Origin of the sequence: Paenibacillus cellulosilyticus, assembly GCF_003182255.1 — a bacterium.
In the GTDB taxonomy this organism is placed as follows: domain Bacteria; phylum Bacillota; class Bacilli; order Paenibacillales; family Paenibacillaceae; genus Paenibacillus_T; species Paenibacillus_T cellulosilyticus.
The window spans coordinates 1-57671 of sequence record NZ_QGTQ01000019.1; the positions used below are offsets into that span (position 1 = coordinate 1).

Annotated in this window: 50 protein-coding genes and 2 pseudogenes (1 of these 52 running past the window's edge); 14 read left to right on the top strand and 38 right to left on the bottom strand. The window is 51.9% G+C overall.

Translation table 11 applies throughout. The features are described 5' to 3' along the window. Positions 1–615: 615 nt before the first annotated feature. From rsgA to DFQ01_RS20075, 6 genes are all read right to left on the bottom strand, one after another. Positions 616–1749, bottom strand: a complete 1134-nt coding sequence (gene rsgA / locus DFQ01_RS20050; RefSeq protein WP_110045695.1) for a ribosome small subunit-dependent GTPase A — start codon at positions 1747–1749, stop codon at positions 616–618. A gap of 427 nt (positions 1750–2176) precedes the next feature. After that, entirely contained in the window at positions 2177–3685 is a 1509-nt protein-coding gene (locus DFQ01_RS20055; protein WP_110045696.1) for a polysaccharide deacetylase family protein, read from the bottom strand. Positions 3686–4115: 430 nt separating this feature from the next. Continuing rightward, positions 4116–5066 carry a class 1b ribonucleoside-diphosphate reductase subunit beta gene (gene nrdF / locus DFQ01_RS20060; RefSeq protein ID WP_110045784.1) on the bottom strand — a complete coding sequence of 317 codons (951 nt, stop codon included), beginning with the start codon at positions 5064–5066 and terminating at the stop codon, positions 4116–4118. A 57-nt stretch (positions 5067–5123) separates the two neighbouring features. Further along, the gene (gene nrdE / locus DFQ01_RS20065; protein WP_110045697.1) at positions 5124–7208 is read right to left on the bottom strand and encodes a class 1b ribonucleoside-diphosphate reductase subunit alpha; all 2085 of its coding nucleotides are present in this window, start codon (positions 7206–7208) and stop codon (positions 5124–5126) included. Beyond that, a complete protein-coding gene (gene nrdI / locus DFQ01_RS20070) occupies positions 7195–7566 on the bottom strand; it encodes a class Ib ribonucleoside-diphosphate reductase assembly flavoprotein NrdI (protein ID WP_110045698.1) in 372 nt (123 codons plus the stop codon). The genes nrdE and nrdI overlap by 14 nt, the downstream gene beginning before the upstream one ends. Positions 7567–8357: 791 nt before the next feature. Continuing rightward, the gene (locus DFQ01_RS20075) at positions 8358–8720 is read right to left on the bottom strand and encodes an ArsR/SmtB family transcription factor (protein WP_110045699.1); all 363 of its coding nucleotides are present in this window, start codon (positions 8718–8720) and stop codon (positions 8358–8360) included. Between the two features lie 163 nt (positions 8721–8883). Here DFQ01_RS20075 and DFQ01_RS20080 point away from each other — a divergent pair, with 163 nt between their 5' ends. Beyond that, complete coding sequence (locus DFQ01_RS20080) at positions 8884–9996, top strand: cation diffusion facilitator family transporter (RefSeq protein WP_110045700.1); 1113 nt, start codon at positions 8884–8886, stop codon at positions 9994–9996. A gap of 383 nt (positions 9997–10379) precedes the next feature. Here the strand turns inward: DFQ01_RS20080 and bcp are convergent, their stop codons facing one another. Together bcp and DFQ01_RS20090 are read right to left on the bottom strand one after the other, a co-directional pair. After that, positions 10380–10880 carry a thioredoxin-dependent thiol peroxidase gene (gene bcp / locus DFQ01_RS20085; RefSeq protein ID WP_110045701.1) on the bottom strand — a complete coding sequence of 167 codons (501 nt, stop codon included), beginning with the start codon at positions 10878–10880 and terminating at the stop codon, positions 10380–10382. Positions 10881–10980: 100 nt separating this feature from the next. Then, positions 10981–13203 carry an MMPL family transporter gene (locus DFQ01_RS20090; RefSeq protein WP_245946808.1) on the bottom strand — a complete coding sequence of 741 codons (2223 nt, stop codon included), beginning with the start codon at positions 13201–13203 and terminating at the stop codon, positions 10981–10983. A gap of 133 nt (positions 13204–13336) precedes the next feature. Here DFQ01_RS20090 and DFQ01_RS20095 point away from each other — a divergent pair, with 133 nt between their 5' ends. Further along, positions 13337–13954, top strand: a complete 618-nt coding sequence (locus DFQ01_RS20095; RefSeq protein WP_110045703.1) for a TetR/AcrR family transcriptional regulator — start codon at positions 13337–13339, stop codon at positions 13952–13954. A 182-nt stretch (positions 13955–14136) separates the two neighbouring features. Here DFQ01_RS20095 and DFQ01_RS20100 read toward each other — a convergent pair whose 3' ends face one another. Genes DFQ01_RS20100 through DFQ01_RS20110 form a run of 3 tightly spaced genes read right to left on the bottom strand, consistent with a single transcriptional unit; the run spans position 14137 to position 16804 of the window. Then, positions 14137–14928: an ABC transporter permease gene (locus tag DFQ01_RS20100; RefSeq protein ID WP_110045704.1), complete on the bottom strand. Its 792-nt coding sequence runs from the start codon at positions 14926–14928 to the stop codon at positions 14137–14139. Positions 14929–14936: 8 nt separating this feature from the next. Further along, complete coding sequence (locus DFQ01_RS20105; RefSeq protein ID WP_110045705.1) at positions 14937–15731, bottom strand: ABC transporter permease; 795 nt, start codon at positions 15729–15731, stop codon at positions 14937–14939. Then, positions 15728–16804, bottom strand: a complete 1077-nt coding sequence (locus DFQ01_RS20110; protein ID WP_110045706.1) for an ABC transporter ATP-binding protein — start codon at positions 16802–16804, stop codon at positions 15728–15730. Before DFQ01_RS20110 ends, DFQ01_RS20105 begins: the two co-directional genes overlap by 4 nt. Positions 16805–17048: 244 nt before the next feature. Here DFQ01_RS20110 and DFQ01_RS20115 point away from each other — a divergent pair, with 244 nt between their 5' ends. Together DFQ01_RS20115 and DFQ01_RS20120 are read left to right on the top strand one after the other, a co-directional pair. Next, positions 17049–18134, top strand: coding sequence for an LCP family protein (locus DFQ01_RS20115; protein WP_110045707.1), 1086 nt, complete (start codon positions 17049–17051; stop codon positions 18132–18134). 149 nt (positions 18135–18283) lie between these two features. Next, positions 18284–19597: a glutamate-1-semialdehyde 2,1-aminomutase gene (locus tag DFQ01_RS20120; RefSeq protein WP_110045708.1), complete on the top strand. Its 1314-nt coding sequence runs from the start codon at positions 18284–18286 to the stop codon at positions 19595–19597. A gap of 92 nt (positions 19598–19689) precedes the next feature. Here DFQ01_RS20120 and DFQ01_RS20125 read toward each other — a convergent pair whose 3' ends face one another. The 3 genes and pseudogenes from DFQ01_RS20125 to DFQ01_RS20130 form a co-directional block, all read right to left on the bottom strand. After that, positions 19690–20928 carry a hypothetical protein gene (locus DFQ01_RS20125; RefSeq protein ID WP_245946804.1) on the bottom strand — a complete coding sequence of 413 codons (1239 nt, stop codon included), beginning with the start codon at positions 20926–20928 and terminating at the stop codon, positions 19690–19692. A 108-nt stretch (positions 20929–21036) separates the two neighbouring features. Then, positions 21037–21099, bottom strand: a pseudogene (locus tag DFQ01_RS32235) (zinc-ribbon domain-containing protein); the annotation flags it as partial. Between the two features lie 18 nt (positions 21100–21117). Beyond that, complete coding sequence (locus tag DFQ01_RS20130; RefSeq protein WP_110045710.1) at positions 21118–21855, bottom strand: hypothetical protein; 738 nt, start codon at positions 21853–21855, stop codon at positions 21118–21120. Between the two features lie 861 nt (positions 21856–22716). Between DFQ01_RS20130 and DFQ01_RS20135 the strand changes: the two genes are divergently transcribed. Both DFQ01_RS20135 and DFQ01_RS20140 read left to right on the top strand, forming a co-directional pair. After that, on the top strand, positions 22717–23409 hold the full coding sequence (locus DFQ01_RS20135; RefSeq protein WP_110045711.1) for a response regulator transcription factor: 693 nt from the start codon (positions 22717–22719) through the stop codon (positions 23407–23409). Continuing rightward, entirely contained in the window at positions 23387–25642 is a 2256-nt protein-coding gene (locus DFQ01_RS20140) for a sensor histidine kinase (RefSeq protein ID WP_110045712.1), read from the top strand. Before DFQ01_RS20135 ends, DFQ01_RS20140 begins: the two co-directional genes overlap by 23 nt. 214 nt (positions 25643–25856) lie before the next feature. On the opposite strand, the gene DFQ01_RS20145 is transcribed toward DFQ01_RS20140, so the two are convergent. The 7 genes from DFQ01_RS20145 to DFQ01_RS20175 form a co-directional block, all read right to left on the bottom strand. Further along, entirely contained in the window at positions 25857–26615 is a 759-nt protein-coding gene (locus DFQ01_RS20145; protein WP_110045713.1) for a nucleoside phosphorylase, read from the bottom strand. A gap of 38 nt (positions 26616–26653) precedes the next feature. Then, positions 26654–27502, bottom strand: coding sequence for an inositol monophosphatase family protein (locus DFQ01_RS20150; RefSeq protein ID WP_110045714.1), 849 nt, complete (start codon positions 27500–27502; stop codon positions 26654–26656). Between the two features lie 86 nt (positions 27503–27588). Next, positions 27589–28407 carry a sulfite exporter TauE/SafE family protein gene (locus DFQ01_RS20155; RefSeq protein WP_425452425.1) on the bottom strand — a complete coding sequence of 273 codons (819 nt, stop codon included), beginning with the start codon at positions 28405–28407 and terminating at the stop codon, positions 27589–27591. Positions 28408–28512: 105 nt separating this feature from the next. Further along, positions 28513–29607: a UV DNA damage repair endonuclease UvsE gene (gene uvsE, locus DFQ01_RS20160; protein ID WP_110045715.1), complete on the bottom strand. Its 1095-nt coding sequence runs from the start codon at positions 29605–29607 to the stop codon at positions 28513–28515. Further along, a complete protein-coding gene (locus tag DFQ01_RS20165) occupies positions 29604–29924 on the bottom strand; it encodes a hypothetical protein (RefSeq protein WP_110045716.1) in 321 nt (106 codons plus the stop codon). Before DFQ01_RS20165 ends, uvsE begins: the two co-directional genes overlap by 4 nt. 72 nt (positions 29925–29996) lie before the next feature. Then, positions 29997–31109 (bottom strand): D-alanine--D-alanine ligase, encoded by a 1113-nt coding sequence (locus DFQ01_RS20170; RefSeq protein ID WP_110045717.1) that lies wholly within the window; start codon positions 31107–31109, stop codon positions 29997–29999. 59 nt (positions 31110–31168) lie between these two features. Then, the gene (locus DFQ01_RS20175; protein ID WP_110045718.1) at positions 31169–32305 is read right to left on the bottom strand and encodes an amidase domain-containing protein; all 1137 of its coding nucleotides are present in this window, start codon (positions 32303–32305) and stop codon (positions 31169–31171) included. Positions 32306–32582: 277 nt separating this feature from the next. On the opposite strand from DFQ01_RS20175, the gene acnA reads away from it, so the two are divergent. After that, the gene (gene acnA / locus DFQ01_RS20180) at positions 32583–35294 is read left to right on the top strand and encodes an aconitate hydratase AcnA (RefSeq protein WP_110045719.1); all 2712 of its coding nucleotides are present in this window, start codon (positions 32583–32585) and stop codon (positions 35292–35294) included. 100 nt (positions 35295–35394) lie between these two features. Here acnA and DFQ01_RS20185 read toward each other — a convergent pair whose 3' ends face one another. Continuing rightward, positions 35395–36279 (bottom strand): LysR family transcriptional regulator, encoded by an 885-nt coding sequence (locus DFQ01_RS20185; RefSeq protein ID WP_110045720.1) that lies wholly within the window; start codon positions 36277–36279, stop codon positions 35395–35397. Positions 36280–36419: 140 nt separating this feature from the next. On the opposite strand from DFQ01_RS20185, the gene dapA reads away from it, so the two are divergent. Then, positions 36420–37340, top strand: a complete 921-nt coding sequence (gene dapA / locus DFQ01_RS20190) for a 4-hydroxy-tetrahydrodipicolinate synthase (protein ID WP_110045721.1) — start codon at positions 36420–36422, stop codon at positions 37338–37340. 575 nt (positions 37341–37915) lie between these two features. Here the strand turns inward: dapA and DFQ01_RS20195 are convergent. Then, entirely contained in the window at positions 37916–38668 is a 753-nt protein-coding gene (locus tag DFQ01_RS20195) for an IclR family transcriptional regulator (RefSeq protein WP_110045722.1), read from the bottom strand. Positions 38669–38926: 258 nt separating this feature from the next. Between DFQ01_RS20195 and DFQ01_RS20200 the strand changes: the two genes are divergently transcribed. Beyond that, positions 38927–40057, top strand: coding sequence for an alpha/beta hydrolase (locus tag DFQ01_RS20200; protein WP_110045723.1), 1131 nt, complete (start codon positions 38927–38929; stop codon positions 40055–40057). A 144-nt stretch (positions 40058–40201) separates the two neighbouring features. Further along, positions 40202–41527 carry a Fe-Mn family superoxide dismutase gene (locus tag DFQ01_RS20205; protein ID WP_245946805.1) on the top strand — a complete coding sequence of 442 codons (1326 nt, stop codon included), beginning with the start codon at positions 40202–40204 and terminating at the stop codon, positions 41525–41527. 284 nt (positions 41528–41811) lie between these two features. Here the strand turns inward: DFQ01_RS20205 and folE are convergent, their stop codons facing one another. The 7 genes and pseudogenes from folE to DFQ01_RS20240 form a co-directional block, all read right to left on the bottom strand. Further along, entirely contained in the window at positions 41812–42405 is a 594-nt protein-coding gene (gene folE / locus DFQ01_RS20210; protein ID WP_110045725.1) for a GTP cyclohydrolase I FolE, read from the bottom strand. Positions 42406–42444: 39 nt separating this feature from the next. Beyond that, complete coding sequence (locus tag DFQ01_RS20215) at positions 42445–42657, bottom strand: YneF family protein (RefSeq protein WP_110045726.1); 213 nt, start codon at positions 42655–42657, stop codon at positions 42445–42447. Between the two features lie 164 nt (positions 42658–42821). Beyond that, positions 42822–44012, bottom strand: a complete 1191-nt coding sequence (gene queG, locus DFQ01_RS20220; protein ID WP_110045786.1) for a tRNA epoxyqueuosine(34) reductase QueG — start codon at positions 44010–44012, stop codon at positions 42822–42824. A gap of 68 nt (positions 44013–44080) precedes the next feature. Further along, positions 44081–44515, bottom strand: a pseudogene (rnhA, locus tag DFQ01_RS20225) (ribonuclease HI). An 11-nt stretch (positions 44516–44526) separates the two neighbouring features. Further along, the gene (gene lepB / locus DFQ01_RS20230; protein WP_110045727.1) at positions 44527–45102 is read right to left on the bottom strand and encodes a signal peptidase I; all 576 of its coding nucleotides are present in this window, start codon (positions 45100–45102) and stop codon (positions 44527–44529) included. A gap of 187 nt (positions 45103–45289) precedes the next feature. After that, the gene (locus DFQ01_RS20235; RefSeq protein WP_110045728.1) at positions 45290–45856 is read right to left on the bottom strand and encodes a DUF402 domain-containing protein; all 567 of its coding nucleotides are present in this window, start codon (positions 45854–45856) and stop codon (positions 45290–45292) included. A 150-nt stretch (positions 45857–46006) separates the two neighbouring features. Next, complete coding sequence (locus DFQ01_RS20240) at positions 46007–46429, bottom strand: GNAT family N-acetyltransferase (RefSeq protein WP_110045729.1); 423 nt, start codon at positions 46427–46429, stop codon at positions 46007–46009. Between the two features lie 341 nt (positions 46430–46770). On the opposite strand from DFQ01_RS20240, the gene DFQ01_RS20245 reads away from it, so the two are divergent. The 3 genes from DFQ01_RS20245 (at position 46771) to ssuE (ending at position 49246) form a co-directional block, all read left to right on the top strand. Next, entirely contained in the window at positions 46771–47385 is a 615-nt protein-coding gene (locus tag DFQ01_RS20245) for a superoxide dismutase (RefSeq protein WP_110045730.1), read from the top strand. Between the two features lie 178 nt (positions 47386–47563). Continuing rightward, positions 47564–48544: a hypothetical protein gene (locus tag DFQ01_RS30865; protein WP_146216903.1), complete on the top strand. Its 981-nt coding sequence runs from the start codon at positions 47564–47566 to the stop codon at positions 48542–48544. Between the two features lie 153 nt (positions 48545–48697). Next, positions 48698–49246 carry an NADPH-dependent FMN reductase gene (gene ssuE, locus DFQ01_RS20255; protein ID WP_110045732.1) on the top strand — a complete coding sequence of 183 codons (549 nt, stop codon included), beginning with the start codon at positions 48698–48700 and terminating at the stop codon, positions 49244–49246. A 59-nt stretch (positions 49247–49305) separates the two neighbouring features. Here the strand turns inward: ssuE and DFQ01_RS20260 are convergent, their stop codons facing one another. The 5 genes from DFQ01_RS20260 to DFQ01_RS20280 form a co-directional block, all read right to left on the bottom strand. Next, on the bottom strand, positions 49306–50457 hold the full coding sequence (locus DFQ01_RS20260) for a S1C family serine protease (RefSeq protein WP_110045733.1): 1152 nt from the start codon (positions 50455–50457) through the stop codon (positions 49306–49308). A 15-nt stretch (positions 50458–50472) separates the two neighbouring features. Continuing rightward, positions 50473–51813 carry an FxLYD domain-containing protein gene (locus DFQ01_RS20265; protein WP_110045734.1) on the bottom strand — a complete coding sequence of 447 codons (1341 nt, stop codon included), beginning with the start codon at positions 51811–51813 and terminating at the stop codon, positions 50473–50475. Positions 51814–52128: 315 nt separating this feature from the next. Beyond that, positions 52129–52566 carry an RrF2 family transcriptional regulator gene (locus tag DFQ01_RS20270; protein ID WP_110045735.1) on the bottom strand — a complete coding sequence of 146 codons (438 nt, stop codon included), beginning with the start codon at positions 52564–52566 and terminating at the stop codon, positions 52129–52131. Positions 52567–52771: 205 nt separating this feature from the next. Then, a complete protein-coding gene (gene araD / locus DFQ01_RS20275; protein ID WP_110045736.1) occupies positions 52772–53467 on the bottom strand; it encodes an L-ribulose-5-phosphate 4-epimerase in 696 nt (231 codons plus the stop codon). A 110-nt stretch (positions 53468–53577) separates the two neighbouring features. Beyond that, complete coding sequence (locus tag DFQ01_RS20280; protein ID WP_110045737.1) at positions 53578–54702, bottom strand: GntR family transcriptional regulator; 1125 nt, start codon at positions 54700–54702, stop codon at positions 53578–53580. 163 nt (positions 54703–54865) lie between these two features. On the opposite strand from DFQ01_RS20280, the gene DFQ01_RS20285 reads away from it, so the two are divergent. Next, the gene (locus tag DFQ01_RS20285) at positions 54866–55159 is read left to right on the top strand and encodes a hypothetical protein (protein WP_110045738.1); all 294 of its coding nucleotides are present in this window, start codon (positions 54866–54868) and stop codon (positions 55157–55159) included. Positions 55160–55333: 174 nt separating this feature from the next. Here the strand turns inward: DFQ01_RS20285 and DFQ01_RS20290 are convergent, their stop codons facing one another. The 3 genes from DFQ01_RS20290 to DFQ01_RS20300 form a co-directional block, all read right to left on the bottom strand. Beyond that, positions 55334–55546 carry a cation transporter gene (locus tag DFQ01_RS20290; protein WP_110045787.1) on the bottom strand — a complete coding sequence of 71 codons (213 nt, stop codon included), beginning with the start codon at positions 55544–55546 and terminating at the stop codon, positions 55334–55336. A gap of 305 nt (positions 55547–55851) precedes the next feature. Then, entirely contained in the window at positions 55852–56838 is a 987-nt protein-coding gene (locus DFQ01_RS20295) for a hypothetical protein (RefSeq protein ID WP_245946806.1), read from the bottom strand. A 25-nt stretch (positions 56839–56863) separates the two neighbouring features. After that, a protein-coding gene (locus DFQ01_RS20300) for a heavy metal translocating P-type ATPase (RefSeq protein WP_110045739.1) crosses the window boundary here: on the bottom strand, positions 56864–57671 show its final stretch. Its footprint extends 1475 nt past the window's final position; only the last 808 of its 2283 coding nucleotides appear in the window; the start codon falls outside the window, past its right edge — the gene reads right to left on this strand; it ends in the stop codon at positions 56864–56866.

Here is a 57671-nt window from a genome sequence, read left to right on the forward strand (position 1 = left end):
TGCAGTAGAACTTAAAGAGAAGTGCGCATCAACGCAACTTCTGTTCCTGCATACCCCGACTGTGTCATCAACAACTGTCAGCCCTAATTCCATCGCTTCATCCGACATCTTAATAGTTGAAATCCTGCGAATGGTTGAGCATTCGTGAGAGAAACCCTTAAATACGAGGGACGGTTGTGGCAGGAGCTATTTGCGCTCCAAGACGTGTTTTCGACTAGGAATGATCAATTAAGCGCTGTGGCATCCAATAGAAGTTGTAATGGTGCAAAAACAGTCAAATAAGCGCCGGTGCAACCGTTAGCGATTCGTCGTTCCAGTTCAAGCGCCCCGCGGCGTCCAATGGACACTCCAACCGCGATCTTAGCATCAACCGAACAGCTTGAAACGGCCCCCTTGACGGGCCCTTCACAGGTAGCCGTTTTTAGTGACACAATAAATGCCAGTCTAGGGCTATCGGCAGCATTCCGACAGCTCCTGACTGGCATTTTGACTAGTGTTACTCCGTACGTTAACTCAACAGAGCTTATGCGAATGCGACTGGTGCTAACCCTTGCGTTAACGATTGTTAACCTGCCCTTAGCTCAAAAGGACCGTATCCGTTAACGCCTGTCGGAGTTATTCCTCTTCCCAGCTCCGCATCTGCTTCGCCGTTGGACGCGGTCTGCCGGCTGTCGTACCACTGCGACGCTCTTTGCTGCGCTGATCGATACGTTCCTTACGCGCTTGATGCGCAATCTCCTTGCCCGTCTTCACATAGTTGTTATAACGCCGACGATCGAGCTCGCCGCTGTCTAATGCCGCAAGTACCGCGCAGCCTTCCTCCCGTTCATGACGGCAATCGCGGAAACGACATTGCGATGCGAGTGCCGCAATATCGCTGAATGCTTCCTCATGCCCTTCATCGGCATGCCACAGCTGCAGCTCACGCATACCCGGCGTGTCCATGAGCAATGCACCGCCTTCAATCGGGAACAGCTCGCGATGGGTCGTCGTATGTCTCCCCTTCGCATCGTCCTCACGTATATCCTGCACGCGCATCCGATCCGCTTCGGACAGCCAGTTCAGCAGCGTAGATTTGCCTGCACCGGACGAGCCTGCAACCGCAACTGTCATGCCTTGGCCTAGGTAAGGCGCAAGCCGCTCCCGTCCTTCGCCGCGGGCGGCACTGACGACTACTACAGGTACGCTGTCGGGGATAAAAGCACGTGTTTGCTCCGCCATAGACTCCGGGTCTGCACACAGATCTGCCTTTGTTAACACGATAACAGGCTGCGCCCCACTGCCCATCGCAGCGGTCAAATACCGCTCGATACGGCGCAGATTGAAGTCTTGATTCAACGCGTTGACGAGCAGAATGAAATCGATGTTCGCACCGATGACCTGCTCCTCCGGCTGACTGCCAGCTACTTTGCGGGATACTGCGGACTTACGCGGCAGCAGTGCATGAATGACGACACGTTCGTCACCCGGAGCAAGCTCTGCCATTACCCAGTCCCCAACTGCCGGATAGTCACCTTTGCCTGACGCCTCATATTGATAACGTCCGGCGACCGTGCCCAGACGTTCTCCTTCGTTCGTTATCACCCGATAGACGTGAGAGAATTGGGCTGTTATTCTCGCGGGTACGAGTGTTCGATGGGTGTTATTCGCCGCATTCACCGCTTGCGCTTGTGCTTCCCAATGCTCATTCCATCCATATGCCTGTAAATGCGTCGTGTTAAAAGCTTGATTAGGTGTATTATGATCCAAATGTTTAGCTCCTCTAATGTTAAGTCCGTTCTCGTTAGCAGCCAATGCCGCTGTTCAAAACAAAAAACCTGCGCGGTCTCCCGGCAGGTTTCCATGCTCGCGCTGACGTTAGACGGCAGCTCAAAGCAGGAGCATGCGCCATCTATACGTCAAGCGACAAAGCAAAAACCGGGAGACCATCCTACGGTCTCTCCCGGTTCAGCTTACAGACGCCGCGCGAAATGCACGGTGTCTGTTGTTTCATATAGATCGCGAACGATTAATGAAGATCTATATGTTCAAGCTTCCGTAGAGACCGATGTCCATGTCGTTGTACAATCATCGTCATTGTTCTCATAGCACATCAGCCTCCTTGAATTTAGTATCACCAGTATATCCCTTAATCGCTAGTTTGTGCAACAACAGAATTGTACGACCGGAAATGGAGTTACGCCGCTGCCGATGCTGTTGACGTTGTTGAAGCATTGCCTCCATTACCGAAAACGATCTGATTCCCGTTCTGTACCGCCTCTACAGGCTTACCCTCGATCTGAAGCAGCACCTCACGCAGCGATGCATACACCTTGCCCTGCTGAACGATACCCGGCTGCCCATCGCCTGTCTTCAGATCAAAGCTAGTACCGCTCGGTAAAACAATACGTACCTTCCGATCTGACGCGCTCCAACTCAGCTTACCGTTCAGCGCTTCAATCATATCGCGAAGTGGAATAAGCCAATCACCCTCTCCGTGTGCCCAATAAGCGCCTGGCTCAAAAATGAGCGTTCGGTCCGCTGCATACACAACCAGCTCTTGACCGTCTTGAGCTGCAGCTGTCGTTGATCCAGTCTCCGCCGACGCCGCCTTACCAGCACTTGCTTCCAGCTCACCAGAGAACACGAATGGGCTTGCCCCTTTCGCCTCCAGCCCTTCACGTACAGAGGTTTCCTCCGCTGACGTCGCCTTTGGCCGGCTCCACTTCAGCTTGTCTGCCAGACGGAACGTGACCGGCTTCACCGCTTCCGTCAATGGAGCAAACGTATAGCCTTTTTCTTTGTAATAGCGAATGATTTCAGGCAACGCCTTCACGGATTCCCCATGAATCGAGCTGTCATGCAGCAGCACAACCGTCTCATCCGATAGCTTCGAATTGTGGATGTTCTTGATGATTTCCGCCGCTGGAACCCCAACCCGTACAGAATCGCCGCTATCGACATTCCAGTCGAACATCGTATAGCCCGCTTTCGTCATCGCATCAAAATACGACTGATCAAAGTTGCCGTACGTCCCGCCTGGCGCACGAACCAATTTGGTCCGAATGCCCGCCGCCGCTTGAAGCGCCTCTTCGGTCTTCACAATCTGTCTAGCAAATTCACCAAAGCTGTTATACAGCTCCTTATATTGATGATCATACGTGTGATTGCCTACCGTATGCCCTTCCTCTACAATCCGCTTCAGCAAGTCTGGATGCTCGTTCACATGCTCGCCAAGGACGAAGAATGTCGCCTTAATGCCTTCCTTCTTCAGGATATCGAGAACCTGTGGCGTCAATTTGCTTGGTCCATCATCGAAGGTCAGATAAACGGTCTTGCCAGCAGGCTTGTCCGGCAATGTCTTCGTACTGTTGTCCTTGCTAGGCGCACTACCGCTATCCGGTACATAGCCGCTCGAGCCGGCTTTTATAATGACCGGTTGATTGCCCGTTGTCGTCTCTTTATCAGCATCTGCGTCCGCCTGTACCACTCTAGCTTCTCCTTCTATATCGACAGTCGATCCTGCTTCCACAGCCGCTTGTCCAGCCACATCAGCAGCCGCCGGTGACGACTCAAGCCACACCTGCTCGTCCACACTTGCTTCCTCCGCCGCTTCTCCACGATCGACAAACCATCCACTCCACGCTGCCGCACTGACAGCGAATACTATTGCAATTACGGCTCTTACGATTCGACGACGAATCATATCCGTCCACCTCGCTCAACGTTTCCGGCCTTCCCGGCCTGGTTGATAGATTATATGAGACGAGAGTCTAGCAAATGACTAGTATAATAAATATAAAAGCAGAAACGGGTAGCCCGATTTGCCTAGTGTCCAGAGAACAACCTACCTCCCTTCGTCAACGCTATTCATAAGAAATTGTAAGCGTTGTCAAATTACTCGTCTCGAAGTTCCATCTTCTGCTTCTATTACTGTTAAAGACGTAAGTATCGTAGAAAAAGTTTCAAGAACGACCGAGAAATTGTCTTCGCCTAACGTTAATCTTCATAACAGATAGACAAAAAACCACCATCCGCTATTCGCAGATGGTGGCTGATCCGTTCATCTATTCTATTAAAATTACTTGTTCTCAAAGTTCGGTTTCGTGATCAAAAGCGGACTTTTTGAACGACCTCTAAAAATCAAAGTCCTCATCGCGCAGCGTCTCGACATTAAGCGTACGGACATAGCCGTTGCCCTTCTTGGAGAAGAAGTCGTGCTGCTTCGTCCGCGTGTTAATACCGTTGAAAACGATCGGGTTGATGTCTTCCTCTGGGAAGCGCGGATCAAGGCCGAGATTCATGAGTGCTTTGTTGCAGTTGTAGCGCACGTATGCTTGCACATCGTCAGCCAAGCCGACTTCCGTGTACAGCTCGTTCGTGTACGCCTCTTCGTTCGCATGCAGCTTGTCGATAAGCGCGTTCAGCTCATCGAGCGCTTCTTGACGCTCTTCCGGCGTCAGGCCGCGGTAAATCTCTTGCGCGAGCACGCCAACGTACAAGCCATGGATGCTCTCGTCGCGCAGAATAAGGTCAATAATCTCGCCGCTGCTCGTCATCTTGCCTTGACCAGCAAGGAAAAGCGGATAGAAGAAGCCGCTGTAGAACAAGTAGCTCTCAAGCAGAACCGACGCGGACAGCGCCAGGTACAAGCTCTTAGGCGTCTTGATGTTATTGTAGTAGACCGAGATCCACTCCGCCTTGTTCTGAAGCTTCGGATGGTTCTTCACCCATGCAAAGACACCGTCGATCTCTTCCGTCGAAGCCAGCGTTGTGAAGATACTGCTGTACGATTTGGCATGGATCTGCTCCATCATGCCCATGAACGACAGCACGGCTTTGCGCTGCAGTCCGTCAACGTGCTCGACGATCTTCGGAATGCCGACGCCGCCTTGAATCGTGTCGAGCAGCGTCAGACCGCCCAGTACCTTCATGTACAGCGCGCGTTGTTGTTCGCTCAGCTCGATCCACGACATTTTGTCGTCAGACAGCGGGATCTCTTCATCCGTCCAAAATTGCATAATGTTCTGGTTCCAGAACGTCAACGTAAAGTCGTCGTCCGGTCTGTTCCAGTTAACAGCTTCCAATGCCATCGCTCAACCGTTCCTCTCGAATCTATATAAAAGTAACTAGCTGTGCCGTCATTAGACGGCGCAGCTAATGCACTCCTCAACGCTTAGTCTGTTCGTACGCGTGTAGTAGAGCGACTTGAGGCCCTTCTTCGCCGCGTAGATATAGTAGCGGGACAGCTCCCGTGTCGTTACGTCACTATTAACATGCAGTACAGTCGAAATGCCTTGATCGATGTGCTGCGAGATCTCGGCGATCATATCGATGACCTTCAATTGGTCCATCTGATAAGCCGATTTGTAGAAGAAGTAGTTATCCTGCGCCAGGTAAGGCATCGGATAATACGTCGTCGAGTTCGCGTACGTACGCGTCTCGATATGCTCAACGACCGGCATAACGCTCGACGTCGCATTTTGCACATAGGAAATACTTTGCGTTGGAGCAATCGCAAGACGGTACGCATGGTAAACGCCATGCTTCATAACGAGTGCCTTCAGCTCAGCCCAGTCCTCAGGAGATGGGATATGCATCTCGCCGAACAGCTTGCTCGCGCGCTCTGTTTGCGGACGATAGTCCGTCGCCAGGTAGCGGTCGAAGTAGTTGCCGTTCGCATATTCGGATTGCTCGAAGCCATGGAAGGTCACACCACGGTCGCGGGCGATCATCATGCTCTTCTCGAGCGAGTAGTAGTTCATCATCATGAAGAACGTACGTGCAAAGTCACGCGCTTCTTCACTTTCATAAGCGATCTTGTTCTTCGCAAGGTAGCCGTTCAGGTTCATTGCGCCGAGGCCTACCGAGTGAAGCTCTTCGTTCGCTTTGCGAACACCTGGTGCATTAGCGATCTTCGCCATGTCGCTGACCGACGTCAATCCCTCGATGCCCTCGTGCACGGACTCTTTGATTTTGCCAAGGTCCATGACGTTCACGATGTTAAGCGATGCAAGGTTGCAGCTGATGTCGCGGCGAATGATGTCCTCTTGACCATAGTCGTTAATCTCGGACGTCTCCTGCAGCTGGAAAATCTCCGTGCAAAGGTTCGACATTTTGATCGGTCCAATGCCCTTCAGCGCATGATCTTTGTTCGCATTCGTGCGGTTCATAATATAGGGATAGCCCGATTCGAGCTGAATCATTGCAATCTTCACAAGCATGTCGCGCGCGCTCATGACCGTCTTCTTCTTCACACGACTGTCTACGAGCAGCGTATCATACATTTCGTCAAGATCCATGTCGTCCATGTGAACGCCATAAGCCTTATGCACCGAATGTGGTCCGAATACGATAAGCGGCTTGTTCTGTGCTGCCAGCTCGTAGAACTTGTTCGGTACGATCAGACCGATCGACAACGTCTTCAGGCGTGTCTTCTCGTCTGCGTTAATCTTCTTGCTGTCGAGGAACTCCATAACGTCCCAGCCGAAAATGTTGTAGTAGCCTGCACCTGAACCTTTGCGCTGACCCATCTGGTCGGCATAGGAGAACGCGTCCTCCATTAGCTTCAGTACGGGCATAACGCCTTTTGCAGCGCCCTCTACACCTTTGATAGCCTCGCCGCGTCCACGAAGCTTGGACAGATTAACAGCTACGCCGCCGCCGATCTTCGACAGCTGCATGCACGTGCCGAGCACGTAGTTGATCGAGTTAAGCGAATCATCCATTTCAAGCAGGAAGCACGATACCATCTCACCACGGCGGCTTTTGCCGGCATTGAGGAATGTTGGCGTCGCTGGTTGGAAACGCTGCTCCATCATTGCTTCCGCTAAGCGCATCGCTTTGTCGAAGTCGCCTTCGCCCAGATGAAGCGCAACCGTTGCTACGCGGTCCGGATATTGCTCCATGTACTGCGAGCGGTCGTCGCTCTTCATCGCATAGTCTGTGTAGAACTTCGATGCAGCCATGTACGAAGCAAATTGGAAGTTGAAGCCGTGGGTCTTGCTGAATACCTCTTCAACCTGCTCCTTCGTGTACTGCTTATATACATCTTCATAGAAGTCGTTATCAATCATATATTGGACTTGCTCAGTAAAGCTGTTGAAGCGCATGCTCTTCGCTGCAACTTCTTCCATGAAGGCAGCCACCGCTTCTTGATCCTTCTCCAGACGGAAGAAGCCTTCCTCATTACGCTGCATCAGCTCGTTATTAAGCTCAATATGCCGCAAGTTTATTCACTCCCTGCCGAAATTGATCGACGTCGCGTCCTGTACCCGACAGCTCGAATTTATGAATGACCGGAACATTGTATCGTTTCGAAATATCATCTGCGCTCTTGGCGAACGATTCTCCCCAGTTGCGATTGCCGCTCGCTGACACGCCTCTTAGCTTGGAGCTGTTACGGCGCAGAAATTTCTCGACACGGTCCGGCACTTGTCCGAATCCAGTCGTGAACGTTACGAGTACGAAGGGCTCGTCCACCGTTATGTCTGCTGTTTCTCCGTCGTCCAGCGAGACCGACTTCATATTCAGTTTTTCGACAAAGCGGCGGACATTCCCTGTCCTCGAATCATACACAACTAGCATGTTTTTATACCCTCCATATATAGCAGCCTCTCTTGGCTACCATCTCTACTAAAATCAATATGTAGGATGACTGAGACAATGATATATCTATATATTGTGCGTGTCAATGGTTCGGCGCCCCCAAATGCCAACAAAAAGTGCTTGACAATCGGAGAGCCCAAGTGGGGTAAGGGATTGCGGTTTTGTCTGACTTTTCTGTATCCAAAGGAGGGGGTCTGACAGCGTTTGTCGATTCGTAGGGAAGGCAATACATGTGAAAAACGAGGGTGTTTTTCATAATTGTGGTAAACAATTTGCAATGAAAAACAGTCTGTTTTTCACCACAAACACCACTCAAACAGCTCGATAAAATAACAAAGCGGCCTCCCAGCAACAGGAGACCGCTTCCATAGTTGAATCTATTTCTTCTATATAGAATGCATTCAATATTACAGCTTCGAGCTGTTTCATGCTGTATGAGTCATTGTCGCAGCTTCTGCTGCTCGATAATCGGCTGCTATGTGCTGGTGATGTACGTCGAATTTTACCTATGATTTTGGCAAGACGGCAGATCAAAAAATAAATTTTTCTATGGATAGTCGTTCGTAGTCCCTAGGGCTTCACATTCGTCCATATGTAGTGGTACTCGCGGACTCATCCCTATATCGTTACATCGCCCTGCCTATCGCCCCTGTTTATCCGCTGTAGGCATGAGCCGATCGGTTCTCGGGTCATGCACGACAGCCGCAGGCACCGCATACGAATGCTCCTACAGCGAATGCAATGACTCGCTGCAGGCGACGATATATAGATCAGTCGTGCGCAAGATGCTGTCTGGTCAGTACGAACAGCTGCTCAATATGCGTATCATCTAACGAGTAGTAGACCATCTTGCCTTCCTTACGGCGCTTGACGATACGTAGATTGCGCAAATACCGCAGCTGGTGCGAGACTGCCGACTGGCCCATGCCAAGCGCTTCGGTCAAATCGTGCACGCATAGCTCTTGAATCGATAATGCATGTATCATTCGAATTCGGGTCGGGTCGCCAAGCGCTTTGAACAGTTCAGCCATCGCTGACGCTGCCTCATCATCCAACAGCTCGTTTCTGACCCGATCTGCCGTCTCTGGGCCTGTGCCCTCACATATTGGCTCGCATTTGTCCAACGTGTCCATCGTAATCTCACCACCTGCCCCTTATTATACATGGAAATACGTATTCGTTGTCATATGGCTTATTGTGCACATCTAGGGTTGCGAACAACTTCTTCCACTGGTATGATGAGATTAATCAATATATGAGCAATCATTCATATGTTTAGTTTGGAGGGAGATGCGGATGACCAGCCGCGACAGCAACGAGCAGCATAAATGTACGGAACATAAACACGACAATAAGCTCACTACGTCTCAGCATGACCAATCCAGCGACAATCATACGCATGATCATGCGAGTCACAGCGATACGTGCAGTCACGCTAAAGGAAGCGACCACAAGCACGCTCATTCCCACGACAGCCATTCCCATCACCATCATGGGCACAGCCACCATGGCCACTCGCATCACGGCCACGTTCATGGAGGCGCGGGCAATCGGCAAGGGCTTGCAGTAGCGCTTTCCATTACCGGCGGCATTATGGTGCTTGAATTTGTTGGCGGCCTGCTGACAAACTCGCTTGCCCTGCTCAGCGATTCAGGGCATATGTTAAGCGACACCGCTGCGATTGCACTCAGCCTCCTCGCTTTCTGGTTCGCAGCGAAACCAGCAACAGCAGCGAATACGTACGGCTACCATCGCTTCGAAATATTAGCCGCCCTCTTCAATGCGCTGACGCTGTTCGTCATCGCCGGCATTATTGGTGTCGAAGCTTACCATCGATTGAGTGAACCACCGGAAGTAGCCGGCCTGCCAATGATGGCGATCGCCGCCGTTGGTCTTCTAGCCAACCTGCTCAGCGCCTGGGCGCTTATTCGCAAGGGCGACATCGAACATAACCTAAATGTTCGCTCTGCCTATCTGCATATTCTAGGCGATGCCCTTGGTTCCGTCGGCGCCATCGTCGCCGCGCTGCTTGTCACGCTGTTCGGCTGGAACTGGGCAGACCCCGTCGTCAGTGTTCTCGTCGCCCTGCTCATTCTGCGCAGCGCATGGGGCATTCTGAAGTCCGTCATCCACATATTAATGGAAGGCGCTCCAGCAGACGTCGATTCCGAGGAGGTCCGCGAGACGCTGCTCAGCATTGAAGGCGTCCGCGACATTCACGATCTGCACATCTGGACGATTACTTCAGGGCTTCCGGCCATTAGCGGTCACTTGCTTGTGCAGGAGGACATCGACTGTCAGCAAATCCTGCGGGAGGCGCTAGCGAAGCTGGAATCGCAATTCGGGCTGACGCATGCTACCTTGCAAATTGAAAAGTTTGAAGGGCTGCACCAGCCTCTGAAGGTTTAGGGGCGTTGCCCCTTGACCCCCCTTTATTTAATCCGAAACTGAATAATCTCCACCCACCTGAACCCCAAGATTTCTACCCACCCAAACCCTCGAGACTTCTACCCACCCAAACCCTCCCTGCTAGGGAGGGCCCCATGGGACTCCCGTCCCCTGGACCCCGGAAGGGGATGGTGGCGGGACAGAGACGTTGGTGAGATGCTGCGTGCTGGGGGTCGCGTGACCCTTTGGGTCATAGCTTTTGGTTGGTGCTCGTTAGAGTGCTAAGAACGAAAATTCAAATCGAAAGCATTAAACGAAAATAATGAACGAAACAAACAAAAAAGCTGCCTCTATCCGCTGTTTGTGCATCGGATAGAGGCAGCTTTCCTTCATTATAATGGTACTTATTTCTTCGACTTGGGCTTGGCGGCGGCTTCGATTGCCGCGAGGACCGTGTCGACATGGCCTTTGACTCGGATGTTGCGCCACTCTTCAATGAGCACGCCCTTCTCATTAATGAGGAAAGTCGAACGGACGATGCCCATATATTCGCGGCCGTAGAGCTTCTTCAGCTGCCAGACGCCGAACTGCTCGCACACTTGATTGTTCGGATCGGCCAGTAGTACGTACGGCAGATCATACTTGGCGATGAACCGTTCATGCCGTGCTACATCATCGGTGCTGATGCCGATGATAACCGTATTATGTGCGCTCAGCTTCTCGGTCGCATCCCGAAAATCGCAAGCCTCCTGCGTACACGCTGTCGTCATATCCTTCGGGTAGAAGAAAATGATGACCTTCTTCCCTATATAGTCGCTTAGCGAGACCGTTCCCCCGCCAGAGCCTTCAAGTGTAAAATCCGAAACTTTGCGCCCTAGCTCTACAGGTTTAAGCTTTTTCCCCATTTCATCCCCACCTTGTGTCCATCCAACTGTTGATTCCTTCATTATACATGATGGACGCCGTGGATACGAAATGTCTCAGCATTGGGTGCTGTTCCTTCTATTAATGAGACGCCGCAGAAGACGGCTCCTTCACTTCTTCGTGTTTGCCCGGCCAGAATGCTACACGGCCGAGCAGCGCCGTTATGGCAGGCACGAGGAACGGCCTTACGATGAACGTATCGAGCAGCACGCCAACCGCTGTTACGATACCGAAGTGAACGAGCACTTGAATCGGCAGCGACGCGAGTACCGCGAACGTACCTGCGAGAATGATGCCTGCTGACGTAATAACGGAGCCCGTCTCACTGACGCCTTCGCTGATTGCCTGCTTGAGCGGCATCCGCTTTCTTTTCTCCCAGATGCTTGAGATCATGAAGATGTTGTAGTCCTCACCGAGCGCAACCAGGAACACGAACGCGTACAGCGGGATGGAACCAGACATGGCATCCGCCCCCAGCACATAGTGAATAATAATCCAACCGAGGCCCAGCGCGGCAAAATAGGACAAAATAACGGTGCCGATCAAATACGCCGTCGCCACGACGGAACGCAGATAGATGAGCAGCAGCAGCGTAATGAGACCGATGACGACCGGGATAATGATCCGCGTATCGCGATCTCCTGTTACCTTCGTATCATACTGCTCCGCCGTCTGACCACCGATCCATACCCGATCATCAGCAGCACTGTCACTGCTGGATGCAGTCAATGCGGCAGCCGCTTCTTCACGCAGCTGCGGAATGAGCTCCATCGCTTCCAGCGAGTATGGATTCATCGTTAAGTTGATGTCCATCGCAGCGATGTTGGTGTTCACCTGTCCTTGCTCAGGTTCCGATACGCTCGCTACGTAAGGAAGCTTCGATAAACGCTCAGACACAGCCTTTACATCGCTTCCCTCCGTATCAACAATGACACGTACCGGTGCAAGACTGCCTTCTGAGAACTGCTCACCGATGACCTTAAATCCTTCGCGGGATTCCATATCAGACGGGAACGAGGACAGAATATCGAATGTTACTTTCATTTGCGATGAGAAGCCTGCTAATACGCCAAGCACGATAACCGTCGAGAGCACGACAGCCCATGGGCGGCGAACGACGAGACGACCAATTCGGCCAGCACGAGCAGCCTTCTTAGCGGGTACTGGCTTCCCTTTCTTCCGTGCACGTTCTGCAATCATCTCAGCCGTACGCGGTACGAATGGATAGAACGATGTGCGGCCAAAGATCGCAAGCAGCGCTGGTACAAGCGTCAGACTGGCGATTGCCATAATAAGAATCGATAAACTGAATGGTACAGCGAACCGGTGGTAAGCACCGTATTGCGCGAACAGCAGCGCCGACAACGACAGTACAACCGTCAAGCCGCTCATCGCAATAGCGCCTGCCGAGCCAGTCAATGCCTTCAGCAGCGCTTCTCGCTTGCTCTCGACTTCACCTAGATGATGGCGGAACTGCGAGATAAGGAACAAGCAGTAGTCTGTTCCTGCACCAAACAACAGCACTGTCATAATGGAAATGCCCTGCGAGTCGATTGTAATCCAGCCCTCACGCGCCATCGCACCAAGGATTGGTCCAACTACCATATAAGCGAATCCAACCGCAATAAGCGGTATGAATGCCAGCACAGGCGAACGATAGATAAGCAGCAAAATAATTAGGACAAGCAGTACCGTCCCCAAGAGCAGCGACACGTCTGCGTTCTTGAACAAGCCAGTCGCATCAACTTGGATGCCGACAGGACCCGTAATGCGGGCACTGAGCGCATCTGCAGCATCTGTCTCTGTATTAAACGGATCGCCGCCCAGCGTCGCTGCCGCATCCTCACGAAGCTGATCGAGGCTCTCCTTCATTGTCTCCGTATCAGCACCTGCAGCGAACAGAACTGGCGCTACAATTGTACTGCCATCTTCAGATAGCTCGGCCTGAAGCGCAGGCATTGGCAGCTTGTGCAGCGGTGGTACGCCAACCTGCTCCGGCAGCGGTGCTGCCTCCCATTGCGCGGTCAGCTTCTGCAAACCTGCTAGGTCGTCAGCGGTTAACCCGCCTTCGCGATGCAATACGAGCAGTGCAGGCGTTCCACTGTCGCTCGGAAATTCTGTTGCATCTACTGCTGCGGCTTGCACAGATGGCTTTGTATCGCTCAGGTTAGCCGCATTGTTCGCTTCCTCATCACCGACTGCGGGCAGCGTGACCGTTAGGACGACCGCCAGCACCAGCCAGACGAGAAGTGTAATCCACCGCCCTTTTTTCCCCGTCACCGAGGAGTAAAAACGTTCATACATAGGCATCTTGCATCCTCCGTTCATACTTCATGCTATAATAATGGATATCGAGCTATTTTTAATTATATATACCGTACGGTTAATTAATCAATGTCTGTATTCGAATTTTTTGTTAAATGAAGGTGTCTAACATATGAAGAATGCACGTCCAACAAAAGCGCTCGGTCGTCCGAAGCGCAGTGAACAGGATGCGCCGACGCGCGATACCATTATTCAGATCGCTTCCCGTCTGTTCTTGGAGAATGGCTATGAGCCGATTTCCTTGAATCAAATCGCGGTGCAATGCGGCATGACGAAGGCTTCTCTCTACTACCACTTCGCCAACAAGGCGGAGTTGTTCACGGAGTCACTTATTTGGATGCTTACTCGTGCCCGCATGAGCACGGAGAAGCTGCTGCATGAGGCCAGTGACTTGAAGAGCGGGCTCGAGACGCTGGCCATTATCAAAATGTCCACCCAGCACATGGACTTCGAATCCATCATGCGTGAGTCGTCGAGCAACCTTACCGAGGAGCAGCTGACTCGTATACGTGAGACAGAGCATAATCTACATGATGTGCTCGCGATTCATTTTCAAGCTGCGATGGACAAAGGCCATATGCGGCAAGCGAATCCGCTGCTGTTGGCGCATACGCTGAGCGCGATGCTGATGCTTGGCAATCGGCAGGAACCTGCCGATTTGTTCGAATCGGTGCCGGAGCTGGCGAAGGCGATCATCGATCTGTTCTGGAACGGCGTCACGCCTGAGTAAATGTTACTGCCATAGAACGAACAAGGAGCTATCCCAGCGGTTATCGACGAAGATAACCGGCTGTGGACAGCTCCTTGTTCTACTTAGTAGTAAATGTTCAAAAAGCTCGGTTTTCAGCACCGAGAAGGTTGGATCACATTGTTATACTTCGTGATCGAAAGCGGACTTTTTGAACGACCGCTCTATGATCCCGCTCCGCGGTACCGCTTCACACCAGTATTCCATACGAACAGCCCGATCGCAAACACGATCACACCGACGAGCGGCGTGTACAAGGCAAGCGACGCCATATCATCATGCTTCGCATCGAGGAAGTACGACGCTGGAATGATGCCCACGAAAGCGAATGGCAGCACCCACGTAAGGACGAATCGGATAATACGGCTGTAGATGTTGACGGGATAACGCCCGTAGTTCTGAATGTTGTACATGAGCGGCAGGATGCCTGTCGGCGCGTCCGAATAAAACGAGATCGCGGTCAAAGCCGTGTACAGCCCCATATAAATGAGCACTGCGCCAAGCGTGAGCAGCGCCATCATCGGAACGTACCACCAATGGAACACGAGATCGAGCTGTCCCCAGCTGATCGCCATGATCAGAATGCCGATGAACGATCCAAACAGCGACGGGGGGTCCATATTTTCCAGCGTCACTTGGAACAGGTTATGTGCCGGACGCGTCAGGATACGGTCCATCTCGCCCTTCGCAATGTATCGATCTGCGAAATTCCATAGATTAAAGAACGTCCCGAAGATACCGAACGGCACCATGAAAAATCCGTATACGAATACAACCTCTGCCTCCGACCAGCCGCCAAGCGACTCGGTCTGTTGGAAGACGATTAGAATGAAAATCAGGTTGACCCCCTGGAACAACAGATCCGACAGCACCTCGATCCAGAAGTCAGCCCGGTAAGTAAGACGAGTCTTGGCGTAGTTCTTCAGGTATTCCCAAAATAAAGACAAATATAGCATCGCGATCGTTAACCCCCTTGCACGAACAGCCGCGTCCGCGCCGCCCGCCATGTCAGCAGAATCGGCACGAGCAGCACGACGAACCAAATGACCTGCACACCCAGCACACCCCATGCTTCCGAGAGCGGCGTTCGGCCTGTGAACACTGCAGTTGGCAGATAGGTAATCGCCTGAAACGGCAGCCAATTCATCGCGACCGACAGCCAGCCTGGGAAAAATGCGATCGGTACGACTACACCCGAGAATAGGTCGACGATAACCCGCTTCATGCGCATCATGCCCTCGTTATTTTCAACGAAGAAGGCGAACAAGCCGGTCAGCATATTGATCTGCGTATTAATAAGAAAGGCGAAGAACAGCATGACGAGGTAAATCGCCCATACCTTCGGATCGGTTGGGAGTGATACCGGGAACAACAGGCACACAATGACCATGCCCGGAACCATGAACAGAAGCAGGCGGAAGATTCCTTCGCCGAAGCCCTGCATCAGCTTCACCGCAAGGTAAGAATACGGTCTGATCAGCTGTACCGCAACGCTGCCATCTCGAATTTCATTGGCGATCTCCCGATCGAGATTGTTGAAGTAAAATGCCCGAGCCATCCAAGATACGGCCACATACGTCGTCATCTGGGCTACCGTGAAGCCCGCCAGCACCTGCTTGTCACCATAGATTGCCTGCCATAAGAAATAATAAGCGCCGATATTGATTGCATAGATGATGATGCCACTGTAGTAGTTCACCCGATAAGCGAGCATCATGAGGAAGCGAATACGGATAAAATCAACATAAGCGCTCATCATGACCGTGCCGCCCCGCTAATCGCTGTATCATCCTCAAGCGCAGCCGCTGCCGCTGCCTTCGTCTCCGCGCTGCCCGACTGATAAATCGCACGGACAATCTCGTCGGTATTCGTCTCCATGATCTTAATATCGCGGATATCAACAGAGGAGCCGACAACACGTGCAAGCGCATCGGATACGTTAATTTCGTTAGGCAGCCACATCGCCGCTTCTACCCCGTTCTCCAGCGTCCACGATACACCGGTAAGCCCTTCCGTTAATGTCCGCAAACGGTCCGTCGTAACCGCGGAGCCGAATTGGAACTTGATCTCCCGACCTTTGCTCCAACGCGATTTCAAATCCTCCAGCCCGCCGTCATAAATAATGCGTCCATCGTCCAGCATAATAACGCGCGAGCACAACGCTTCAATATCCTGCAAATCATGAGTGGTTAGCAGAATGGTCGTACCATGCTCCTTGTTCATGCCCTTCAGAAACTCGCGGATTTCGGTTTTCACGATAATATCTAGGCCGATCGTCGGCTCGTCCAAGAACAGAATCGACGGGTTATGAAGCAGCGAAGCAACAAGCTCGCAGCGCATCCGCTGGCCAAGGCTCAGCTTCCGAACCGGACGATTGAGCAGTTCGCCAAGCTGCAGCCGCTCCACCAATTCATCGAGCCTGCGGCGGAAATCCGCCTCTGGCACCCGATATACTTTGCGCAGCAGCTGGAACGATTCGATAACGCCGATGTCCCACCAAAGCTGCGAGCGCTGTCCGAAGACGACGCCAATTTCTTTGACGAATTTCTCCCGTTCCTTATGCGGCACGAAACCGTTCACGCGCAGCTGGCCGGAGGTCGGTACGAGAATGCCTGTCAGCATTTTGATCGTGGTCGACTTGCCTGCTCCGTTCTCGCCGATGTAGCCACAAATTTCTCCTTGCGGGATTTGGAACGTAATATCTTTAACCGCCGTTACTTCTCGGTATTCGCGTTTGAACAAATCCTTCAACGCGCCCCCGAGACCGGCGCGGTTATTCTGCACCTTGAACTGTTTGCGTAAATCTTGAACATCAATTGCAAGCCTAGACACTATGTTGAACCCCTTTCTGCCTTACTCATCTAAAGTTGAGGGCTTATAAAGTTTTATTTTTCGATAAAACCTATATCTAAATGCACCTGATTATCGCCAAAAGACCTACATGAAGGTTTTCTCATTGTTGGTAATTCAATAAAACTTGATTCCTTGTGCCCCTGCGCTTTATAATTTTAGGATGTGTAATCTGTATTTGTTTCAGATGCACAAGAAAGCATACTCCAAAAAGGAGCGACATTCAATGGAAGCGCGTAAGAAAAGAAAACGCAGACCGTGGTGGATGTGGTCATTATTCGGTTTGCTAATAGTTGTTGCTGGTCTTTTCGTCTGGGCTGCTGTCTACGGAGTAGGCGTCTACAACGCTTTAGACGGTTTAAATAAAAGCGATGAAGAGTCCAAGTTTACGCAATTCAATGATCAAGATTCGACAACAGCTGAACCACCGAAGTGGGAAGGCACTGAGCGCGTCAACATCCTGCTCATGGGCGGCGATGGCCGTGGCTTAGAGAAAAGTCAGGTCGCACGCTCCGATACGATGATGGTCGTATCGATCGATCCAGCAACAAAAAAAGCGCATGTCTTCTCCGTTCTTCGCGACACTTATGTTGATATCGAAGGTCATGGCAAAGGACGGATTAATACAGCCGTATCGCTTGGCGGTGAGCGCCTGGCGCGTACAACAATCGGCAATCTTCTAGGACTTGATATTCAATATTACCTTTATACCGAGTTTGAAGGCTTCAAATCGCTGATCGATGCCATCGGCGGCATCGACTTCTACGTCGAGAAGGATATGAACTACGTCGATAATGCCGACGGCAACCGTTACGATATCCATCTCAAGCAAGGCCAACAGCATCTTGATGGCGACCATGCTCTGCAATATGTGCGGTTCCGCCACGATGCGATGAGTGACTTCACGCGTACGGAGCGTCAGCGGGAATTCATGCAAGCCGTTGCGAGCAAAATCATGTCCGGTTGGAGCATTGTTCATATCACAGACATCATCAAGAGCGTCTCGCCTTACATCGAGACGAACCTGACGGTCGAAGATATGCTCAAACTTGGCCAGCTTGGACTCGGCATTACGGTCGCAGGAACGGAACAAGTGCCTCCAATGGATATGATCAGCGAGGACAACGCTGGTGGCGCAGCCGTTATCGGCATCAAGGACGAGGACAAGCTTCGTCAATTCGTACAAGATGAGCTGGCGAAGGATACGGAGGCTCCGGCTGACGGTACATCGACCGATGGTACGGGTACGTCAACGGATAGCTCGACGGACAGCAGCTCGAGCACGAGTGAATCGAGCTCGTCCAGCAATTAATAAAGTGACCCCTTTCTGAAGATGGAGCCGCGCTCCTCAATCGGAAAGGGGTTTTTATTTATACCGTATGCGGATGAGAAGCGATTGCTGGCGGCTTAATGGTATAATAGCGATTAGGTTTGTACTGCACTAACGGAGGTTATTCAATCATGACAATGAATCGTACGCGCTCTGCGCAATTGTATGAAGAAGCATTACAGCATATTGTCGGCGGCGTTAACAGCCCCTCCCGCTCGTTCAAAGCGGTTGGCGGCGGCGCACCGGTATTCATGGAACGCGCGAACGGCGCTTATTTTTGGGATGTGGACGGCAACCGTTACATCGACTATTTGGCCGCTTACGGCCCTATTATTACAGGTCACGCTCACCCGCACATTACGGAAGCGATCGTCCGTGCTGCGACGAACGGCACATTATACGGCACGCCAACGGAGCTGGAGATTAAGCTGGCCCGCATGCTGAAGGAAGCCATTCCTTCGATGGACAAGGTTCGCTTCGTCAACTCCGGTACGGAGGCGGTCATGTCCACCATTCGCGTTGCTCGCGCTTATACGAAACGGAGCAAAATCATCAAGTTCGCAGGCTGCTACCACGGCCACTCGGACCTCGTGCTCGTTGCAGCAGGCTCCGGCCCTTCCACGCTTGGCATTCCAGACAGCGCAGGTATTCCGACGAGCATTGCGCATGAGGTAATTACCGTTCCCTTCAACGACATCGATGCGCTTCGCGCTGCCCTTGAGCGATGGGGCGATGATACGGCGGCGGTCATGGTCGAGCCGATCGTCGGCAACTTCGGTATGGTTATGCCGAAGCCAGGCTTCCTTGAAGCACTGTGCAAAGTAACTCGTGAGTTCGGTGCGCTCGTCATCTACGACGAGGTCATTAGCGCATTCCGTTTCCACTACGGCAGCACGCAGACGTACCACGTATTCCCTGACCAGGCAGCCGTAGAGCCAGACCTGACGGCGCTTGGCAAAATCATCGGCGGCGGCCTTCCGATCGGCGCCTATGGCGGACGCAAAACCATCATGGAGCAGGTCGCTCCGCTTGGCCCTGCTTACCAAGCCGGCACGATGGCCGGCAACCCGGCCTCGATCTCGGCCGGCATCGCTTGCCTGGAAGTGCTGAGCGCACCAGGCGTCTATGAAGAGATGGAGCGACTCGCGATCCGTCTCGTCGACGGCTTCAACGATGCGGCTTCACGCCATGGCGTACCGCTGACGATCAACCGCATTCGCGGTGCTTTCTCAACCCACTTCTGCGATCACCCGATTACGAACTACGAGGAAGCGCAGCAGACCGACAGCGAGCAGTTCGCCCGCTTCTTCCGCGGCTTGCTGGAGGAAGGCATCTGCATCGCACCGTCGAAGTACGAGGCATGGTTCTTGACGACGGCGCACACAGACGCTGATGTGGATGCGACGATTGAGGCGGCAGACCGGGCACTCAAGAAGGTATTGTAGACAGCTTCTAAGTGTTAAAACATAAAGAAATCGTTCAATCCAAACGGAGATGGTTCTCCGATCTGGAAAAGAACGATTTCTTGTGTTTTTTATTAACCTACCGTACTATCCCCCAATACAGGCTTCTCCGGGTTCGTCTTGATCATAGCCGTATTACGTTCAAGTAAATCGCTGCTCCAGAAATAATTGCGACTCGTTTCCGTCAGCCATAATCCATTGGTATCTGACCGCTTTGTTATGGTGTAAGTGTTGCTTGATATATTGTTGGATAGCGTACTGCCGGGATAACTATACTCTTCTTCAGCGGTAACCTGAATCCGATCGGAGTAAATCTCAATACTCATTGGATCAATAGCAATTCGTTCCAAATGAACCTTTGTTTCAGTCCCTCCCTCATACATGCCTTGTGAGAAAGAACTCATGATCGGACTATTCGGATCAATATCAGTCAATAGAGATGCGGTCCCCGCATTTTTCGCTTTTGTCCACGACACATTCGCATTGAGAATTACTTCAGCAACATCTTCAGCGATCGCTTGACTGACAAGGGTAGAGAGGTTGACCTCTTCATTCTCTGATCCATTCACTGATTCAGTTATATCAATGGTTCTCCCGAGCAATGTACCTTTCGCAGCCACCTTTAATTCAGCTGGTACAGGTGCAATTCTAACTCGAGTCTGACCTTCTTCTAGTGCCGGGAAATCAACACCATTCAATGTAAAGCCAACCCCATCGATTTGAGGCATTAAGAATGTTATTCCTGCTTGAACTTCTCTTGTAAGACTCACAGTCGCTTCTTGGTTATGAAACAAATCAACCGAGCCTTGAATCGTCTGTGTACCGCCGTACTTGTTAGACACTTCCGACTTGTATTCGTATACAGCCGGCCAAACAATGCTGAGCGTTCCAGTATTGCTTGGTAGTGTTGCAAGCGACGTTACAACTGTCCACTCCGGCTGTTGTTCGAAGGTGACACTAGAAGGTTTGATCGTATAAGACCACTTCGTCCCGCGCCAGTTTGACTCCTTCACAAACACAATTGTTCCTTCGTCGCCCCAGTCTATTCCGAACTCATTCATTTTGCTGAATTGCTGTTCCGCCAGCAATGCTTCTTTAAAGCCTTTTTTATAGTTCGCAGCAGTGTCATCATTAAATGCCTGTTTGAACGCATCCAATTTTTCAATAGTGGTTAAATCAGCATTTTCGTCAGACAAATAGTCTGCAAGCTTATCTACATTGTGCTCATCTACCGCTGCCTGAAGCGTCGCTTCAAGTTTCTCAGGCGAAGATGGCCCGTATGTATAATGAGCTATAGCATAAACTACTGCCAATACTACAACCACTCCCGTAATCCCGGCGGTAATTAATTTTGTACGCTTAGACATTCGAATCTTTGGAACGATACTAGAAGCCGGCTTCACTATTGATGGATTCGGTTCACCACAATTCCCACAAAAACGAGAATTATCCGTTAGTTCAGTTCCACACTTAGCACAAAACACTCTCCACTACTCCTCTCTCTAGATAATGATAACAGCGAGTACAGCACTGACAATAATGTATGCTGCGATGCTGCTAGCAACGAAGGTCAATCTACGATCCTTGGACACTTCGGATATTTCGGAAGCTAACATCAGATTCAATACAAGTGATGCGAGCAAATTGATAATAACTAAAATAATTGATATTCTTAGTCCAACAATTGTTCCAAGTCCCGCAATAATAAAGCCCGCACCGAAGCTATATTGCATCCCGCCAAAGTATGTAATAAAATCACTTAACGTCAACTTCTTACGACCTAACCAGATCCCAATCAACCACAAAGCCGTACCTAGAGCCACTATGGATACGATGGACAGACCAAAAAGTTTACCTGTGAGCATGGTGCTAATTTTATTAGATACACTTCCTGTTTCAAAAAAGCTATTAATATCGTTAAATCCAAATAGATCATTTAAAAGACTACTAAGTTTCTTCCCAACCATCCAAACCCAAATCATAAATCCAAGTATGGATGCAACCAAACCAAGTATTCCATAAACCAGATCCTTATCGGGTTGCAAGCTTGCAGCTCGCTGAGGATTCTTGAGCAGTGCATAAATCACTTGATAATCCACTTTTTTCAAGGAATCAGCAGCAGAGTTCCCCCAAGATTTCCCGTTACTTACCACTCCCTCTGAACTTGACGCTGCAACTTCATTACAAACATGCTCTTCCCCTTCGACCATCTTTTGTCCACACCGTGTACAAAAATTCATTCTTCCGCCCCCTATGTTTTAATTTTTTTGCTACTTTTGTCGCAAAAGAAGTATATCAGAAGTTATTTGTTGAAGTGTGTCGTATATTGGCGAATAATTATTTTATGTTTAAATTTTAGAATATTTTTAGTTCGTAAAGTAAATCACGTTCCAATATTATCAATTCATTTATTAAGAGAAAAGAATGCCTACCGGTCACAATATCCAATAAGCATCCTAAAACTTATGTATTACTATATATATATTCACTAGTCCTTTCGACCCGCTTCATCAACTTCACGATCGCACTTACCGCCGACTGAATCTCGCTATCCAAAGCATTGGCTATAACGTCGGTATGCAGGTCAGCCGGGAAGCCGTCGGTACCAATTGCCGAGCCAAAGGCCCGCATAAGTTTCTGTGTGTTGGGAGTCGCGTGCCCTATGGGGCAAGCTTTCTGTTTGTGTTTGATAGTTTGTTTAGTGCTGATAGTTAAGCGCTGCTGAGCAGCGCTTATTTCAGTTTCGGGGCCTTATTAGGGTGATTAAGTGTGGTAGATCATCGCTTAATTTACTTGGAGCTGCTGTTTTGCCTGCTGAGTGCGGCATTAAGAGCGGTTTTGCATCACTTAATGGTGCGTGTAGCGCTACTTTTTAGAGATTAGGTGTGGATCTACCACACTTATCCCCTCGATGGAGGTTCAACGCCACCTCTCCCCTACCTCATAAAACAACAGCAACCCTGTTGCCATTTCGTTCATTCAACTCATTAGGTCCTGACTACCGATAAATATTAAGAACTTCTTCATAAATTTGATGATCGAATATTAAGATTTTCCATTTACAATGGGCTAAAGAAACATAACGGGAGGGGTTGAAACCGATGGAACAGCGCACCGTGCTGGTCGTCGACGACGATAAAGAAATACGCGACGCCATTGAGATCTACTTGAAGCAGGAAGGCGTAATCGTTCTGAAAGCGAAGGATGGCTTAGAAGCGTTGGAAATGCTGGAGGCGAGTGAAGTACATCTCATCATACTGGATCTCATGATGCCCCGGGTTGATGGTATAACGGCAACCTTCAAGATCAGAGAAAGCCGCAACCTCCCCATCCTCATCCTGAGTGCCAAAAGCGAGGACAGCGATAAAATTCTTGGACTGCATGTTGGAGCAGATGACTATGTCACCAAACCTTTTAATCCAATGGAGCTTATCGCCCGAGTGAAATCGCTGCTGAGAAGATATGTAACGTTCGGCTCTTATGAAGGCATCAAACGAATGATCGACATCCGCGGCCTTTCGTTAAATCAAGACGCCAAAGAAGTAGCTGTAAATGGCGAATCAGTTAAGCTGACGCCTATCGAGTATAAGATTGTGGAGCTGCTGATGACCAATGCGGGACGAGTCCTCTCCATCCAAGAAATCTATGAACGCGTCTGGAGAGAGCCTGGTTATAATGCGGAAAATACGGTTGCCGTTCACATTCGCAAAATTCGTGAAAAGATCGAGTTCGATCCAAAAAATCCGAGATATTTGAAGGTGGTATGGGGCATTGGATACAAAATGGAAAAGTAGAACCTTATTCACGCTCTTCGCTTTCATGTTCGTCATAGGCCTGAGCGGACCGATCGCTTTCTTCGATCAAGGAAGCCGTTACCTGCATCGCGATTACTACCGGACACAAGATTTTACACAACAGCTTGATCAATTTGCCTTCTATTTGAATCTGTTCGAGCTAAACCCGATCTCCAAACAGCAGGCCAAATCATCCATTACAATAACGGAAGACGAAATCAATGTATATCGTAACCAACAAGGCCCTCTTAACGATCAACTTAATAGGCTCCGTGACGAATATGATCTGCTCATTCAAGATGCAACCGCCAACAATAACGATAAAGTCGCTGACTATTATAAGGACAAGCTTGAACTAGAGAAGCAGAATCTAATGAAGCTGTACGATGATGACGAATATGTTACCGCGCTTATTCGCAAGGAGAAAGAGCAGCAGGTCGACAGCTATTACGAATACGAAGAAAATTCCCGCTCCGAATTCACTTATCTTCGGGATCAATTCGACTATTATTTTCGAGATATTTCCACAGGCAAGGCATATACGAGTCTGAGTACTCAGAATGAGTACACCGCTGTAAATCAATTAAACGGCGACGGCTACAGCTATACCACTGAATACAGAACGGATGTAAACAATTACCTATATAGCTGGATTCAAGGATTCGAGGAGCTGGATGCTTCTTCAAACGTCCCCCATCGAGGCTGGATTGCCGTTCCTGCAACGAGCCCGATGAAAAAGGCTGCCGATACGTACAGACGAGAGCAAATCATCCTGTTCACCTATTGCCTGTTAAGTATAACTTTACTCGTCGTATGCCTGTTACGAATGAGAAAGTTCTTGGTCGTTCACACAGAAAGGGATCGGTTTAAAAGCTACTATCTTCAGATTCCTATGGATGTGCGTATGCTGCTTCTTGCCGCAGTATCCTTGCTGACGATCAGCCTGATCGATCATTTAACGAACCAGCTCATACCCTTCATAGAAGTGCCTGCGGCTTATAGCGGAAAGCTTTTATTCACCCTCGCTTCTGCAACAATCGGTATGATGCTAATCATTGTTCAGGGCCAGCTGTTGACCAATCCACTACGCAAATGGAGTATGGTGAGAGAGGAATGGACTCGTTCCTTGTTGATGCGTGGTGTCACCCGTGCGAGAGTAAATTTCACGCTTGTCGTGAATCAGGTGAAGGACTCTTTTATTTATCGGAACACAGGAATACGACTGCTTGTTTTCTCCTGTATCTTGATCGGATCAGGCTTTATCTGGGGAGGCTCAGCATTTCTGTTCATTCAGAACGATGACGCATCCATCTTCTTGATCACCCCAATTTTCGCAATTGCCGTTGTCGCTGCGCTCCTTCTATTCAATCGGCAATTTGCCTATCTGAATCGAGTCGCTAAAGCAGCGGATGAACTAGTCGCAGGTCGAATGCCTCACGAGCTGGCTATATCGGGTAATAGCGTTGTCGCTGCACTTGCAGCTAATATCAATGCGCTCCGTCGTGGCGTCAAGACTATGCAGAATGAGCAAGCGAAGAGCGAACGATTGAAGACAGAGCTCATTACAAACGTCAGTCACGATCTGCGCACGCCGCTTACTTCCATTATTACCTACGCAGAGCTGCTGAAATCGGAGGATGCAACCGCCGAAGAGCGAGCTGCCTACGTTGAGATTATCGACCAGAAATCGAAGCGATTAAAGACGATGATCGACGATTTATTCGAAGTATCAACCATGGCAAGCGGCAACGCGAAGCTGGTCCTTGCGAAGACAGACCTCGTTCAGCTCATGCAGCAAGCGCTAGCCGAGTACAAGGACGTAATGGACAGCTCTGATGTTCAATTCCGTATCTCCTTGCCGGATGAATCCATCTATGCGCATGCAGATGGCCAGAAGCTATGGCGTGCATTCGACAACCTCATCGGGAACATGGTTAAATATTCGTTGAACAACACTCGCGCCTATATCACGATGCAAGTATCAGAACGGCAAGAGGTTACGATTACGTTCAAAAATGTATCCAAATATGAAATCATCGACAACGCCGATGAGCTGTTTGAACGTTTTAAACGCGGAGATACGTCACGCCATACCGAAGGGTCTGGCCTTGGACTCGCGATTGCCAAGTCAATCGTCGACCTACACGAAGGCCACCTGATATTAGAAACCGATGGCGATCTATTCAAAGCCTCCGTTATCCTCCCGCTGGAAGCTGCATCACTTGCTTCTTAGTTCCTGTCTGCTATGCAAAAAGCCTCAAACCCTCGCCAAGCGAAGGTTTGAGGCTTTTAATATAATACCCTGCACTGGAATAGCTTCAAGCGCAACGGTAAGCTTTGCCCCACAGGGGCACGCGGTTCCTTGCACGTAGTAAATCTGCTAGCCTCTGCTCATCCCACGTTTTCTCTTCCGGGGTCCAGGGGACAGGAGTCCCCTGGGGTCCTCCCTAGCAGGGAGGATTTAGGTGGGTAGAATCCTCAGTAGATAATCTAACGAGTGCGTTGAGCGCCGCCTGTATCTCCCGTTCGACCGCTTGGCCTACGACGTCGGTATGCGGGTCGTAATCAGCCGCGAGGTCGGCATCAGCATAGCCGTCGAGTGCCACAATGGCACCGGCGCGGACACTGCGCAGCGAGGCGATGACGTACAGCGCCGAGATCTCCATCTCGACAGCGAGTGCGCCTGCCGCCTTCCACTTTTTATGCGGGAACTCCTCGATGCCGTTATAGAACACATCGAGCGTTACCGTCATCCCTTTACGAACAACGGTATCTCCCTTAATCTCCTGCGCTGCCGCGTACAGAGCATTGACCACGTCGCTGTCTGCGACAGCGGGGAAGCCGTCAGGCACCAGCTGCCGCGTTAAGCCGTCCGTCCGGATCGCTGCTGTACTAATGACCAGAGAGCCAGCCGGGTTATCCGTAGAATACGAACCTGCTGTACCGACACGAATAAGCGTCTTTACGCCTGCGCGAATGAGCTCTTCGAAGCACACCGCTGCACCAGGACAGCCAACACCGTGGCTGACAACCGCAAGCTTCACGCCGCCGTATTCGCCAACGAATGTCCGATATTCCCTGGCGAAGGCCAGCTCGCGAACGTTGTCGAGCTTCTCCGCAATAGCTGCCGCACGGCGAGGATCGCCGCAGACGAGGGCGTACTCCGGAATTTCCTCAGATTCAACCTGCAGAATCGGCATTAACAACGTCGTACAGCCCCTTCCTCTTCGTAAAACATAAAAGATTAGCTATGTGCAGCCGATTTCTTCAGCTCGCTAATGAAGCTGTCATGCAGCTTGCCGTTCGATGCCGCAACATGGCGTACACCAAGATGGTATGGCTCACCCGCGATATCGGTAACGATGCCGCCCGACTCCTTGATGAGCAGCGAACCCGCTGCGATATCCCAAGCATTAAGGCCGTATTCCCAGAAGCCGCTCAGACGTCCCGCTGCAACATACGCCATATGTAGTGCAGCCGATCCGCCGGAACGGATATTGCGTACCTGTGGCGCGATTGCCTGCAGGCTTTGCATATTCAATCGTGCATTCTCAGGGCTAGCCGGGAAGCCTGTTGCAATAAGGCCTTCATGGAGTGTTCCTTCCTCGGAGACGCTCATCCGTTGGCCGTGCACATAGGCACCTTTGCCCTTCTCTGCGACGAACAGCTCGTCGCGCATCGGATCGTAAACGACGCCGACGATTACTTCGCCCTTGTGCGCCAGTGCGATCGAAACCGAGAAGAACGGGAAGCCGTGTACGAAGTTCGTCGTACCGTCGACCGGATCAACGATCCACAAATATTCTTCGTCCTGCATATCTTGCAGCGCTTGCGTTGATGCCTCTGGCCCAGGCTCAACCCCTTCTTCACCTAGAATCGAATGATGCGGAAATTGAATCATGATCAGATTACGAATCATTTTCTCCGCGCCCTTGTCCACTTCCGTAACAAGGTCTTGTGCCGAATATTTCAATGACAGACTCGTATGCTTCCCGAGCTTCGTCTTAATCCATTCCCCTGCTTTGGCCGCGCAGTTGATTGCTACGGCTGTAAAGCTTTTACCCCCGATCACGGGAGTGTCCTGTTCGCTCACGATTACGCACCCCTTCCAAATTACAAAACGCGTATTTAACTACAATACGTTCGGAACCCCTTAAAGTTTCGCCTGTTTCGAATCGTCTACATTTCTGACAAACCTTCAATGATCAATTGAGCCGCCATAACGACAAAAGTAATCCGCAGCAGCCACAGCAGCGCTTTACCCGTCATTTTGGAAGCGATGTATGCACCTAATTTACCGCCAATCCATGCCCCCGGGACGAGCATGAGCACAATCCACCAATTCGTCTCCCCCAGCCATGCGTGTACGCCTGTTCCAAGAATCGAGGATAAGAAAATGACGAACATCGATGTTGCCGTCGCTACATGCGGCGGGAACCGGAACAGGAGGACCATGACCGGCACGAACAGCGAGCCGCCGCCAATGCCGAACAGTCCTGAAATCAGACCCACAAGAAGTCCGACAGCGAGCGCGGGCAGTACGGAATAGCCGTATTCGTGCGTAACCCCTTTGTCATCCGTGTATGTACGCGTTACAGGCCATTTCTTCGAAATGGGCTTCATATAATCGCGAGCAACAAGCAGTCCCGCCATCAACAGCATGAAAATACCGAATGACAGCTGGAACGCGCCACCCTTTATATGTCCGGTCAAAGCAGAGCCCACCATCGCTGCAGGCCCGCTTGTAATAAACAGCATCCATCCGCTCCGCCAGTCGACGCGGCGCTTCTTAGCATATGACATCGTCGATGCCAGTGCTGTGACAATGAGCACAGCCAGCGAAGTGCCGACCGCTGTCGGGTGCTCGATCGTACTGCCGGTAAGTTCGGCGCCTAGCAGCGTTAAGGCCGGTACGATGATAATGCCGCCGCCAAGGCCAACGATGCTGCCGAACACAGCGGAGACAAGGCCCAGCAAGGCAAGCATAATAATCTCCAGCAAATTCGTTCCTTCTTCCTTATGTATAAATAGGTATGGATATTCTCCCTCTTCCAAGTCATAGCTGAAGGCCACCACCGAAGCTTGGTGGCGGCCCACTATCCGCTATACCTCGATTGCCGAAGGTCCGACGACACGAAGGCGCTCGCCGCGCGCCTCCATGGCACGAAAATCATCCATCAGACGGAATAAGGCGTCGTCCTTTCGTTTCGCCTCCAGCATGCAATCGAGTATCGGCACCGAGCCGGATACCGACTGCAGAAACCGCAGCAGCTGCTCCGGCTCTACGTAGTCGGCGTGGCCGCGAGGGTCGGTAACGCTCTTCGGACTGGATGCATGGATCTTCGGCGGCAGTACCATCGCACCGCCAGGCCAATCCTTTACCGAGCCGGAAGCCGCTTCAAGCGGTGCCGCTGCTCCGAGCTTCTCAACAACATCGTCATCCGCATTCATCGACAGCCGATCATTCTCACGGTGCCATGTGCCGACGATACGCGGCCATAGATCGCCGATCAGCGACTCCTCGCTTTCACCGCCATCATTAACCGCATGGTGATGAATATCCAGTACCATCGGTATCTGCACCGCTTCTGCAATGTCGAGCGTCTCGCGGACATTGAACGTCTTGTCGTCATTCTCCAGCGTCACGCGATTGCGCAGGCGCGCATCGAGCTCGCCGAACTGTCGAATGAACCGTTCACCCGCCACCTGCTTGTCACCGTAGGCGCCGCCGACGTGAATATTATTTTTGGCCGATTCATCAAGCCCCATCGCCTCCAACATCCGGACATGATAGATCATGTCATTGCGGGAGCTGGCGAGCACTTCAGGTCTTGGGGTACTAAAAACGCAAAAATGGTCCGGATGAAACGATACCCGCATGCCGCTCTCTCGCACAAAGGCGCCGATCTCTGCGAACTTGTCGGCCAGCGCCGGGAAGGGATCCCAGTCCTTCACCGCGTCATGCGTCGCCAGCGGTATGAGCTTGGAGGAGAAGCGGTACATTTGAATCCCGCTCCCCCGACAATGACGCAGCAATCGCAGCGTATTGTTCAAATTCTCCTCCGCCAGCCGCTCCAGCTTCCGCAGGGCAGCCTCGCGATCGTCAAGCTTCGAGAAATTCGCATAGGTCATCGTCCGTGAAGGCGAAGCCGACTCCAGCAGCATGCTCATCGCAACGAATCCGAACCGTACAATCATGCGCCTTGTTCTCCGAAGAACATTTCGTATGCAAGCGCCGTTTGCACGCGCGCTTCTTCCTCCGTCAGCTTCCGAACCAGTTCCATCTCAACTTGGGTTACTTCTTCGCCTTGGAAGTTAATCTCCGCAATCGAAGCGACGATGCGAACGATCGCAATCGCTTGGTTGCTTGGAGAATAAGCAATGACCTTCTGGCCTGTCGGGAATACGCGGAAGTCTTTTTTGACCATTTTGCCACGGCCATACTCCAACAGCTCGTACAATTCTTGCTCAGACTTGAATTTGCATACGGAATTGAACTCAGTTTGAAAACCCATCTGTGCTGCCCCCTAATCCATACCAATATGAATTGCTAAGAAAAGTGCTTGTCCTGCGCAGGAAGCGGCCCCTTATAGAGGGGAACCGCCGCCATATTCAATGCGCTGCTTATCAGCGTGACGCTGCAGCGCCAGTGCGATCAAAGTGTCGAGCAGTTCGCTGTAAGGTACGCCTGTTTCTTTCCACATAAGCGGATACATGCTGAACGGCGTAAAGCCAGGCATCGTGTTCACTTCGTTGATGAGCAGCTCTCCATCGGACTTGCGCATGAAGAAGTCGACACGGGACAAGCCCGATCCGTCGATCGCCTGATAAGCGCGAAGCGCCAGCTCGCGTACAGCGTCAGACGTCTCTTGCGGAATGTTCGCCGGAATCTCCATCACAGAGGTGCCATCAATATACTTTGCTTTATAATCGTAAAAATCATTCGACGCCCGAATCTCGCCCGGTACGGACGCCCGCGGCTCGTCATTGCCAAGCACGCTCACTTCGATCTCGCGCGCATCAACGAATTCCTCTACGATGACCTTACGGTCGTAGCGGAATGCGAAATCGATTGCGGCAATCAGCTCTTCGCGATTTCTCGCCTTGGAGATGCCGACGCTGGAGCCGAGGTTAGCCGGCTTGATGAAGCAAGGATAGCCGAGCGAAATTTCGATCTCGTTAATATGGTAGTTCGCATCCTTCTCCCACTGCGTACGGTTGAAGTAACGGAACATGCACTGTGCGAGTCCTTCATGAGCGAATACTTTCTTCATCATGACTTTGTCCATGCCAACTGCCGACGCCAATACACCTGCGCCAACATAGGGGATGTTCGCCATCTCCAGCAGACCTTGGATCGTACCGTCTTCGCCGAACGTGCCGTGCAGCAGCGGGAAAATAACATCAATCGTGCGGCTGTCGCCGCCTGCCGCACCTGTCTGCAGACCTTGGAATACAGGCGCCAATGCAGCGCCATCTCCGCCGCCGCTGCCCTCTAGACGCAGTGCACCAGTATCCTTCGGCGGAGCCAGCAGCACATCACCTGAACGCCACTGGCCGTCTTGCGTAATGTAGAAAGGCTTTACCTCGTACCGGTTATAGTCAAATTCGCCCATCACCGCAAGCGCAGTGCGGAGCGATACTTCATGCTCTCCAGATTTTCCCCCGTAGATCAATCCTACGCGAACCTTCTCGCCCATTTCATTTTTCCTCCGGTTGCTCGTAATTGCGGCCATTCTAATGAGGCTCTCCCCAACATTTAGAATTGATCGGCCAGATGAAATAATCGGTATCTCGTCTTCTCGGTCCAGGCATACGAATCTTTGTAATCCCAGTAACGATGCCGGCTGGCAACCGTATTGGCGTTAACGAGCGGCATGCCGTCGACATCAAACGCCGTTACAATCGTGCTGTGCTGGTATCGATAATCCCCGTTCCAATCATAGAGAATGACATCTCCAAGCTGCAGTTGGTCCGCGGATTCGACCATCGTCCCCCGCATGCCGCCGTTTCGGCCTGATGCCAGAAACGATTGAAGCGCATTGGCAACTGCCCAGCTATAACTCCAATTCTCACGGCCGCCACTGCGCCCTTGATACCACCAGCCGCTATCTCTTTTACCAGTATAGTGCATCGGCGCATGGCCTGCAAAGATGCACTGGGACACATAGTTCGTGCAATTAACCTCGAACAGCTCATAGGCCGGATTGCCCTCATTCCACCATCTGTCAGCATAGGCAGCAACAAGATCTCTTCGATAATTTTGCTTCGCACGCTGTTTGAATTCGGGCAAAATATCATAATTTAAGAACGGTGCCGAAGGCGGACGAGTTCGCCGCTGCTGACCACCGAACAGTATATCGCCTTCTTCGGGCAGCAGCGACTGCTCGTTCGCGCCAAAACGGGGGCGGCGCTCGGACACGACCGGCTCCACACGCGTAATGGTCCAGCTCTTGCCATCGCGCGCCAGCCATAGTCGTTCGTGCTCGAGCCTCTCCTCTGTATAGGTTCGGCTTTTCTGTTCCATAATTCGCTTTATACGGAGCTTGAGTAAGACCGAGGTTTCGGCGGCAGACTCGTTCACCCGAATGATCTCCGCCTTCGTCTCGCTGCGGGAGGACAACACGCCGCGCAGCAGATCGCGTTCTCGCAGCCGTTCGAGACGGCTGCCGAGCCGGAGCAGATGATCCTCATCAGCGATTAAGCCATCGAAAACAGACGGGTGCTGATCGACCTCTGCTTGGTTGAACAGCTTAACGTACGCATGTACGCCTGTTTTCCAGGTTTCGGCTGCAGGCGGCGGCTGTGGCGGAGACTGCAGCAATTGTCGCTGCTGCGGTATCCGCGGTGCTATACCGCCGCGTTTGCCAGCTACACGACTCGCTGAACGCGGCATGTTGATCCCTCCTAAAAGCAATTTCGATGTCACTACCCTGTAAGGCGAATTGCTACTTCGCAGGCATCGCTCTTTTCGAACAGTAAAAAGACGCTTCTTCTATCGTATGTGGGCACCAGCCCATTCATGAGAATTGGCAGTCGAAAACCTTGCAAACAGGCTTTACGTAGCCCCATCAATCACGATATACTGTAGTCAGAAGCATTTTGTGAAATCGTGTTTCATCTAGTGAAACGCGATGACAATAGCATTTATCTTTAAGGAGGCGTTATTGTACATGGCTAAGCAAGACCAATACGGCGTACGCCAGTCGCTGGAATCCGGCGGCAAGTCGTATGCGTACTACAACCTGCCAGCACTCGAGAAACAAGGACTCGGCAGCATCTCCAAACTTCCATTCTCCATTAAAGTGCTGCTCGAGGCAGCGATTCGTCAATTCGACGGCCGCGGCATCACAGAAGAGCATGTTAAACAACTCGCAACTTGGGCTGAAGCTCGTTCGGACAAAGAAATTCCGTTCATCCCAGCTCGTATCGTTCTGCAGGACTTCACTGGCGTACCAGTTGTCGTTGACCTTGCAGCAATGCGCGACACGGTTAAGAAAGCCGGCGGCGACCCTAAACGTATCAACCCGCTCGTACCGGTTGACCTCGTAATCGACCACTCCGTCATGGTTGACGCATTCGGCTCCCCGGATGCGCTTGAGACGAACATGAAATATGAATTCCAACGGAACGCAGAGCGTTACAAGTTCCTCCGTTGGGCACAAACGGCGTTCGATAACTTCCGTGCGGTTCCACCAGCAACGGGTATCGTTCACCAAGTTAACCTTGAATATCTTGCATCTGTAGCGGCTACGAAGACGGTTGACGGCGAAACAGTCGTATATCCGGACTCGCTCGTTGGTACGGACTCCCATACAACGATGATCAACGGTCTTGGCGTAGTAGGCTGGGGCGTTGGCGGCATCGAGGCAGAAGCTGGCATGCTCGGTCAACCACTCTACTTCGTTATGCCGGAAGTTATCGGCTTTAAACTGACGGGCAGCCTGCCAGAAGGCTCTACGGCAACTGACCTTGCACTGACGGTTACGCAAATGCTCCGTAAGAAGGGCGTTGTAGGTAAATTCGTTGAGTTCTACGGCTCCGGTCTGTCGAACATCAGCCTTGCTGACCGTGCTACGGTTGCAAACATGGCGCCTGAATACGGCGCTACGATCGGCTTCTTCCCAGTCGACGACGAGACGCTTGCGTTCCTCCGTTCGACGGGTCGCGAAGAAGAGCAAGTGAAGCTCGTTGAAGCTTACTACAAAGAGCAAGGCATGTTCCGTACGGACGATCTGGCTGATCCAATCTTCACAGACGTTATCGAACTCGACATGTCGACGGTTGTTCCATCGCTCGCAGGTCCTAAGCGTCCACAAGACCGCGTAGAACTGACAGCGATGAAAGAAGCGTTCAACAGCATCATCCGCACGCCAATCGACAAAGGCGGCTACGGCCTGTCCGAAGAGAAGATTGAGCAAAAGGTTGACGTGAAGCATCCAAACGGCGATGCTAGCAAGATGGGTACGGGCGCTGTTGTTATCGCAGCTATCACATCCTGCACGAACACGTCTAACCCTAGCGTAATGGTAGGCGCAGGTCTCGTAGCGAAGAAAGCGGTCGCTCGCGGTCTGACGAAACCAGGCTACGTGAAATCGTCCCTGACGCCAGGTTCCCTGGTTGTTACGGAATATCTGAAAAATGCTGGCCTGATCGAGCCGCTCGAAGCTATCGGCTTCCACGTTGCTGGTTATGGCTGCGCAACTTGCATCGGTAACTCCGGTCCACTGCCAGATGAAGTTGGTCAAGCGATCGCTGACAACGACATGACGGTAGCGGCTGTACTGTCCGGTAACCGTAACTTCGAAGGCCGCGTTCACGCGCAAGTTAAGGCTAACTACCTGGCATCGCCGCCACTCGTCGTTGCATACGCACTGGCTGGTACGGTTAACATCGACCTGGCAAACGATCCAATTGGTTACGACCAAGACAACCAACCGGTTTACCTGAAAGACATCTGGCCAACGAAAGCGGAGATCCAAGAAGCAATCAGCACGGCGATGAGCCCGCAAATCTTCCGCGACAAGTATGCCAACGTCTTCACGCAAAACGAGCGTTGGAACGCAATCGACGTACCAGAAGGCGAAAGCTACGAGTGGGACGAAAGCTCGACGTACATCGCGAACCCACCATTCTTCGCGAACCTCGGCGCTGAAGTTGGCGACATCGCTGACATCAACGGCTCGAACGTTCTTGCCCTGCTCGGCGACTCCGTTACGACGGACCATATCTCGCCAGCTGGTAACATCAAAGCTGACAGCCCTGCCGGCAAATATCTGATCGAGCATGGCGTTAAGCGCGAAGACTTCAACTCGTACGGCTCGCGTCGCGGTCACCACGAAGTGATGATGCGCGGTACGTTCGCTAACATCCGTATCCGTAACCAAGTGGCTCCAGGTACGGAAGGCGGCGTTACGAAGTACCTGCCTACGGACGAAGTGATGTCGATCTACGATGCTTCGATGAAATATCAAGCAGAAGGCAAAAACCTCGTCGTTATCGCAGGCAAAGAGTACGGTACGGGCAGCTCCCGTGACTGGGCAGCTAAAGGTACGTTCCTCCTCGGCGTTAAAGCAGTTATCGCAGAGAGCTTCGAACGTATTCACCGTTCCAACCTCGTGGGCATGGGCGTTCTGCCGCTCCAATTCCAAGCAGGCCAAAGCTGGTCTTCGCTCGGTATCACGGGCCGCGAAACGTTCGATATCCAAGGTCTCTCCAACGACGTTCAACCAGGTCAACTGGTTACGGTAACGGCTACGCGCGAAGACGGCTCGAAGTTCGACTTCCAAGCTATCGTTCGCCTCGACTCCCTCGTGGACGTTGACTACTACCGTAACAGCGGTATCCTGCAAACGGTTCTGCGTCAAATGATCGCAAACATGTAGTATAGGACTAGGCAGCTATCCTGCCTAGTCTGATATAAGAATGGCCTGTAAGCAAAGCGGTGAATACCGCTTCGGCTTACAGGCCATTTTGTTTAGGTGCTCATTGCAGCAGCTCGATAAACTGCTGCGTTGCACGTGACATCCACTTCTTCGGGTGATACACGAGCAGCAGCGATAGGCTAAGCTCGTGATGCTGCACGGGCAGCGCGGCAAGCTCGCCGCGGCGCAGCTCCTCCTCTGCTGCCATGCGCGGCAAAATCGCAATGCCCGATCCCGCTCGAACGCAGCGCTTGATCGCCTCTGGATTGCCAAGCTCCAGCCCAATGCGGTACGGGATACTTTGCGACCGCATCATTTTCTCAAGCAGAATCCGGTAGTTGCAGCTGTCCTCTGTCATCATCCACTCCTGATCAGCTAGATCAGGAAGTGTGAGGGAGCGCTGCTCCGCGTTCGCCAGCGCATGATCCGGACGAGCGACAATGACAAGCGGCTCGGGCCTAAGCTTGATCCATTTCAGTGATGGATCATTTGCAGTTGGCTCATGATGTTCATCCAGCAGCAAGCCGATGTCAAGCTCGCCTTCTCTTACTTTGTTCAGGATAGCTGGCTCGTTCTCGGGTTGAACACGAATGGATAACCCCGGCTGCAGCTCGCGTATACGCTGAATGAAAGGGGGCAAATAATAAGCCGCCAGCGAGTCGATGGTACCAATCGTCAACGTTCCTCCACCCTGCTGAGCCAGCTTCTCCTTCGATTGCTGGTACAAGTCGAGCATTTGGGTTGCGATCACAAGCAGCTCCTCGCCCGCCGTCGTCAGTCGCAGCCCTTTGCCGAAGCGCTCAAAGAGCTGGACATCGTAGGCTCGCTCCAGCTTCTGAATCTGGGTGGTGACGCTGGATTGCGCATAACCAAGCGCTTCCGCTGCCTTGGTTATGCTCTGGCGGACGGCTACTTCACGGAACGTGTGCAGGTATGTCAGCTCCATGCTTCGTCCTCCCTTTCTTCTGGCTGTTGAGCCGTTCTCAGTATCGAAATTATTGATGATAGATATCAATTATTATAGATAACAGTGATGGGTCTTGTCATGTTAAAGTTAAGCCAATCGATTATGAGGAGGCTGCGGCAATGTTATCTGCACACCAACTGAAAGGCATATTCATTCCTATCATTACTCCGTTTCTTCCAAGCGGAGAGCTTGATCTTGCATCATTCGAGCGGATGGTCAGCCAACTGCTGACGCACGATATTCATGGTATTGTGCTTAACGGTACAACAGGCGAATCGCCGACGGTTGCTTGGGAAGAAGTGCGTACACTCATGGAATCTATGGGTGCAAATATGAGGAGGGGATTCGGACAGGAGTCTGTACGGGGAACGAGTCAAAGATCGGTGCCAATCATTATTGGCGTTGGCACGAATGACACTAGAGCTTCCGTTAGACGCGCTGAGATGGCTGGCAATATGGGCGCAGATGCGGTTCTCGTCGTAACCCCCTATTACAGCCGCCCATCGCAGGAGGGCATTGTCGCGCATTATGAACGAATTGCACAGGTCGGCGTACCTGTTATCGCCTATGAGATTCCTGCCCGGACCGGTGTACGTGTAGATGTGGACACGATGCGCAGAATACTCGACATTGATGGCGTAATCGGGCTCAAAGACAGCTCCGGAGGTACGGACCTCGTCTCGGCGCTAACTGCCAGCGGGAATAATAAACCTATATTGTGCGGGGAAGATCGGCTGTTTCACGCCATGTTAGGTCAAGGCGCCAGTGGCGGGATGCTCGCCTCTGCTCATGTAGAGACAGATGCATTCTTGGACGTTTACCGATTGGCTGCTGAAGGACGATATAGCGAATCGCTTAGCGCATTCAATTGCCTGCTTCCGCTCATCGAGCTGCTGTTCCGAGAGTCGAACCCTGCACCGCTGAAATGGCTGCTCGCGCAGCAAGGAGTGCTAGCCAGCGATACTTTGCGCTTGCCGATGATGCCGATCACGGCTGGGCTGCAGACGGATTTGGGGCAACTGTTGGCGAAAGGAAAATAGGACGGTTTTTGTAGAGGCGATTTTTCGCCTCTATCCTTGCGGCTTGCTCACCACCAGCTCGATAGAGGCGATTTTTTGCCTCTATCCTTGCGGCTTGCTCACCACCAGCTCGATAGGGGCGATTTTTCGCCTCTATCCTTGCTGCTTGCTCACCACCAGCTCGATAGGGGCGATTTTTCGCCTCTATCCTTGCGGCTTGTTCACCACCAGCTCGATAGGGGCGATTTTTCGCCTCTATCCTTGCTGCTTGCTCACCACCAGCTCGATAGGGGCGATTTTTCGCCTCTATCCTTGCGGCTTGTTCACCACCAGCTCGATAGAGGCGATTTTTTGCCTCTATCCTTGCGGCTTGTTCACCACCAGCTCGATAGAGGCGATTTTTTGCCTCTATCCTTGCGGCTTGTTCACCACCAGCTCGATAGGGGTGATTTTTCGCCTCTATCGGCTTAGTTCAATCTTTCAAACGAACTCTGAAGTGCTCCATTTCGGCCGGTGAGGATTGGTATCAGCATTTCAATCCAAACAATAAAGCCTTTATCCACGCTGACTCATCAGCTAGGATAAAGGCTTCTTCATTATCGCGCCATCGTGCCCATACGGCTGGCGGCTTCGATGATAGCTGGTGCGATCTCTCGCATCCGCTCCGTCGTCAGACGGCTTGATGGCCCTGAGACGGACAACGCAGCAATGAGCCGCTGATGGCGATCGTATATCGGCGCCGAGACAGCGGCAGCCCCCGGCTCGCGCTCCTCGATACTCATCGCATAACCGTTGCGGCGGATTTCGATCATCTGGCATTCGAACATATGCCGATTGACGACTGGCGGCTGGATCGTTTCGAGCTCCGTAAATATTTCCTGCTGCGTCGGCTCATCTGCGAATGCAATCAGTACCTTGCTGGAGGCACCAACATACAGCGGCAGTCTCGCTCCAACCGTCGCAACCCTGCGAACCGCCTGATTGCTCTGCACCGCTTGGATACGAATCCGTTCGCCGCCGCTCCGCACGTATAGACTAACCGTCTCGCCCACCGCATTGCGAAGCCGCTCCATCTCCGGCTGCCAAATAACCGCAGGGTCATCGGAAGACGTCAAATGCGCGGAAAGCTCCCATACCCGGAAGCCAAGCCGATAGCGCTCTGTTCCACTATCACGCTCCACGAAGCCGCGATCTTCAAGCGTCGACAGCATGCGGTGGACCGTGCTCTTATGCAGACCGACACGTTCTGCGATCTCCGTCATTGCAAAATCTGTTCCTAATGTGAAGCATTGCAAAATATCAAGCGCCCGCTCGACTGCTCTAACGGTCGATTTTCCTTCCTCTGCCATCGTCACTCCGCCCTCCTCTGCGATCTACTCTGTCTATTAAATTCCAAATAGATTTGGTCTATTATTGTTTCGTACAATGAAACATCGTTGCATTAAGTATAACTCAAACGTTGATTAACGTAAAGATAAACTCACTATATTTCAACTATATTACAAACGGCTTACATCTCATCGACATCGATTGACACTCTTGTACAACGGTCATACGATAGTAGTACTAACAGACTAAAGCGCTTCCAATGAGAGGGGATGTTCCGGATGAGCAGCACGATTCTACCAACACCATTGCCAGTCAACAGCCTACCGGCACCCATCGTACAGCCTACACCGCAGCCACGTGTAGTTAGCAGACGCAAGAGCGGCAAACACGCATTGTTTGCTGCCGTGTCCGCAGCCGCAGCGCTGTGCGTCCTTGCAGTGGTCGCATTCCATGGGTATATCGCATGGATGCTCGCGCACCCGTACGTTGCCCCTCTCTACTCGAATCCGATGGAAGCAGCAGGTCTTCCGTACGAGGATGCTGCATTCTCCAGCATGAGCGGCCGTACAACGGTTGGCGGCTGGTTCATCCCAGCTAGCGATAACGATGGTCCGCAGCCTGTCGCCCAGACTTCGGCAGTCGACCATACGCAGGCGAGCGAGTCGCAGCGTACCGTTATTTTCAGCCATGGCTATGGCGCCAACCGCGAAGAAACATGGGTCCCGATGTATGACCTTGCCGCATTGCTGCATCGTCTGAACTACAACGTGTTCATGTTCGACTATGGCTATGCATCCACCGACTATAAAGCGCCGGCAACCGGCGGCTACGAAGAATCACAGCAGCTGCTGGCAGCCGTTCAATATGTCAAAGAACGCGGTGCATCCGAGATTATCGTCTGGGGCTTCTCGATGGGAGCTGGTACAGCACTGCAAGCTGGACTCCAGACCGACGATATCGACGCGATGCTGCTCGACAGCCTCTTCCTGCCGAGCCCAGATACGCTGTTCCATAATGTTACCCAAGTGCTTCCGCTGCCCAAATACCCATCATTGCCGCTCATCGAGATGATGCTGCCAGCTTTCACTGGCACTTCGTTCAGTGGTATTCCGGCGGAGGAAGTTATGGTGAAAGACTACCCGATTCCACTGTTCATCATGCATGGAACCGAAGATACGAAAGCGCCTTACGAGATCGCGGACCAAATCGCGCACAATCAGACGAATCCGCTGTCGCAGGAATGGATCGTCGAAGGCGGCAAGCATGAGCTGTTATTCCAAGTCCACGCAAAGGAATACATCCAGCGCGCAGCGCTGTTCCTCGGCCAAGTGCATCAGCAGCATGCGGATGCGGCCGACAAGGCAACCGGCACGGATGACACAGCGCCCGCCAACTCCGTTGCTCTCTAGTGACACTCTTAAATTGTGATGTGTTTCAAAAGCACGACATAGCTCCGCATGGTCATGAATACATCTTAAGCGTATACGTTTGTTCTCCAATGGGAGTACGGACAACCGGGACGCGCAAGAGTCATGAACAAGGAGGCTGATGTCGTGCTTTTTGTATATGGACCACAGACACCTCTTCGACTGCTGGAAGAAATCCGCGATTGGAAAAGGCAAGAAATCGAACATGCCGCAGTCATTCGTCGATTCTCACCAGGATTGGAGCAGGAATATGTATGGCTGCTCTCCGAGTGGGAACAGCCGCTTCGTGCGGCCGAGCGCGTTGCAGACAAGTGCCTGAACGAGGCACTAACACGTGGCGCCAATGTTGAGCCAAGCGATGAAAAGACGATTACACGCGCGGAGCTGCTGCTCCAAGCATCCGCTTATCAGTCTCAGCGGTTCGTGGAGCATCTTCTGCAGCTGCTTGAGAAAAGTCCTTCGTTGTCTGCCAATCCGTCAGCCAAATCGTTCGTCCTGCATGCGGTGCGCCAATCAAACGGCTACTTAGGCGTGCAGGACACGTATCGGTATACGCGGCAGGAGCTATTCGAAAGCCGCGGTGGGCCCGATGATCCGTTTACAGCGCTAGACTCCGACATTGCACGCAAAGCAGGCAGACCGGGCACTGCAAGGACTCGCCCAGCCAAGAGCACAGCAGCAGCTCCGTCTCAAGCACCTGCTAACAGCCACGTACAGGCTGCTGAGCCTGCCTCACATGCTGTCGCTCACTCCGATTCACCGGCGCCAACAGCGTCCACTGACGATGCGGCTGACCTCGTTAGCGAGGAACGCGCTCCAGTGACACAGGTGCCAATCGGAGGTCACCGGCTCCCTCCGTTGCCCTATGCGTATAACGCGCTCGAGCCTTATATCGACGAGATGACGATGCGTATCCATCATGATAAGCATCATCAGAGCTATGTCGATGGCTTGAACAAAGCGGAGCGCGAACTACAGCAAGCAAGACAGTCCGGCCAGTTCGACCTCGTGAAGCACTGGGAGCGCGAACTTGCGTTCAATGGTGCAGGCCATTATTTGCATACCCTATTCTGGACGGTCATGGCTCCTCAAGCCGGCGGCCAGCCTTCAGGCTCCCTAGCTAATCAAATCCGTCAGGACTTCGGCAGCTTTGAAGCGTTCAAGAAGCAGTTCACTGAAGCCGCGAACAAAGTCGAAGGCGGCGGCTGGGCGATTCTTGTCTGGAGCCCACGTGCTAGACGGCTCGAAATACTCACAGCGGAGAAGCATCAGAACTTGTCCCAATGGGACGTCGTTCCGATTCTGCCGCTCGACGTATGGGAGCATGCGTATTATTTGAAGCATCAGAACAACCGGATCAATTACATCAACAGCTGGTGGAATGTCGTCAACTGGCCGTTCGTTAATCAACGCTTCGAGCAGGCGAGCAAGCTCATCTGGGAGCCGTTCTAACAAGGCTGCCTCCACCTGTTTTTCTCTACTACCGTCAAAGCGACCACCGACGCCGCTTTGGCGGTTTTTATTAGAAACTCACATGCATGGATCGCCTTCATGTCTCATTTTAATATTGATAATGATTATCATTATCTTCATAAACGTATCATAGCGATACGTTTTGCCAATGTCAAGGTTTGTCCTCCGCTGTTAATCTGCCCTTCTTTAACGTAAAAAAAGCCTCCCGCAACGCCGCTAACAATAGCAGCGAGCCGGAGGCTCCTGTAACAATATACTCGTTATTAATCCCTGATTAATGCCATAAATTCCGCCCGCGCTGCAGCATTGCCGTGGAATTGTCCCCTTACAGCTGACGTAACCGTCTTGCTGCCTGTCTTCTTCACGCCACGAGCGCACATGCACAAATGCTCGCCTTCGACGACGACCATGACGCCATGAGGCTTCAATTCTTCCATCAGAATGTCGGCGATTTGCGACGTAATCCGCTCCTGCACCTGCAGCTTGCGGCTGACCGCCTCTACGAGACGAGCGAGCTTGCTGAGCCCTACGATTTTGCCGCTTGGAATGTAACCGATATGCACTTTGCCGAAGAACGGCGCCATATGGTGCTCGCATTGGCTGTAGTACACAATATCTTTGACGATAACCAGCTCTTCATGCTGCTCGTCGAATGTTACACCCAGTACCTCACGAGGATCTACCTCATACCCTGCAAAAATCTCTTCGTACATGCGAGCTACACGAGCCGGTGTCTCCAGCAAACCTTCGCGTTCGACATCTTCCCCGATTAGCTTCAGAATCTCACGTACATGATATTCGATTTGGTCGCGATTGCTCGAAACCATAGAATTGACGTAATCTTTCTTGCCCGCCATCCGATTTCCTCCTTCCGGACGCGCAGAAACTACCGTTTCTTATCGTTTAAACTTCTGATTGCGCATCATCTGTTGTGCTTTTTTCATTTGCTGGCCATTCAAGTTGTAACCCATTTGCTTCGCCATTTTGGTCAGCATTTCAGGATCACTTTGCATCTTCTCGAGCTGTTTGCGCAGGTAGAATACGCCTGCAAAGAAGCCGCCGGCAGCGCCGACAATCAAAGCCACAATGGCTGTAATTGTAATCCACATGGTCAATGTCACCTGTCCTTATCCAATTCGCTCTTACGATACGCGACTCTCGTACATCAACCTCTTGAACGACACCGCCGCGTATATATCGGCATATTGCCTCTAATGATAGCATGATCCCCTAGGGAGCGCAAACGATGATTTTTCCTGCAATTTCAGTCGATTTATTGCAGATCCTCTACCGTTTCCGACGCTAATGTAAGCGCGGTCATTGCCCGGGCAATTGCCGATGATGCTTCTTCATTCGTTTCGGTCGTGTGCGCGATACGAAGTGCCTCCGCGGCCTCTTCCCCGCCGATCATGCCCAATGCCCATGCAGCCGTTCCTCGCAGCTCAGGACGCGGGTCAACCCGCAATACGTCGATGATCGCCGGTACTGCCGAGCGTTCGCGAAAATTGCCGAGCGCTATAATCGCGTTGCGCTGAATCGGCTTCTTCCCGCGCCATGAGCCGGATGCGGAGCCAAACGTCTCTTTGAATTCCCGATTGCCAATCGTCAGCAGCGGCAGCAAGAGCGGCTTCGCAATTTCGGGATCAGGCTGCAGCTCCGGTTGATGCGTCCAGTTCTTTCCTCTATTCGCCGGACAGACGATCTGACACGTATCGCAGCCATACAGCCGATTGCCGATTTTGCGCATATACGTATCGGACAGCATCGTCTTGGTCTGAGTTAGAAACGAAATACACTTGTTCGAGTCGAGCTGGCCGGGTCCTACTAAAGCTCCTGTCGGGCAAGCATCGATACATTTATTGCATGTTCCGCACTGGTCCTCAAGCGGCGTATCCGGCGGGAGCGGCAGATTCGTGATTGTCTCGCCAAGGTATATCCAGGAACCAAGCTTAGGCGAAATAATCGAGCAGTTCTTCGCACTCCAGCCAAGACCCGCACGTTCTGCTACAGCCCGATCCGACAGTGCCCCTGTATCGACCATGCTCATCATACGTACGCCTGGAACCCGCTCTTCGAGCCACGCCTCCAGCCGAGCCAGCCTGTCCCTTAATACGCTGTGGTAATCCATTCCCCATGAGGCCCGTGCGAAAATACCTCTCCGCGCTCCAGGCTCAGACTTCGGAGGATCAGGAAGCTTCGACGGATACGCTACTGCGATCGCAATGATCGACACTGGTCGATCGAACAGCAGCGACGGATTCGTGCGCAGCTCGATATCCGGTTCTTCAAAGCCGGACTCACGACCTAGCTCCCGATGTCGGAGCAGACGTTCCTTCAGTTCAGTGAACGGTTCTGCCGACGCTATCCCAATATCATCAATGCCAAGCGATGGAGCAGCCGCCTTTAACTCAGCCTTAAGCACATGCCAATCAAAGCCTGTCCATGCTGCTTCTTCCACATCCATCTGCTGTTGTGCTTCATCCTGCTGCGGATGCTCCATCCCTAACTCACCTCTATTTGCTCACAGCGCCGCTATAGCTGTTTAATCGCTGCTCGCGCCAGCTCATCACAGCGGTTATTCCATTCGTTATCGCTATGCCCTTTGACCTTGAGTTACGTTACCTTATGAATTTGCATAAGTCCCCATAAGGATTGCCACAAATCTTGATTCTCTACTGGATGACCCTTACTGTTCTTCCAACCATTGCGGAGCCATCCGCGAATCCAATTATTCTGAAAGCAGTTCACGACATACGCTGAGTCGCTGTAGACAGCTGCCTTACATGGCTCTTTGAGAATCTGCAGCGCTTCGATAACCGCCTGTATTTCCATCCGATTATTCGTCGTATACTTCTCTCCGCCTGAAATCTCTTTCTTGTGTTGGCCAAAAAATAAAACGGCGCCCCATCCGCCCGGTCCCGGGTTTCCTGAACAGGCGCCGTCCGTATAAATCATAATCTCTTTCATGAAATCCGCTCCTACAACGACCCGAGGTCGCCTGTCGGCCACACGATATAATCAACTCGACCGCTTATTCGGTCACGAATGACTGGCCCGAATGAACGACTGTCTCGGCTTGCTCTGGCGTGCCGATTGTCGCCCATTACGAAATAACAGTCATCAGGCACTTCATACGGTCCAAAATCCAAGTCTTCAATGTCGGTGTTCGTATACAACGATTCATCCACACGCTCACCATTGCGATACAGGACGCGATTTCGTATTTCGATCCGGTCACCTGGTACGCCAACAACGCGCTTCACTAGCAGCTTCTTATCCGGACTATCCGATGGGTCCTCTAGAATGACGACATCGCCTACCTTCGGGTCACCGATTAAGTAGACGAACTTGTTCACATACAGCCAGTCGTGGTCATGCAGCGTCGGCTCCATCGAGTGCCCTTCCACCTTCGACAGATGAAACACAAACGCATGCAGCAGCAGCACGATCGTGAGAGCGATGGAGATCGTTTTGATCCAACCCATCCACTCGACCGAAAACCGCCGCACATCTTCCTCCATCTCCGCGCGCGCTTCAGACTTCAGATCGGCCATGATTTGCACTTCCTTCGTTGAGCTGTTAAACATATCGATAAATTGCAGCCTAAAGATAACCCTAAGATATTCAAGGTTTGGCCCTTGAATACCTTCAGGGAGATTATTCCGAATCGTTTGCCTTGTAGAGCTAACGATTGAAGTGTTTCTTCTTCAAAAGTTAGCTCTATTAAACGTAACGTTTACACTATAGCTCCGTAAAATCGCCTTCCGCCGCTTCGCGCCGCCAATCTTCGTAATATTGATACACCAAATTATCGTCGAATGGCGCATTTGCCGACCTCGCGCGCCGAAGCAGGCTTTGCAGCCCGTGTTCGACCTTATCAAGCACGATGTCTGGATAGTGATACATTTGCTTATGCCGTTCGTATTCGTCCCGATCGACGACATGAATGCCGCCGTCTGCTGTCCGTATAACGTCCAGATCATAATCGATATACGTAAATACGTCTTCGTTCTGCATCATTGGCGAAGCCACATTGCAATAATAGCGAATGCCGTTATCCTCCAGCAGCGCTACTACGTTGAACCATTCACCCGGTATGAAGAAAGAAACCGCAGGAACACGGCTTGTCCACAGCTTACCGTCAGCCTCTTGAATCGGCGTCTGCCGATTAATGAGCACGTTCATGGATTGCTCGGCATGCTCCTTGGCCAGCCGTTCCTTCGGAACGAGCCAGTTGCGGTGCCAGAACCGATGCAACCGACCGTTATGCTTAAAGCTTTTGATCATGCAAGGCATGTAGTTGTTCATGGCGTTCACCTAACTAGCGTTCATTGTTTCAATTCTATAAGTATAAGAAAAGCATATCCAGCCGCCAATTGCAATGGCATGTCGGATATGCTTTCAATGATCGAGACCATCCATCTCGAATAATTCCTACCTTCTAAGCCTCAGCCAGTCTTAGCCAGCAACGATGCTTAACTTTTGGAACGAGCGGAAAAAGTCAGTTGCCACGTAGCCAAGTTTCTCATACAGCGGCAATACCTTCTCGTTATGCTCATCGGCTGTAATCAGAATCTTAGACACATTACGCTGCTCAAAACGCTGCTTCAGCCCTTGGATCAGTGATTGACCGAATCCTTGACGTTGATATTCCGGCAGAACGGCCACTCGATAATAATATCCTTTATTATTGTCGATAGTACCGATAATCATGCCGACAATGTCATCCTGTTCTACAGCAACAAGTACAAGATCGCTATCCCATGACAACTGCCGCCCGAAAGCTAACATTGTCTGTTCGTAGCAATCGTCCGATAACACTGTTCCGAGCAATTCGGTAGCCGGAACGTAGTCAGACAGTTGAAAGGAACGAACGTACATGTGTTGGTAAACAACTCCTCGATCGATGTCATAAATATTACAAGCCTTTATGAATAAAATACGACAAATCTAATTAAAATCCTTCTAAAACTTTAAAAATTCTTTAAAAACTTAAAGAAATCGACCATTTTACCGTGAAAGCGCTTAAATTTAAGCGTTTTCATCAGCTTTCGCCACGATTTCTGTGCTTTACGCCCTGATTCGTACATAAACGTCACCATTTGCGCCTATCCTATTTCCGTTCTGCATGATTCGACTTTCGCAACAACAATGTTGATTTATCCAAGCGAATAAGGGATAATTGTACCTGAATCAACACCTAATTTTGGGAGGTATATTCAATGGCTCATCAACTGCCTGCTTTGCCTTATGCTAACAATGCGCTCGAACCGCATATCGATGAAACGACGATGATGATTCACCACGATCGTCACCACAACGCTTACGTAACGAACCTTAACGCTGCACTGGAGTCCGCTCCTGAGCTGCAAAGCAAATCGATCGAAGATCTGATCGCTGACCTGAACAGCGTACCGGAAGCAATCCGTACAGCAGTTCGCAACAACGGCGGCGGCCATGCTAACCACTCCCTCTTCTGGGAAACGATCGGTCCTAACGGCGGTGGCGCTCCATCCGGTAAATTGGCTGATGCTATCGCTAATGAACTGGGCGGCTTTGATAAATTCAAAGAAGACTTCGCGAAAGCTGCTGCTACGCGCTTCGGTTCCGGCTGGGCTTGGCTTGCTGTTGGACAAGACGGCAAACTGAAAGTATACAGCCTGCCTAACCAAGACAGCCCAATCATGGAAGGCGACACGCCGCTCCTTGGTCTGGACGTTTGGGAGCATGCATACTACCTGAACTACCAAAACAAACGCCCTGACTACATTGCAGCGTTCTGGAACGTTGTAAACTGGGCAGCTGTTGCAGATCGCTACGAAGCCGCAGCGAAATAAGTTGGACAAGCCCCTCAAGGGCATCTGCGCCGCATCCTATAGGGGATGCGGCGTTTTTCGTGTTGGCCGCTATACAAAATCTATAATGACAGTTTCAATTCCCTAGGCAAGAGTACACGCTATCCAAGCATACATTTAACAAGTAAATAGGCGCTTAGCACAAAGGAGGCGGAAACCGATGTATCCGAACTATTACGGCTATGGATACCCCTATGGCTACCCATACGGGTATGATGGCTACTATGGGCAGGGATACGATCCATATGCGCAGGCTGCGGAATATCAAGTTCCGCAAACCAATGGCGATACCGTGTATGATTACGATCCGCGTGGGTTTATGCCCGGTGGGCCTCCGCCAAGGCCGCCAGGTCCGCCGCCGAGACCGCCTGGACCACCGGGGCCACCAGGGCCGGGGCCAGGACCAGGGCCGGGACCAGGGCCGGGACCGGGACCGTTCCCACCAGGACCGTTCCCGCCAGGACCACCAGGGCCGTTCCCACCAGGACCACCAGGGCCGTTCCCGCCTGGACCGTTCCCGCCGCCTAGACCGCCATTCCCACCAGGACCAGGTCCATTCCCACCACCTAGACCACCGTTCCCGCCAGGACCGTTTCCGCCACCTAGACCACCATTCCCGCCAGGACCGTTTCCACCGCCTAGACCGCCGTTCCCGCCAGGACCGTTTCCACCGCCTAGACCGCCGTTCCCAATACCGATCCCTATTCCAATACCGATTTTTCCTGGGCCAGGGCCTATACCGGTACCATTACCGACGCCGAATCAAATAACAGTTCTTATTAATGGAGGCGCCGTATTCCCGAACATTACGCAGGCTTATGCAATTGCCTTCTTCCCGGGCATTACGATCGCACAAGCACTGCAAAGCACAGGTGTCGTGGTGATAGGATTCAACGGTCAGATTATCTCTGTCGGTGGTATTCCAATCACAGATGGCATCACCTTCTCACTGATACTCAATGGCCGTCCGATTCCGTCGACGCTGCTTAATGCACCGTTGCAGCCAGGTGATTCTCTCGAGCTGGCGCTCTTCTATCGCCCGCCTTTACGGGACGATGAAGAATATGCGAATTTAAGCGGCGTGCAATACGAGGAAGAACGGAACTATATCGATGAAGACGATTTGAACGGTGTCGACTAACGGTACGATTGAAAATTTCTATTAAAGTATCAAAAGACTCTGCGCCGACGTTCATGGAACGACGAGCAGAGTCTTTCTCTATATGCTATAATTGGTATTAACTCTATCGAATTACTAGACTATATAAATAAATGACTTAAGGAGACGAAGAACATGGCTAACATTGTATCCATTATCGCTACACCGAACCAATCCTCCCGCCTGCTTGGTGTAACGAACTACGTCGAACAGCAGCTCCGTGAACAAGGCTACGAGCTGACGACACTGCAAGTTACTTCGATTCCAGCTGAGGATCTCATCTTCGCTCGTTTCGATAGTCCAGAAGTTGCTAAGGCAAACGCACTCGTTGAAGCTGCCGATGCGGTTATCATTGCAAGTCCTGTCTATAAGGCCTCTTATAGCGGCATTCTGAAAACGTATCTCGACCTGCTTCCTCAGAAAGGCCTCGATAACAAAATCGTAGCACCTATCTTCATCGGCGGCACTATTGCACACCTATTGTCCATCGACTATTCGCTCAAACCTGTACTGGCTTCGCTTGGCGCTCGCCATTATACCAGCAGCATTTACGCAACGGATTCGCAAGTTACACGCACTGGACAAGGTGACGATATTGCCTTCGCCCTTAACGATGAGCTGAAGGAGCGTCTCGACAAGACGATTCAAGAGCTTCGCGTTGACCTCGCTCGCCGCTCTCTCTAATTGCATAGCCGTACCAAAAAGGGCTGTTTCTGCGCAATCACGCAGAGACAGCCCTCTCGCTATTTATTCTCGATTCGCTGGCCTTTGCCGCTCAGCAGCTTCAGTTGATCGTTCTCGTAGCCGACCGTATAGACGACTTTATATGGAGTATCGGTAAATGCGCCGTCTACCCGCTCCTGCGCCGTGATGCGCGCGGTGACGACTGCTGTTTCATCTTCCTGTACCTGCACGCTAATATCGTCGATTGTAATGTTCTTGGTTCCGATATAACCCTCGCGGAATTTCTCGTACGATGTCGACGCCGTCCATGTACTTCCGATTAAAGAGTAGGCATACACGTAGTCACCACTATTGAGACTATCATAGAAATGCGTGACGAGGTACGATGCCATATCCTCGAACGTAACGTCGCCAACCGCGCCCTCTTGGAAAATGTCCGAATCCATCGCGATGTTACTCGGCAGCTCCGTCATCGGTGAAGCCGACCAGCCTTCGACCAGCGACAGCACCTGTCCGATAGGAATGCTGAAGCCGATCGCTCCTTGCTCCGCGCCGGCCGAGTTAATGCCCAGAACCGCTCCCGTCTCGCGATCGACGAGCGGACCGCCGCTGTTGCCATGAGCAATCGGCGCAGATATTTGATACATATCCTTATAAACATAAGGGTCGATATTCAGCTCGCGTCCGACCCCGCTAATAATACCTGTCGTGACCGTATTCTGATAGCCGAGCGGACTGCCGATCGCGATCACTTCGTCCCCGATCTCGCCTACATGCTCGGTCTCCATCTCTAGCGGCTTCGTGCCGGCCAGCTCCGGCACTCGGACAACGGCGACGTCTACATCCGTTCCAATACCGATGACCGTACCTTCCAGCTCTCTTGCATCCGCTGTTCTAACCTTTACCGCATGCGCGCCAATGACGACATGTCCGTTCGTAATAAGGTCGCCCTGATCATTATAGAGGAAGCCCGAGCCTATCAACCCATTGTCCGTCTCGATCATAACGACCAGCTTCTGCGTTGCAAAAATAATATCTTTCAGCGTCTTATCCGCCCCTGCTGTCTCGGACTCATCTGCCGTCGGCTGCGCCAGCAGCGGAGCGTTGATTAGCCGTTTCGGCACCTCGTTATGAATCTGAACGACACCGATCGTTCCACCAACAAGCACTAGCAGACTAGCGATGATGCAGATCCACCCATTTCGATTCATGCGCTGTCCCCTCACTTAATCCAAAAACCAGCCAGCACGGTCAATTCGGACCTGTGCTTTCTGATAAGCGTTATAGTAAATGTCATCGACGACAGCCGTTTCCCCTGGCTCCACTTGATCCGGAGTTGCATAAACCGTGCCCGTGCTGATTACATTCCCCGACTCATCGAGCAGTGTGTAATCCACATAGACCGAATAGATCGTTTTCGTTGCTGTATTACGCAGCTCCGCGTGAATATGAATATCCCCGTTCGCATCTAACGTTGAAGTGAGCGCGTCCACCTCAATTGCCGCCGTCCGATTCTTCAAATCTTCCTCTGCTGCCTTCTGCTGTGCGAGCTTCAGCCGCTTCTGCTCCGCATCCTCATACGACTTCTTGTCAGAGGCAATCTGTTCCTTAAGCGCCTTGAGCTTCTCGTTGCTGCTGTCATATTCCAACCCAAGCTCCACTGCTGACGCTGCATCATTGAAGCTTTTCCGCTGAAGCAGCCGTTCGCCTTCTTCAATTGAAAGCTCCCCGATTCGTGCCACGATCTGCTCATGTACGGTCGCTGCTTCTTCACTTTCGAGCCCATCCGCAACACGCAGCTTCGAAACAAGCTCCTTCACAGAATCGATGCCGCTCAGCTCAGCCTTGATCTGTTGAACCGTCAGCGTCGCTTGCAGCTGCTTCAAACTGCCTCGAAGCGGTTCGAACAGCTCTTCTTCCCGCTTATTGAGCGTTTGACTTACCTCATCAAGCAATTGATCCGCCTCATCGACCTTATTATCTGTCAGCAGATTCTCGGCGTTAGCCAGCTTACGCGCAAGATCAGCTGCCACCTGCACAATCACCCGATCGGATTGCAGCGCGGTAAGCTTCGGACGGGCCGATATTGCTCTGTCGAGCAGCTGTCCCGCTTGATCGTAGCTCCCGTGCATCGCCTGACGCTTCGCCTCGGATTGCCAGCTGGCGACGCGATCATTTTGCAAAAGCTCAAACGAATAATAGCCATAGACACCTGCAGCGACCAACAATGCGAGCAGCAGCGGTACGAGCCACGTGTAGATGCGAATTCCGCCTCTGCTTGGACGCATCGCCTCTATTTGCTCCTCCGTCTCATCGGATACCAACAACGTTGGCTCCATGCCATCGAGCTCCTCGTATACCGGCTCGCTTCGAACGGTATGCGACAAGGAAGCTGCCAGCTGCTCGGCAAAATGCGGCAGAGACTCCTCGGTTCCGGTACCGGCTGCCGCTGCCTCCTGTTCCCCTTCCTCTTCAGGCATGAGGTCAGAAACAAGCGATTTACCGCAGTAGCTGCAATATCGTCCGTCCTCCTGATGATTCTGTCTGCCGCAGTAGGCACAATACATGATGTTATTTTCACCCCTATATCGAAAGATTCGAACGAATCCGCCATCTCTCACAAAACTAGCACTCTTCATTGTAAAACAATTAATAGGCATATCCAACGTGAGGATAGTCCCAAGGCGGAACGACTGTCACCGTTCAATTTCAAAAAAATTAGCCGCCGAGCGCACTCGACAGCTAACGGATAGACCGAAATCCCATTCATGAGACTGCTAATCTTGCGACAACAATGTGCAGAATTCTACTAATTGCAACTAGAATAAACACATTATAATCCCCATAAAGACGGCTGAACAGCCCAATATCCCAATAAATATTTACAGTTTAAAAAAATCAATCCGATTCATCACATCAGAGATCGTATATTGCTGCAAATAATCGATTGCACGCTTCTCGGCCTCCCGTAGGATGCCATTCAGCTCTTGATCGAGCTGTGCCACTGCTTCGCCGTCATTTCCTTCCAACAGTCCTCCTACAGACCTAAGAGAAACGGCTTTATAAACCTCACCTAACGTAATACACTCCACTTGCTTGCTTAGCAAATAACCGCCTTCACGGCCGCTCTTGGACGTGACGATACCCGCTGCAGCCAGCGATTGCATCACTCTGCGCATGAAGGTCGCATGGGATTCCACTTGACGGGCAATTGTTGCACTCGACAACAAGCCGCCGTTACTTGCGATCCATATTAAAGCATGTACCGCTAGTTTGAAGCGAGGAGGACCGATGTTTACTCCGCGATTGACTGTGCTCATGGGTTCCCCCCTACGATTGGACAAACAGCTAGAATGAAAAAAAGAGGCGCGATCCCGCAGGATCGCGCCCAATAAGCCATTGCGCTTCACGGGCACGCTGCCCGCCGGGGCACGCCACCCCGCTAGCCTTGCATCATTATGCATTAGATCATCGTGCGAAAGACGGTACACGACTTCGCCCGCGAACGCTTATGCTGCCGGACAATTACTTTTGTCCGTAGTAAGCGTTAGCCCCATGCTTGCGCAGGTAGTGGCGATCCAGCAAGTTTTGATCCATTGGCTGTGTGTTCGGGTTGAGCGCATACGTATGAACAGCCATTTTCGCGCACTCTTCGAGTACGACGGCATTATGAACTGCGTTGTGCGGGTCCTTGCCCCAGCAGAATGGTGCGTGGCTGAAAACGAATACGGATGGCACTTGTGCAGGATCGATGCCGCCTTTTTCGAACGTTTCCACGATCACGTTACCCGTTTCAAGCTCATACGCGCCTTGGATCTCAGCTTCCGTCATCGCACGCGTGCAAGGTACTTCACCGTAGAAGTAGTCGCCGTGCGTCGTGCCGAGCGCTGGCAGGGAACGGCCGGCTTGTGACCAGCTCGTTGCCCATGGCGAGTGCGTGTGTACAACGCCGCCGATTGTCGGGAACGCTTTGTACAGCACAACGTGTGTTGGCGTGTCCGACGATGGGCGAAGATTGCCTTCTACCACGTTGCCGTCAAGATCAACAACGACCATATGCTCAGGACGCATTTCTTCATAAGGTACACCGCTTGGCTTAATGACGACCAGACCGCTCTCGCGATCGATGCCGCTAACGTTACCCCACGTAAACGTAACAAGACCGTACTTCGGCAGCTCCATGTTCGCTTCCCATACGGCTTTTTTCAACGATTCCAACATGAATGAAGCACTCCTCTCATGCCTATCTATTACTTAAGCTTGGACGTCAACTTATACGGACATCCCGTTGTAATTGCATGCATTTATTATAGGTTGTACGTACAAGTATGTCACGCGTTTTTTTCCGTCAAATCCTGCACCGATTCCCGTTCTACAAGCGCTGGTTCATAAACGATATCCTTCAGCGAAGCGCGTGGTGAGCGCTGCGATATCAGCTTCATCAGCAGCTCGACAGCGTCCGCTCCCATGCTTGTCTTCGGGTGTACGATCGTCGTCAGCTTCACTTCCGTCGCGATCGCCAGATTCGAGTCATCGAAGCCGATCATCGACAGGTCGTCCGGCACCGTCAGCCCACGCCGCCTAATGATGTCGAGCATCCGTACCGCCAATTCATCATTGTAGCAAAAGATCGCCGTCGGCCGCTCCTCTGTCTCCCGCTCTAACAAACGTTCCAGCGCTTCGAGCGGACGGCTTGTCTTCTCTTCAGACGAATAGCGAACGACCCAATCAGCCGCCACAGGCTGCTTCCGCTCACGGAATGCCCGCAGGAAGCCGCGCATCCGATGCACCCCTTGATAATCATCCGTCTTGAAGAAGCCCGCTATTCGCTCATGGCCCATCCGCAGCAAATATTCCGCCGCCCGATAGCCGCCAAGCTCATCATCGACCTTCAAGCATGGCGCATCGACATCCGTATACCGTTCATTCAGCATGACGTACGGAATTTGCCGGGCATCGAGGGCGAGGAAGAAATCAAAGTTCGGGTTGCCTTCCGCACTCTTCGTCGGCTCAATGATGAGGCCGGCAAGAGGCTCGTGCAGCATCGATTCCAAGCTGTCGCGTTCCTTCGACTTCTCATTGTCTGTGCTGGCCAGCAGCAGCCGTGCTCCACGCTCGCGCAGCGTCGACTCCACTCCGCGGACGATCGTCGGGAAGATATAGTCGGAGATATGCGTCGTAATCATGCCGATCGTCATCCCAACCGGCGATGGCTTGCGTTCCGCTGCCGTCTGCGACTCTGCGACGAACGTCCCTTTCCCCTGCGTCCGATAGAGCCAGCCTTCCTGCTCCAGATCGCCAAGCGCCTGCCTTACCGTCTGCCGGCTCATCTCGAATCGCCGTGCTATCTCGTTCTCTGAAGGAAGCCGGTCATGCGGCTTGAATTGCGCCGTTACAATCCAAGACAATATCTCTTGCTTTAATTGTATATATTTAGGCGTCTGTTGTTCCTTCACGACACACCTCATCTTTGTAAAGTTGTATGCCTAACAGTATAACATAAGCTCAACTTGTACGTACATCGCAAACAGATTGGAACTCCCTGGTCGTAATAAAATGGATGCCAACTCGCATCGGCATCCATTATTATGTATATAAAATCCATAAATAGGAGGATTCATGAAACATATCCTACTTGTATCACTCATTGGACTCGGGCTGCTATTGTTCGTTCTCTACATCACAAATCCAGATGAGGAGGATTACAAGACATGGCTCGCCGACAGGTACGATATCTCATGCCCGGACGATTCCGTATTCCTATGCAAGCAGGGCAGCATGACAATCGACTGGCAGTCACAGCACGTTGAGTCCGCCCTTTTGTACACAAAGGTTCAAGAAATTTACTCCGATCATGATACGGCGATTGTAATCCGGGCGTTTGGTATACTGGGCCATTTCTATGCGTATTAGCCTTTATCAAGGAACCTTTGTCGAATCGCTTCGAATAAACATAGCATCCGGCACCTTGTTGCACGTATACGTTCTCATCGCTAGTCTCCTTTCAACTCACACAAACTCACACAAATAAAGCCTTAGCCGCAAGAGAGTCTCTCTCACAGCTAAGGCTTATTATACGTACAACTGTTAAGACTTCGCTACATCGTAGCCCTGCTCTTCGATCGCTTCGCGGATCTGATCAAGCGTTACGCTGCTGTCTTCGAAGGTCACGTTAACCGTGCCCTCCGCCAAGCTAACTTCACCTTTGGCACCGAGCGGACGAAGTGCATCCTCTACGGCTTTGACGCAATGACCACAAGACATACCGGATACTTGCAATACGGTTTGTTGAACGGACATTTCAATCTCCCCTTCCATGATTACTCCCATTATAGCACCCACATAAGAATTTATAAGCGCGTGTTCAAAAAGTTCGGGTTCCAGCACCGAGAAGGTTGAATGAGAGCAGGGAATGAGGATCGGAGCGTAGTGATGTGCTACGTGAGAACCGGAAGTCTCTGCTCCATCCAGGATTCGATGCCGATTACGCTTCTCGTGCTGCTTCGTGATCAAAGGCGGACTTTTTGAACAACCTCTATAGGCTTCCAAGTCTGCAGAAAGAACAAATTCTTATCCGGTAACAACCAACCTCTAGCCGTGTGATATCAGCCAACTTCGATAACGAACGGCACAGTGACAACGCGGCCCTCCCGCTGGAATTGCCCCCATGCTTTATAGATGCCCTCTGCCGGAAATACCGTCGTGAACGATGCGGTTGAACCGCCGTTGTTCTGCTCCTGCGGATGTACGTGGAGGTACGACTCCATATCCCTGGACAAAATAACGACATGCCCCGCCGCTCCCAAATAATTCTCCATATCCGTCAGCTCTTTGCCCGTTTTCTCATCGCGGAAGGTGTAGGTGAGCGTCGCATTCTCGCCCGCCTTTGCATGGCTAACGGCAAGTGCAACTTCAATACCGTCTACCTTCTGAACAAGGCTCTTATCCGGCTGCGGAGCAGGTGAATCGTAGTTGGGTTTGCCGTTGACTGTCAGCCAACCGGCACGCGTGATGCTGTGTCCGCCATCGGGAACGAAGTCGGCGAACCACTTGTAGCGTCCGCCAGCTGCGAACTGAGTCATGACGCGGAAGACACCTCCGCCATCGTAGCCCGGATGAATATGCCGGAACTGCTGCAAATCCTCGCTCACGATAATCAGATGAAGCAGCTTCTCATGGCTGAGCGCAAATTTCGTGATCGGCTTGCCGTCTTCGCCAAGGATTCGGATCGTCAGCTCCGCATCCTGCCCCACCTGCAGGTCCCCCGCCTCTGGCGCGAGCACCGCTTGCACGTTACCGCCAACCTCGTCGTCTGCTGATGCTTCCATCTCCATCCCATCGTGTGACGCATGGGAGTCAGACGCGGAACCGTCGGTACTATCTTCATTCATAGCTGCATCAGACGAATCGGCCACGCTCTCATCATGCGCATGCGGAGACGTTGTTCCCATATTCATATCATCATGCGTCGAATGCTCGACCGTATCTGCCGAGTTCGTGCTCGTCGCTACTGTCTCATCCTCGCGGTCGCATGCATTCAAGCTGCCCGCCAATACAACCAACACGAACAGCTTTATCGTTTGTTTCATCATCTCTATCAGCTCCAGGTTGTTATCGTCATGATGGCCGACGAAGACGGAGCCGCTGCAGACGCAGCGCGTTCAGAACGACCGACACAGAGCTTAACGCCATCGCGGCACCGGCAACCCAAGGCGCCAGCAAGCCTGATGCGGCAATCGGTATGCCGATTGCGTTGTAAGCAAGCGCCCAGAACAAATTCTGCCGAATGTTGCGCATCGTTGCCCGGCTCAGCTCAATCGCATCCGCGATGCCGTTCAGATCGCCGCGCATGAGCGTCACATCCGACGTCTCGACCGCAACGTCCGTGCCCGTGCCGATTGCAATGCCGACATCCGCTGCCGCAAGGGCAGGCGCATCATTGATGCCGTCGCCGACCATGGCGACCTTGTGCCCTTGCTGCTGCAGCCGCTGAATCTCGGCTGCTTTATGCTCCGGCAGCACCCCCGCGATGACATGCTCAATGCCTACCTGCTTCGCGATCGCAGCTGCCGTTCGTTCATTATCACCCGTAGCCATCCTTACCTGTATGCCCAATGAACGGAGCCGTAAAACCGCTTCACGCGACGATTCCTTCACCGTATCGGCGACTGCGATGAATCCCGCGAACTTGCCGTCAACTGCGGCAAGCATGACCGTCTTGCCTTCGGCTTCCAGCGAAACCTCGGCTTCCGCATCTGAGGCAGACAAGTCGATACCCGAGAATTCCAGCAGCCGACGTGCACCAATGAGCAGCTTATGTCCTTCCACGACAGCCCGGATGCCGAAGCCCGGGTATGCCTCGAATTGCTCCGCTTCCGGCAGCAGCAGTCCGCGAGCCTTCGCGCCTGCTGCAATGGCTTCCGCT

What these genes read in the sequence shown, in the direction of transcription:
- DFQ01_RS20055 (WP_110045696.1), bottom strand. Translation starts at nt 3,685, where the DNA reads ATGATTCGTCGTCGAATCGTAAGAGCCGTAATTGCAATAGTATTCGCT.
- nrdI (WP_110045698.1), bottom strand. Translation starts at nt 7,566, where the DNA reads ATGCTAGTTGTGTATGATTCGAGGACAGGGAATGTCCGCCGCTTTGTC.
- DFQ01_RS20075 (WP_110045699.1), bottom strand. Translation starts at nt 8,720, where the DNA reads ATGGACACGTTGGACAAATGCGAGCCAATATGTGAGGGCACAGGCCCA.
- DFQ01_RS20080 (WP_110045700.1), top strand. Translation starts at nt 8,884, where the DNA reads ATGACCAGCCGCGACAGCAACGAGCAGCATAAATGTACGGAACATAAA.
- bcp (WP_110045701.1), bottom strand. Translation starts at nt 10,880, where the DNA reads ATGGGGAAAAAGCTTAAACCTGTAGAGCTAGGGCGCAAAGTTTCGGAT.
- DFQ01_RS20090 (WP_245946808.1), bottom strand. Translation starts at nt 13,203, where the DNA reads ATGTATGAACGTTTTTACTCCTCGGTGACGGGGAAAAAAGGGCGGTGG.
- DFQ01_RS20095 (WP_110045703.1), top strand. Translation starts at nt 13,337, where the DNA reads ATGAAGAATGCACGTCCAACAAAAGCGCTCGGTCGTCCGAAGCGCAGT.
- DFQ01_RS20100 (WP_110045704.1), bottom strand. Translation starts at nt 14,928, where the DNA reads ATGCTATATTTGTCTTTATTTTGGGAATACCTGAAGAACTACGCCAAG.
- DFQ01_RS20105 (WP_110045705.1), bottom strand. Translation starts at nt 15,731, where the DNA reads ATGATGAGCGCTTATGTTGATTTTATCCGTATTCGCTTCCTCATGATG.
- DFQ01_RS20115 (WP_110045707.1), top strand. Translation starts at nt 17,049, where the DNA reads ATGGAAGCGCGTAAGAAAAGAAAACGCAGACCGTGGTGGATGTGGTCA.
- DFQ01_RS20120 (WP_110045708.1), top strand. Translation starts at nt 18,284, where the DNA reads ATGACAATGAATCGTACGCGCTCTGCGCAATTGTATGAAGAAGCATTA.
- DFQ01_RS20130 (WP_110045710.1), bottom strand. Translation starts at nt 21,855, where the DNA reads ATGAATTTTTGTACACGGTGTGGACAAAAGATGGTCGAAGGGGAAGAG.
- DFQ01_RS20135 (WP_110045711.1), top strand. Translation starts at nt 22,717, where the DNA reads ATGGAACAGCGCACCGTGCTGGTCGTCGACGACGATAAAGAAATACGC.
- uvsE (WP_110045715.1), bottom strand. Translation starts at nt 29,607, where the DNA reads ATGATTGTACGGTTCGGATTCGTTGCGATGAGCATGCTGCTGGAGTCG.
- DFQ01_RS20165 (WP_110045716.1), bottom strand. Translation starts at nt 29,924, where the DNA reads ATGGGTTTTCAAACTGAGTTCAATTCCGTATGCAAATTCAAGTCTGAG.
- DFQ01_RS20170 (WP_110045717.1), bottom strand. Translation starts at nt 31,109, where the DNA reads ATGGGCGAGAAGGTTCGCGTAGGATTGATCTACGGGGGAAAATCTGGA.
- DFQ01_RS20175 (WP_110045718.1), bottom strand. Translation starts at nt 32,305, where the DNA reads ATGCCGCGTTCAGCGAGTCGTGTAGCTGGCAAACGCGGCGGTATAGCA.
- acnA (WP_110045719.1), top strand. Translation starts at nt 32,583, where the DNA reads ATGGCTAAGCAAGACCAATACGGCGTACGCCAGTCGCTGGAATCCGGC.
- DFQ01_RS20185 (WP_110045720.1), bottom strand. Translation starts at nt 36,279, where the DNA reads ATGGAGCTGACATACCTGCACACGTTCCGTGAAGTAGCCGTCCGCCAG.
- dapA (WP_110045721.1), top strand. Translation starts at nt 36,420, where the DNA reads ATGTTATCTGCACACCAACTGAAAGGCATATTCATTCCTATCATTACT.
- DFQ01_RS20195 (WP_110045722.1), bottom strand. Translation starts at nt 38,668, where the DNA reads ATGGCAGAGGAAGGAAAATCGACCGTTAGAGCAGTCGAGCGGGCGCTT.
- DFQ01_RS20200 (WP_110045723.1), top strand. Translation starts at nt 38,927, where the DNA reads ATGAGCAGCACGATTCTACCAACACCATTGCCAGTCAACAGCCTACCG.
- folE (WP_110045725.1), bottom strand. Translation starts at nt 42,405, where the DNA reads ATGGCGGGCAAGAAAGATTACGTCAATTCTATGGTTTCGAGCAATCGC.
- DFQ01_RS20215 (WP_110045726.1), bottom strand. Translation starts at nt 42,657, where the DNA reads ATGTGGATTACAATTACAGCCATTGTGGCTTTGATTGTCGGCGCTGCC.
- queG (WP_110045786.1), bottom strand. Translation starts at nt 44,012, where the DNA reads ATGGATGTGGAAGAAGCAGCATGGACAGGCTTTGATTGGCATGTGCTT.
- lepB (WP_110045727.1), bottom strand. Translation starts at nt 45,102, where the DNA reads ATGGCCGATCTGAAGTCTGAAGCGCGCGCGGAGATGGAGGAAGATGTG.
- DFQ01_RS20235 (WP_110045728.1), bottom strand. Translation starts at nt 45,856, where the DNA reads ATGAACAACTACATGCCTTGCATGATCAAAAGCTTTAAGCATAACGGT.
- DFQ01_RS20240 (WP_110045729.1), bottom strand. Translation starts at nt 46,429, where the DNA reads ATGTACGTTCGTTCCTTTCAACTGTCTGACTACGTTCCGGCTACCGAA.
- DFQ01_RS20245 (WP_110045730.1), top strand. Translation starts at nt 46,771, where the DNA reads ATGGCTCATCAACTGCCTGCTTTGCCTTATGCTAACAATGCGCTCGAA.
- DFQ01_RS30865 (WP_146216903.1), top strand. Translation starts at nt 47,564, where the DNA reads ATGTATCCGAACTATTACGGCTATGGATACCCCTATGGCTACCCATAC.
- ssuE (WP_110045732.1), top strand. Translation starts at nt 48,698, where the DNA reads ATGGCTAACATTGTATCCATTATCGCTACACCGAACCAATCCTCCCGC.
- DFQ01_RS20260 (WP_110045733.1), bottom strand. Translation starts at nt 50,457, where the DNA reads ATGAATCGAAATGGGTGGATCTGCATCATCGCTAGTCTGCTAGTGCTT.
- DFQ01_RS20265 (WP_110045734.1), bottom strand. Translation starts at nt 51,813, where the DNA reads ATGTATTGTGCCTACTGCGGCAGACAGAATCATCAGGAGGACGGACGA.
- DFQ01_RS20270 (WP_110045735.1), bottom strand. Translation starts at nt 52,566, where the DNA reads ATGAGCACAGTCAATCGCGGAGTAAACATCGGTCCTCCTCGCTTCAAA.
- araD (WP_110045736.1), bottom strand. Translation starts at nt 53,467, where the DNA reads ATGTTGGAATCGTTGAAAAAAGCCGTATGGGAAGCGAACATGGAGCTG.
- DFQ01_RS20285 (WP_110045738.1), top strand. Translation starts at nt 54,866, where the DNA reads ATGAAACATATCCTACTTGTATCACTCATTGGACTCGGGCTGCTATTG.
- DFQ01_RS20290 (WP_110045787.1), bottom strand. Translation starts at nt 55,546, where the DNA reads ATGTCCGTTCAACAAACCGTATTGCAAGTATCCGGTATGTCTTGTGGT.
- DFQ01_RS20295 (WP_245946806.1), bottom strand. Translation starts at nt 56,838, where the DNA reads ATGATGAAACAAACGATAAAGCTGTTCGTGTTGGTTGTATTGGCGGGC.